General features: G+C 72.1%; 50 protein-coding genes, 3 rRNA genes and 1 pseudogene (2 of these 54 only partly in view). 40 read left to right on the forward strand and 14 right to left on the reverse strand.

Features of this window, described 5'->3' with window-relative positions:
- A protein-coding gene (locus FHU33_RS06295) for a DUF2631 domain-containing protein (RefSeq protein WP_246063330.1) crosses the window boundary here: on the reverse strand, positions 1-8 show its 5' portion. It extends 280 nt beyond the left edge of the window; 8 of the gene's 288 nt are visible here — the first part of the coding sequence; its start codon is at positions 6-8; its stop codon lies beyond the left edge, outside the window.
- Positions 9-158: 150 nt separating this feature from the next.
- Here FHU33_RS06295 and dxr point away from each other — a divergent pair, with 150 nt between their 5' ends.
- The 5 genes from dxr to FHU33_RS06320 all read left to right on the forward strand — a co-directional run bounded on the left by dxr (position 159) and on the right by FHU33_RS06320 (position 6,865).
- On the forward strand, positions 159-1,364 hold the full coding sequence (gene dxr / locus FHU33_RS06300; protein ID WP_246063332.1) for a 1-deoxy-D-xylulose-5-phosphate reductoisomerase: 1,206 nt from the start codon (positions 159-161) through the stop codon (positions 1,362-1,364).
- A complete protein-coding gene (locus tag FHU33_RS06305; protein WP_246063334.1) occupies positions 1,322-2,734 on the forward strand; it encodes a M50 family metallopeptidase in 1,413 nt (470 codons plus the stop codon). Before dxr ends, FHU33_RS06305 begins: the two co-directional genes overlap by 43 nt.
- 163 nt (positions 2,735-2,897) lie before the next feature.
- On the forward strand, positions 2,898-4,058 hold the full coding sequence (ispG, locus tag FHU33_RS06310; protein WP_211355017.1) for a flavodoxin-dependent (E)-4-hydroxy-3-methylbut-2-enyl-diphosphate synthase: 1,161 nt from the start codon (positions 2,898-2,900) through the stop codon (positions 4,056-4,058).
- 14 nt (positions 4,059-4,072) lie between these two features.
- Positions 4,073-4,924: a GNAT family N-acetyltransferase gene (locus FHU33_RS06315; RefSeq protein ID WP_142024575.1), complete on the forward strand. Its 852-nt coding sequence runs from the start codon at positions 4,073-4,075 to the stop codon at positions 4,922-4,924.
- Between the two features lie 33 nt (positions 4,925-4,957).
- Positions 4,958-6,865 carry a penicillin-binding transpeptidase domain-containing protein gene (locus FHU33_RS06320; RefSeq protein WP_246063336.1) on the forward strand — a complete coding sequence of 636 codons (1,908 nt, stop codon included), beginning with the start codon at positions 4,958-4,960 and terminating at the stop codon, positions 6,863-6,865.
- A 44-nt stretch (positions 6,866-6,909) separates the two neighbouring features.
- On the opposite strand, the gene FHU33_RS06325 is transcribed toward FHU33_RS06320, so the two are convergent.
- Positions 6,910-7,383: a ferritin-like domain-containing protein gene (locus FHU33_RS06325; protein WP_142024576.1), complete on the reverse strand. Its 474-nt coding sequence runs from the start codon at positions 7,381-7,383 to the stop codon at positions 6,910-6,912.
- A gap of 12 nt (positions 7,384-7,395) precedes the next feature.
- Positions 7,396-7,884 (reverse strand): hypothetical protein, encoded by a 489-nt coding sequence (locus FHU33_RS06330; RefSeq protein ID WP_142024577.1) that lies wholly within the window; start codon positions 7,882-7,884, stop codon positions 7,396-7,398.
- Positions 7,885-8,132: 248 nt separating this feature from the next.
- On the opposite strand from FHU33_RS06330, the gene rimP reads away from it, so the two are divergent.
- From rimP to larE, 12 genes and pseudogenes are all read left to right on the forward strand, one after another.
- Complete coding sequence (gene rimP, locus FHU33_RS06335; RefSeq protein WP_142024578.1) at positions 8,133-8,801, forward strand: ribosome maturation factor RimP; 669 nt, start codon at positions 8,133-8,135, stop codon at positions 8,799-8,801.
- On the forward strand, positions 8,798-9,928 hold the full coding sequence (nusA, locus tag FHU33_RS06340; protein WP_142024579.1) for a transcription termination factor NusA: 1,131 nt from the start codon (positions 8,798-8,800) through the stop codon (positions 9,926-9,928). The genes rimP and nusA overlap by 4 nt, the downstream gene beginning before the upstream one ends.
- 41 nt (positions 9,929-9,969) lie before the next feature.
- Complete coding sequence (locus tag FHU33_RS06345) at positions 9,970-10,353, forward strand: YlxR family protein (protein ID WP_281281671.1); 384 nt, start codon at positions 9,970-9,972, stop codon at positions 10,351-10,353.
- Positions 10,354-10,439: 86 nt separating this feature from the next.
- Positions 10,440-10,583 (forward strand): annotated as a pseudogene (locus FHU33_RS26150) (translation initiation factor IF-2 N-terminal domain-containing protein); the annotation flags it as partial.
- 951 nt (positions 10,584-11,534) lie between these two features.
- The gene (gene infB / locus FHU33_RS25700) at positions 11,535-13,370 is read left to right on the forward strand and encodes a translation initiation factor IF-2 (RefSeq protein ID WP_246063888.1); all 1,836 of its coding nucleotides are present in this window, start codon (positions 11,535-11,537) and stop codon (positions 13,368-13,370) included.
- A 93-nt stretch (positions 13,371-13,463) separates the two neighbouring features.
- On the forward strand, positions 13,464-13,763 hold the full coding sequence (locus FHU33_RS06355; RefSeq protein ID WP_142024582.1) for a DUF503 domain-containing protein: 300 nt from the start codon (positions 13,464-13,466) through the stop codon (positions 13,761-13,763).
- A gap of 73 nt (positions 13,764-13,836) precedes the next feature.
- Positions 13,837-14,352 (forward strand): 30S ribosome-binding factor RbfA, encoded by a 516-nt coding sequence (gene rbfA / locus FHU33_RS06360; protein ID WP_142024583.1) that lies wholly within the window; start codon positions 13,837-13,839, stop codon positions 14,350-14,352.
- Positions 14,349-14,591: a hypothetical protein gene (locus FHU33_RS06365; RefSeq protein ID WP_142024584.1), complete on the forward strand. Its 243-nt coding sequence runs from the start codon at positions 14,349-14,351 to the stop codon at positions 14,589-14,591. Before rbfA ends, FHU33_RS06365 begins: the two co-directional genes overlap by 4 nt.
- 59 nt (positions 14,592-14,650) lie before the next feature.
- A complete protein-coding gene (locus tag FHU33_RS06370; RefSeq protein WP_246063340.1) occupies positions 14,651-15,601 on the forward strand; it encodes a DHH family phosphoesterase in 951 nt (316 codons plus the stop codon).
- 4 nt (positions 15,602-15,605) lie between these two features.
- Positions 15,606-16,922 carry an MATE family efflux transporter gene (locus FHU33_RS06375; protein ID WP_142024585.1) on the forward strand — a complete coding sequence of 439 codons (1,317 nt, stop codon included), beginning with the start codon at positions 15,606-15,608 and terminating at the stop codon, positions 16,920-16,922.
- Entirely contained in the window at positions 16,919-17,836 is a 918-nt protein-coding gene (truB, locus tag FHU33_RS06380; RefSeq protein ID WP_142024586.1) for a tRNA pseudouridine(55) synthase TruB, read from the forward strand. Before FHU33_RS06375 ends, truB begins: the two co-directional genes overlap by 4 nt.
- Positions 17,837-17,849: 13 nt before the next feature.
- Complete coding sequence (gene larE / locus FHU33_RS06385; RefSeq protein ID WP_142024587.1) at positions 17,850-18,689, forward strand: ATP-dependent sacrificial sulfur transferase LarE; 840 nt, start codon at positions 17,850-17,852, stop codon at positions 18,687-18,689.
- A gap of 9 nt (positions 18,690-18,698) precedes the next feature.
- Here larE and larB read toward each other — a convergent pair whose 3' ends face one another.
- Positions 18,699-19,373: a nickel pincer cofactor biosynthesis protein LarB gene (gene larB, locus FHU33_RS06390; RefSeq protein WP_142024588.1), complete on the reverse strand. Its 675-nt coding sequence runs from the start codon at positions 19,371-19,373 to the stop codon at positions 18,699-18,701.
- 50 nt (positions 19,374-19,423) lie between these two features.
- Between larB and FHU33_RS06395 the strand changes: the two genes are divergently transcribed.
- The 11 genes from FHU33_RS06395 (at position 19,424) to rrf (ending at position 33,154) form a co-directional block, all read left to right on the forward strand.
- Positions 19,424-19,762, forward strand: a complete 339-nt coding sequence (locus tag FHU33_RS06395; RefSeq protein ID WP_142024589.1) for an antibiotic biosynthesis monooxygenase family protein — start codon at positions 19,424-19,426, stop codon at positions 19,760-19,762.
- A gap of 74 nt (positions 19,763-19,836) precedes the next feature.
- Complete coding sequence (locus FHU33_RS06400; protein WP_142024590.1) at positions 19,837-20,976, forward strand: branched-chain amino acid aminotransferase; 1,140 nt, start codon at positions 19,837-19,839, stop codon at positions 20,974-20,976.
- A 21-nt stretch (positions 20,977-20,997) separates the two neighbouring features.
- Positions 20,998-21,969 (forward strand): bifunctional riboflavin kinase/FAD synthetase, encoded by a 972-nt coding sequence (locus FHU33_RS06405; protein ID WP_142024591.1) that lies wholly within the window; start codon positions 20,998-21,000, stop codon positions 21,967-21,969.
- A gap of 92 nt (positions 21,970-22,061) precedes the next feature.
- Complete coding sequence (rpsO, locus tag FHU33_RS06410) at positions 22,062-22,331, forward strand: 30S ribosomal protein S15 (RefSeq protein WP_142024592.1); 270 nt, start codon at positions 22,062-22,064, stop codon at positions 22,329-22,331.
- 289 nt (positions 22,332-22,620) lie between these two features.
- Positions 22,621-24,873: a polyribonucleotide nucleotidyltransferase gene (locus FHU33_RS06415; RefSeq protein ID WP_211355018.1), complete on the forward strand. Its 2,253-nt coding sequence runs from the start codon at positions 22,621-22,623 to the stop codon at positions 24,871-24,873.
- An 11-nt stretch (positions 24,874-24,884) separates the two neighbouring features.
- Positions 24,885-26,231 carry a M16 family metallopeptidase gene (locus tag FHU33_RS06420; protein WP_142024593.1) on the forward strand — a complete coding sequence of 449 codons (1,347 nt, stop codon included), beginning with the start codon at positions 24,885-24,887 and terminating at the stop codon, positions 26,229-26,231.
- An 8-nt stretch (positions 26,232-26,239) separates the two neighbouring features.
- Entirely contained in the window at positions 26,240-26,605 is a 366-nt protein-coding gene (locus FHU33_RS06425; RefSeq protein ID WP_142024594.1) for a VanZ family protein, read from the forward strand.
- A gap of 44 nt (positions 26,606-26,649) precedes the next feature.
- Entirely contained in the window at positions 26,650-27,453 is an 804-nt protein-coding gene (dapB, locus tag FHU33_RS06430) for a 4-hydroxy-tetrahydrodipicolinate reductase (protein ID WP_211355019.1), read from the forward strand.
- Between the two features lie 331 nt (positions 27,454-27,784).
- A 16S ribosomal RNA gene (locus tag FHU33_RS06435) occupies positions 27,785-29,305 on the forward strand.
- A gap of 463 nt (positions 29,306-29,768) precedes the next feature.
- A 23S ribosomal RNA gene (locus FHU33_RS06440) occupies positions 29,769-32,918 on the forward strand.
- Between the two features lie 119 nt (positions 32,919-33,037).
- Positions 33,038-33,154, forward strand: a 5S ribosomal RNA gene (gene rrf, locus FHU33_RS06445).
- Together the 16S, 23S and 5S rRNA genes form the textbook arrangement of a ribosomal RNA operon.
- Before the next feature lie 155 nt (positions 33,155-33,309).
- Here the strand turns inward: rrf and FHU33_RS06450 are convergent.
- Both FHU33_RS06450 and FHU33_RS06455 read right to left on the reverse strand, forming a co-directional pair.
- A complete protein-coding gene (locus tag FHU33_RS06450; protein ID WP_142024595.1) occupies positions 33,310-34,035 on the reverse strand; it encodes a DUF2461 domain-containing protein in 726 nt (241 codons plus the stop codon).
- Positions 34,032-34,625: a GNAT family N-acetyltransferase gene (locus FHU33_RS06455; protein WP_142024596.1), complete on the reverse strand. Its 594-nt coding sequence runs from the start codon at positions 34,623-34,625 to the stop codon at positions 34,032-34,034. The genes FHU33_RS06450 and FHU33_RS06455 overlap by 4 nt, the downstream gene beginning before the upstream one ends.
- A 64-nt stretch (positions 34,626-34,689) precedes the next feature.
- Here FHU33_RS06455 and FHU33_RS06460 point away from each other — a divergent pair, with 64 nt between their 5' ends.
- Positions 34,690-35,925 (forward strand): winged helix-turn-helix domain-containing protein, encoded by a 1,236-nt coding sequence (locus FHU33_RS06460; protein WP_142024597.1) that lies wholly within the window; start codon positions 34,690-34,692, stop codon positions 35,923-35,925.
- Here FHU33_RS06460 and FHU33_RS06465 read toward each other — a convergent pair.
- A complete protein-coding gene (locus FHU33_RS06465) occupies positions 35,893-36,327 on the reverse strand; it encodes a DUF1232 domain-containing protein (protein ID WP_142024598.1) in 435 nt (144 codons plus the stop codon). The two genes, FHU33_RS06460 and FHU33_RS06465, sit on opposite strands and share 33 nt — an antisense overlap.
- Before the next feature lie 89 nt (positions 36,328-36,416).
- Between FHU33_RS06465 and FHU33_RS06470 the strand changes: the two genes are divergently transcribed.
- The 4 genes from FHU33_RS06470 to FHU33_RS06485 all read left to right on the forward strand — a co-directional run bounded on the left by FHU33_RS06470 (position 36,417) and on the right by FHU33_RS06485 (position 40,415).
- Positions 36,417-37,226, forward strand: coding sequence for a thymidylate synthase (locus FHU33_RS06470; protein ID WP_342778629.1), 810 nt, complete (start codon positions 36,417-36,419; stop codon positions 37,224-37,226).
- Positions 37,223-37,735 carry a dihydrofolate reductase gene (locus FHU33_RS06475; protein ID WP_246063342.1) on the forward strand — a complete coding sequence of 171 codons (513 nt, stop codon included), beginning with the start codon at positions 37,223-37,225 and terminating at the stop codon, positions 37,733-37,735. The genes FHU33_RS06470 and FHU33_RS06475 overlap by 4 nt, the downstream gene beginning before the upstream one ends.
- A gap of 9 nt (positions 37,736-37,744) precedes the next feature.
- Positions 37,745-38,641, forward strand: a complete 897-nt coding sequence (dapA, locus tag FHU33_RS06480; RefSeq protein ID WP_142024599.1) for a 4-hydroxy-tetrahydrodipicolinate synthase — start codon at positions 37,745-37,747, stop codon at positions 38,639-38,641.
- 73 nt (positions 38,642-38,714) lie between these two features.
- A complete protein-coding gene (locus FHU33_RS06485; protein ID WP_142024600.1) occupies positions 38,715-40,415 on the forward strand; it encodes a ribonuclease J in 1,701 nt (566 codons plus the stop codon).
- A gap of 99 nt (positions 40,416-40,514) precedes the next feature.
- Here the strand turns inward: FHU33_RS06485 and FHU33_RS06490 are convergent, their stop codons facing one another.
- Positions 40,515-42,476 (reverse strand): alpha/beta hydrolase family protein, encoded by a 1,962-nt coding sequence (locus FHU33_RS06490; protein ID WP_246063344.1) that lies wholly within the window; start codon positions 42,474-42,476, stop codon positions 40,515-40,517.
- 89 nt (positions 42,477-42,565) lie between these two features.
- On the opposite strand from FHU33_RS06490, the gene FHU33_RS06495 reads away from it, so the two are divergent.
- The 3 genes from FHU33_RS06495 to pgsA all read left to right on the forward strand — a co-directional run bounded on the left by FHU33_RS06495 (position 42,566) and on the right by pgsA (position 47,299).
- The gene (locus FHU33_RS06495; RefSeq protein ID WP_142024601.1) at positions 42,566-45,070 is read left to right on the forward strand and encodes an FtsK/SpoIIIE family DNA translocase; all 2,505 of its coding nucleotides are present in this window, start codon (positions 42,566-42,568) and stop codon (positions 45,068-45,070) included.
- 70 nt (positions 45,071-45,140) lie between these two features.
- Positions 45,141-46,622 carry a MiaB/RimO family radical SAM methylthiotransferase gene (locus FHU33_RS06500; RefSeq protein WP_246063345.1) on the forward strand — a complete coding sequence of 494 codons (1,482 nt, stop codon included), beginning with the start codon at positions 45,141-45,143 and terminating at the stop codon, positions 46,620-46,622.
- Between the two features lie 5 nt (positions 46,623-46,627).
- A complete protein-coding gene (gene pgsA, locus FHU33_RS06505; RefSeq protein WP_246063347.1) occupies positions 46,628-47,299 on the forward strand; it encodes a CDP-diacylglycerol--glycerol-3-phosphate 3-phosphatidyltransferase in 672 nt (223 codons plus the stop codon).
- 1 nt (position 47,300) lies between these two features.
- Here pgsA and FHU33_RS06510 read toward each other — a convergent pair whose 3' ends face one another.
- Positions 47,301-48,053 carry an AfsR/SARP family transcriptional regulator gene (locus FHU33_RS06510; protein ID WP_142024603.1) on the reverse strand — a complete coding sequence of 251 codons (753 nt, stop codon included), beginning with the start codon at positions 48,051-48,053 and terminating at the stop codon, positions 47,301-47,303.
- A gap of 260 nt (positions 48,054-48,313) precedes the next feature.
- On the opposite strand from FHU33_RS06510, the gene FHU33_RS06515 reads away from it, so the two are divergent.
- Together FHU33_RS06515 and FHU33_RS06520 are read left to right on the forward strand one after the other, a co-directional pair.
- Positions 48,314-48,727, forward strand: coding sequence for a helix-turn-helix domain-containing protein (locus FHU33_RS06515; protein WP_211355021.1), 414 nt, complete (start codon positions 48,314-48,316; stop codon positions 48,725-48,727).
- Between the two features lie 134 nt (positions 48,728-48,861).
- Positions 48,862-49,374 carry a TetR/AcrR family transcriptional regulator gene (locus FHU33_RS06520; protein WP_142024605.1) on the forward strand — a complete coding sequence of 171 codons (513 nt, stop codon included), beginning with the start codon at positions 48,862-48,864 and terminating at the stop codon, positions 49,372-49,374.
- Here FHU33_RS06520 and FHU33_RS06525 read toward each other — a convergent pair.
- Together FHU33_RS06525 and FHU33_RS06530 are read right to left on the reverse strand one after the other, a co-directional pair.
- A complete protein-coding gene (locus tag FHU33_RS06525) occupies positions 49,347-49,832 on the reverse strand; it encodes a GNAT family N-acetyltransferase (protein WP_170182337.1) in 486 nt (161 codons plus the stop codon). The genes FHU33_RS06520 and FHU33_RS06525 overlap by 28 nt on opposite strands.
- On the reverse strand, positions 49,829-50,842 hold the full coding sequence (locus tag FHU33_RS06530) for a PfkB family carbohydrate kinase (protein WP_142024607.1): 1,014 nt from the start codon (positions 50,840-50,842) through the stop codon (positions 49,829-49,831). Before FHU33_RS06530 ends, FHU33_RS06525 begins: the two co-directional genes overlap by 4 nt.
- A gap of 135 nt (positions 50,843-50,977) precedes the next feature.
- On the opposite strand from FHU33_RS06530, the gene FHU33_RS06535 reads away from it, so the two are divergent.
- Positions 50,978-51,823 (forward strand): PspA/IM30 family protein, encoded by an 846-nt coding sequence (locus FHU33_RS06535; RefSeq protein WP_142024608.1) that lies wholly within the window; start codon positions 50,978-50,980, stop codon positions 51,821-51,823.
- A 28-nt stretch (positions 51,824-51,851) separates the two neighbouring features.
- Positions 51,852-52,349 (forward strand): cupin domain-containing protein, encoded by a 498-nt coding sequence (locus FHU33_RS06540; protein ID WP_142024609.1) that lies wholly within the window; start codon positions 51,852-51,854, stop codon positions 52,347-52,349.
- 6 nt (positions 52,350-52,355) lie between these two features.
- On the opposite strand, the gene FHU33_RS06545 is transcribed toward FHU33_RS06540, so the two are convergent.
- The 3 genes from FHU33_RS06545 to FHU33_RS06550 all read right to left on the reverse strand — a co-directional run.
- Positions 52,356-53,210: a DNA-formamidopyrimidine glycosylase family protein gene (locus FHU33_RS06545; RefSeq protein ID WP_142024610.1), complete on the reverse strand. Its 855-nt coding sequence runs from the start codon at positions 53,208-53,210 to the stop codon at positions 52,356-52,358.
- A 187-nt stretch (positions 53,211-53,397) separates the two neighbouring features.
- A complete protein-coding gene (locus tag FHU33_RS24845; RefSeq protein WP_170182338.1) occupies positions 53,398-53,571 on the reverse strand; it encodes a hypothetical protein in 174 nt (57 codons plus the stop codon).
- Between the two features lie 144 nt (positions 53,572-53,715).
- Positions 53,716-57,671, reverse strand: partial view of an ATP-dependent helicase gene (locus FHU33_RS06550; protein ID WP_142024611.1) — the 3' portion only. 637 nt of this gene lie beyond the right edge of the window; 3,956 of the gene's 4,593 nt are visible here — the last part of the coding sequence; the start codon falls outside the window, past its right edge — the gene reads right to left on this strand; the stop codon is at positions 53,716-53,718.

A 57,671-nucleotide genomic window follows, 5' to 3' on the forward strand; every position in this document is an offset into this window, starting at 1 on the left:
TCGCTCACGCGTTTCTCCTCGCTGGCGCTCGTCGACCGCCTTCGCGGCGCTGGTGTCCTGTGGGCCCGCGCGCTCGCGAGCACCGACATTCTGGCAGGCGCGAGGGGCGGACACCGGGCGAGGTGGCGCGGCGACGGCGCGCCGCCTCCTCGGGAAGGATGCGGTCCGTGAGTTCACCTCGTCAGGTCACGCTGCTCGGCTCCACCGGCTCCATCGGCCGGCAGGCGATCGCGGTCGCCCAGCAGAATCCGGAGCGGCTGCAGATCACCGGCCTGGCGGCCGGGGGAGGGGACGTCGCCCGGCTGGCCGAGCAGGCGTTGGCCCTCGGCGTCCGCACGGTGGCCGTCGCGCGGGCGACCGCGGCGCAGGACCTGCAGCTGGCCTTCTACGCCGCGGCCTCCGGGCGCGGCTGGGCCAAGGGGGAGTACTCGCTGCCGGAGATCCTGGCCGGTCCCCGGGCGGCCGAGGAGCTCGCCGCCCGCCCCGCCGACGTCGTCCTCAACGGCATCACCGGCTCCATCGGGCTGCGGCCCACCCTGTCGGCCCTGCGGGCCGGCCGCACGGTGGCGCTGGCCAACAAGGAGTCGCTGATCGCCGGAGGAGCGTTGGTCACCGAGGCCGCGGCCCCCGGCCAGCTCGTGCCGGTGGACTCCGAGCACTCGGCCCTGGCCCAGTGCCTGCGCGGCGGCACCCGGGACGAGGTGGCCCGGCTGGTCCTGACCGCCAGCGGCGGCCCGTTCCGCGGCCGCACCGCCGAGCAGCTGGCCGATGTCACCGTCGAGCAGGCGATGGCCCATCCGACCTGGGACATGGGGCCGGTGATCACCATCAACTCCGCGACCCTGGTCAACAAGGGCCTGGAGCTCATCGAGGCGCACCTGCTCTTCGGCGTCCCCTACGCCGACATCGACGTCGTCGTGCACCCGCAGTCGATCGTGCACTCGATGGTGACGTTCGCCGACGGCGCGACGATCGCCCAGGCCAGCCCCCCGGACATGCGGCTGCCGATCGCACTCGCACTCGCCTGGCCGGACCGGCTGCCCGTCGTCCAGCCGGCGCTGGACTGGTCGACCGCGAACACCTGGGAGTTCGCGCCGCTGGACGAGGTGGCCTTCCCGGCGGTGCGCCTGGCCCGGCTGGCGGGGGAGGCGGGAGGCGTCGTCCCGGCGCTCTACAACGCCGCCAACGAGGAGGCGGTCGCCGCGTTCGTGGCGGGTCGACTCTCGTTCCGGGGCATCGTCGACCTCGTCGCGCGTACCCTCGACGACGCGCCGGACCTCGGCGCCCCCACCTGCGTCGAGGACGTGCTGGCGGCGGAGAAGTGGGCCCGGGAACACGCCCGGGCCGTCATCGCCGGAGGCTGAAACTGAGCGGGATCCTGCTGAGCGTCCTGGGGATCGTCGCCTTCGCGATCGGCCTGCTCTTCTCGATCGGTTTCCACGAGGCCGGCCACTTCTTCTGGGCGAGGAAGTTCGGCATGCGCGTGCCGCAGTTCATGGTCGGCTTCGGGCCCACCATCTGGTCGCGCACCCGCGGCGAGACCGAGTACGGCATCAAGGCCATCCCGCTCGGCGGCTACATCCGCATCGTCGGCATGATCCCGCCGGCCGAGGAGGGCGAGAGCAAGCGCGCCACGCGCATGCGCAGCTTCATCGCCGAGGTCAGGGGCCAGGCGCTCAACGACGTCCGGCCCACGGACGGCGACCGCGTCTTCTACAAGAAGCCCTGGTGGCAGCGTGTCATCGTCATGTTCGCCGGGCCGTTTCACAACCTGGTCCTGGCGGTCCTCTTCTTCACGATCGTGTTGACCGCGTTCGGCATCCCGGAGGCCTCGACCACGATCGCGCGGGTGCCCGGCTGCGTGCTGCCCGCCGGCGCGTCGACCGCGGCGGCCGACGACCCTTGCTCGGTCCCCATCACCCCCGACGGGCAGGCCTGCGAATCGACCGAGCCCGGCTGCGCGCTGCCGGCACGCAGCCCCGCCGCCAGGGCCGGCCTCCTGCCCGGCGACACGATCGTCGCGATCGACGGTGAGCCGATCTCGCAGGAGACCGAGGTCGGCTGGACGGCCGTCCAGCGCACCATCCAGCAGAGCCCCGACGAGCCGGTCACCTTCACCGTCGAGCGGGACGGCGAACGGCGCGACCTGACGGTGACGCCGATCGAGAACCGGGTCTACGCCTCCGCCGAGGGCACCGAGACGAAGGTCGTCGGTTACGTGGGCATCGGACCCACCCAGCCCTACGTGCAGCAGTCGGTCACCGAGGTGCCGGCCTTCCTCGGCGAGTACGTCGTCCGAGCGGTCGACCGGCTCGCGGAGATCCCGCAGAAGATCCCGGCGCTGTTCCGGGCCGCGTTCCTCGGGGAGGAACGCGACCCCCAGGGCCCCATCGGCGTGGTCGGCGTGGGGCGGATCTCCGGTGAGATCTTCGCGCTGGAGGACTTCACCACCACCGAGAAGATCAGCACGTTCTTCCAGCTGCTCGCGGGCGTGAACCTGGTGCTGTTCCTGTTCAACCTGCTGCCGATCTACCCGCTCGACGGCGGGCACGTGGCCGGGGCGCTCTACGAGAAGGCCCGCTCGACTGTCGCCCGGCTTCGCGGAAGGCCCGACCCGGGGCCCTTCGACATCGCTCGGCTGATGCCCGTCGCCTATGTCGTGGCGGGGCTGTTCCTGGCGCTCTCGGCCCTGCTGTTCATCGCCGACATCGTCAACCCGATCACCCTCGGCTGACCCGCGGGGCCGATATGCGCATGGCTGCGGTTATGGGTGCCTCACTTCATGCCGATATGCGCATGGTTGCGGTTACGCCCCACGGGGCGACGCATGCGGACCCGTCGGCGCAGGTCACAGTCGCCTCGGCGGCGCGGATCGGTGATCAGGGGATACTGGCTGCATGGCGATCCCCGTCAGCCTCGGCATGCCGGCTGCACCCCCACCCGTCCTCGCGCCCCGGCGCAAGACCCGTCAGCTCGACGTGGGCGGCGTCGGGGTCGGCAGCGACTTCCCGGTCAGCGTGCAGTCGATGTGCACGACCAAGACCGCGGACGTCAACGCCACGCTGCAGCAGATCGCCGAGCTGACCGCGTCGGGCTGCCAGATCGTGCGCGTGGCGGTACCCGACACCGACGACGCCGAGGCCCTGCCGATCATCGCGAAGAAGTCGCAGATCCCGGTCATCGCCGACATCCACTTCCAGCCCCGTTACGTCTTCGCCGCGATCGAGGCCGGATGTGCGGCGGTCCGCGTCAACCCGGGCAACATCAAGAAGTTCGACGACAAGGTCGGCGAGATCGCCCGGGCGGCCAAGGCCGCGGGCACGCCCATCCGGATCGGCGTCAACGCCGGCTCCCTCGACAAGCGGCTGCTGGCCAAGTACGGCAAGGCCACCCCCGAGGCGCTGGTCGAGTCCGCCCTCTGGGAGTGCTCGTTGTTCGAGGAGCACGACTTCCGCGACATCAAGATCTCCGTCAAGCACAACGACCCGGTGATCATGGTGCGCGCCTACGAGCTGCTGGCCGCGCAGTGCGACTACCCCCTGCACCTGGGCGTCACCGAGGCCGGGCCGGCCTTCCAGGGCACGATCAAGTCGGCGGTCGCCTTCGGCGCGCTGCTGTCCCAGGGCATCGGCGACACGATCCGGGTCTCCCTCTCCGCCCCGCCGGTGGAGGAGGTGAAGGTCGGCAACCAGATCCTGGAGTCCCTGAACCTGCGCCAGCGCGGCCTGGAGATCGTGAGCTGCCCGTCGTGCGGGCGCGCCCAGGTCGACGTCTACACGCTGGCCGACGAGGTCACCGCCGGGCTGGAGGGCATGGAGGTCCCCCTCCGCGTCGCGGTCATGGGCTGCGTCGTGAACGGCCCGGGCGAGGCCCGCGAGGCCGACCTGGGAGTCGCCTCCGGCAACGGCAAGGGCCAGATCTTCGTCAAGGGCGAGGTCATCAAGACCGTGCCGGAGTCGCAGATCGTGGAGACCCTCATCGAGGAAGCCATGCGCATCGCCGAGGCGCAGACGGCGGCCGGTACCCCCTCCGGGGCGCCCGTCGTCAGCGTCAGCTGACGCCTGGCACCGCTGTGCTCCGAACACCCACCGCCCGGGTCCTGGACGAGGGCGACGAGACCGCCGTCCACCGGCTGCTGGCCAGCGACCCGGTGGCGGCGTGCGTCCTCGCCGGCCGCGTCGAGACGGCGGGCACCGCGCCGTCCGCCCTCGGGGCGCCGCTGTGGGGCTTCGGCGGCGGCAGCCACCTGGAGGCGGTGTGCCTGGCCGGCGCGAACCTCATCCCCTTCACCGTCCCCGGCGCCGAGCGCGCCGCGGCCGCGGCGTTCGCCGATCGGGCCCGCCGTGCCGGCCGGCGCTGTTCGACCGTCGTGGGCCCGGCCGCCTCGGTGGCCCCGCTCTGGGACCTGCTGGCCCCGCACTGGGGCCCCGCGCGGGACCACCGGCCGTGCCAGCCGCTCATGGCCATCGACCGGCCGGCGGCGGTTCCAGCCGAACCGCGGGTCCGACCGGTCCTGCCGGCCGAGCTCGACACGCTGCTGCCCGCTGCCGTGGCGATGTTCACCGAGGAGGTCGGGGTCAGCCCGCTGCGCATCGACGGGGGAGCCGGTTACCGCGCCCGGGTGGCGGAGCTGGTGCGGGCGGGCCAGTCCCTGGCCTGGATCGAGCGCGGGAAGGTGCTGTTCAAGGCCGAGATCGGTGCTGTCTCCCGGGCGGCCTGCCAGGTCCAGGGCGTGTGGGTGGCGCCGGAACACCGGGGGCGCGGCATCGGGACGGCGGGGACGGCGGCGGTCGTCGAGTACGCGCTGGCGACGATCGCCCCGGTGGTCAGCCTCTACGTCAACGACTTCAACACCGCGGCCCGCGCCGCCTACCGCAGGGTGGGGTTCCGGGAGGTCGGGCAGTACGCCAGCGTGCTGTTCTGATGACCGACGGTTGACGTCTGACAGGCTGTGGCCGTGCCGACGTGGATCCGCCCCCGCACCACTCCCGCTCTCGCCACCGCCGTACTGCTGCTCTCCGCGCCGGTCCTGGCTGCCTGTTCCGGCGGTGCCGAAGACGACGTCCGGCAGGCGGCGACGAGCTTCCTGGACGTCTGGGCCGAGGGCGACCTCGCCGCCGCCGCGCGCTCGACGACGGACCCGGACGTGGCCACCACGCTCCTGGAGCAGACCGCGGCGGACCTGCCCGGGGCGGAGCTCGACACCGAGATCGGCGAGGTCACCGTCGAGGACGGCACCGCCACCGTCGGCTGGACGGCCACCTGGGACCTCGTGGCCGCACCCGAGTGGACCTACGAGTCGACACTGCGCCTGGAGGAGGGCGACGACGAGTGGCAGGTCGTGGCCGAGCCCGCCCTCGTGCACCCCGGACTGGGCGAGGGGCAGCACCTGGAGCTGACCCGCAGCCTGCCGGAGCGGGCCCCCATCACCGACGCCACGGGCGCGCCGCTGTTCACGCCGACGGAGGTCGTCAACGTCGGCGTCGACCCGGCCCAGGTCACCGACCTGCCGTCGCTCGCGGCGGCCCTGTCGGCGGCGACCGGCATCGCCGCCGAGGACATCATCGCCGACGTCGAGGCCGCCCCGGAGGGACAGTTCGTCCCCGTGATCACGCTCCGGAGGCCGGACTTCGAGGCGATCCGCGCCCAGGTGTTCGACCTCCCCGGCGCCGTCTTCCCCACCGACACCCGCCTGCTGGCGCCGACGGCCCGGTTCGCCGAGGCCATGCTCGGTCGCGTCGGGGCTGCCACTGCCGAGGTCATCGAGGAGTCGCAGGACGACGGCTCGCCGCGCTACGCGGCAGGGGACCAGCTCGGGCTCTCGGGGCTGCAGCGCGCCTTCCAGGAGCAGCTCTCCGGCGCCGCCGGCTTCACCGTGTCCGTGGTCAGCACCGACGAGGCCACGGGCGACACGGGTGTGGAGATCGCCGCGGTGGCCCCGGAACCCGGCAACCCCGTGCAGACGCCGCTGGTCCCCGCCCTGCAGAACGCCGCCGACGCCGCCGTGGCCACGCAGCAGCAGCCCACCCACCTGGTCGTCGTGCGTCCGGGCACCGGCGAGATCCTGGCCGTGTCGTCCAACGAGGTGGCTGACGCCGGTAACGCGCTCAGGGGCCAGTTCCCGCCCGGGTCGAGCATGAAGGCGATCACCGCCACGGCCCTGCTGTCCGCTGGCGCGGTGACTCCGGACACGCCGGTGGCCTGCCCCGCCACCACCGTCGTCGAGGGCCGGGAGTTCGAGAACCAGGACCAGTTCGACCTCGGCACCGTGCCGTTCACCGAGGCCTTCGCCCAGTCGTGCAACACGACGTTCATCGAGCTGGGGCTCGGCCTGCCGAACGAGGCGCTGGCCGCAGCGGCGGCGTCCTACGGCGTCGGCACCGACTGGCAGCTCCCGGTGGGCATCTTCAGCGGCAGCGTGCCGGCCGACAGCACGGGGACGGCCAAGGCGGCGAACGCGATCGGCCAGGGCCAGGTGCTGATGAGCCCTGCTCAGATGGCACTCGTCGCTGCCGGGATCGCCGGCGGGACGCCGGTGGCACCCGTCGAGGTGGTGGGGGCGGAGCCCGCCGGTCCCGTGCCCCCTGGGCCGGGACAGGCGGTGCTCGACGCACTGCGGCCGATGATGCGGCAGGTGGTGCTGTCGGGGACGGCGACGGCGCTGAACGACCGGGGCGAGGTGTACGGCAAGACCGGAACGGCCGAGTACGGCACCAACACCCCGCCGGACTCGCACGGCTGGTTCGTGGGCTATCAGCTCGCCGGACCCCAGGGCGACATCGCGTTCGCGGTTCTCGTGGAGGGCGGTCAGTCCAGCAGCGCGGCGGTGGCCGTCACCGATGCCTTCCTCGGCGCCTTGGGCTGACCTCTTCCGTCCCGCCCCGGTCATCGCACGGGCGTGTGCGGGTGCTAGCTCGCGGGGAGTCCGGGGAAGGCGCGGGTCACCGGGGTCTGACCGGCGGCGCTCCGCCAGCCCACCGCGCGGACCTCGGTGGCGCTGAGGACGCCGACCGCCAGTTCCCGGGTGGTCCGCTCGACGGCCTGGTCCAGGACACGCACCCACGCCGCCGCGACGCCGTCCTCCAGCGCCACGGCCAGCGCTGCCGCGTCGGTCGCCGACAGCACCGGGAAGGGGAGCGAGTAGCCGCCCTGGGTGCCCACCGGGTCGGTGTCGCGCTCGGCGAGCAGGGTGATCAGCCGGTCGCGAGCGTCGCGATGGGCCACCTCGGACGCCGCCGCGAGCCCCTGGACCTCCGCGGGGAGCGCGGCCCCCACGACGCCGTAACCCCAAATCGCGGCGTGCTCGGCCGCCAGGGCCTCGGTGAGCGCGGCGTTCTCGGTCTGCTCGTCGAGGGCCCCCGTGCCGGTCGTCCGGTCAGCCATTGCCGTTGCCCGTCATGCCAGTCTCCCGTCCTGCCCGGCGAGCCCTGCGGAGATCGATCCCAGCAGAGCCGCGCGGGCCCCCGACTGGCCGACGCACGCGGCGGCGTGGGAGGCCGCGGCCGCCGCGACCTGTCCGCGCAGCCACGCGCGCGTCTCCGGGGCCGCTGGTGCCCCGCCGGACGACGGAGCCGCGGACGTCGAGCTCCCGGGGGCAGCGGCCCGCAGGCGGCTCAGCTGCTCGTCGGCCTGGGCGGCGAGTTCGGCCACCTCTGCGGCCAGTGCCGGATCGGCGGCAGCCGCCGCGACGAAGGCCGACACCACGGTCTCCTGCACCGCGACCTGAGCGCTCAGCTCGTCGGCCTGCCGGCCGGTGACCTTCTCCCGCTCGTCCGCCGACGACGAGGTGCACCCGGTCGCGAGGACCGCCAGCCCCGCAGCGGAGGCCGCCAGCAGGGTGCGCCGGGAGAAGCCCGGAGGGCCGGAGGGGAGCGGAGGAGACATCACGGCCATTCTCGCAGTCGGGACGCCCCGGGGTCGGTAGTGCGACCAGGCGCGTCCGCGTCCGTCCCGTGCACCCCTCGGTCCCCAGGACCGGTCTCCGGTGCGTGGTCGGACGGCGGTCCGTGGGGCGGTAGCCTGACCTCTTCCCCTCCACCCGGGCCCGACCTGCGCCGACGGCCGGTGCGCGCCCGGTCGGCGGGGTAGTGCGTTCCGCACGAGGCGGCCGCTCGAGCCCGGAGAAGGAGACCGTGTCCACCTCTCACGGCACCCAGCGCACGGATCCGGCGACCGCCCGGCTGGCCGGATGGATAGAGCCCGTCGTCGCTGCGGCCGGGTACGACCTGGAGGAGTTGGTCGTGACCCCGGCCGGCCGACGCAGCGTCGTCCGGGTCGTCGTCGACCGGGATCAGGGCGTGACCCTCGACGACGTCGCCGAGGTCAGCCGGGCGGTCTCGGAGGTGCTCGACCAGAACGACGACGGCATGGGCCGCACGCCCTACGTGCTGGAGGTGACCAGCCCGGGCGTGGACCGCCCCTTGACCGAGCAGCGGCACTGGCGGCGCAACACCGGCCGCCTGGTGACCGTCGCCGTCGGTCCGGCCGGCCACGCGCATGAGGTCACCGGCCGGGTCGTCGCTGTGGAGGCGGCCGGGGTGACCCTGGCCGTCGAGGCGCAGGGCAGGCCGGGTGCGAAGAAGAAGGCGCCCACGCCGCGCGAGGTGCCCTGGGCGGAGCTCGGCAGCGGACGGGTGCAGGTGGAGTTCGGGCGCGGCGGGCAGGGGGGCGGCGCAGCCCCCGACGACGACCTGCACGACGACGTGGACGACGACGACCTGCACGACGACGTGGACGACGACGACCTGCACGACGGCGCCGAGCACGGCGACGCGTCGCGGGCGCGAGGAGGAGCACAGTGAACATCGACGTCACCGCGCTCAAGGCGGTGGAGCGGGAGAAGGGCATTCCCGCCGACACGGTGATCGAGGCGATCGAGTCCGCGCTGGTGACCGCCTACCGGCACGCCGACGGCGCGGCCAAGCACGTCCGCGTCCACGTCGACCGCAAGAGCGGCGAGGTCGCGGTGCTCGCCCAGGAGCTCGGCCCCGACGGCGAGGTCGTCCGCGAGTGGGACGACACCCCGACCGACTTCGGCCGGATCGCGGCCAGCACCGCCAAGCAGGTCATCGTCCAGCGGCTGCGCGACGCCGAGCACGAGCAGACCTTCGGCGAGTACGCCGGCAAGGAGGGCGACATCGTCAGCGGCATCGTGCAGGCGCACGACCGCCGCAACGTGCAGGGCACGGTGCTCATCGACATCGGCAAGGTCGAGGCGGTCCTGCCGCAGGCCGAGCAGGTGCCCGGCGAGGAGTACACGCACGGCAGTCGGATCAAGGCCTACGTGGTGTCCGTCGCCCGCACGTTCCGGGGACCCCAGGTCACCGTCTCGCGCACGCACCCGCACCTGGTGCGCAAGCTCTTCGCCCTCGAGGTCCCCGAGATCGCCGACGGCAGCGTCGAGATCGTGGCGGTCGCCCGTGAGGCCGGTCACCGCTCGAAGATCGCCGTCCGGACGAAGGTCTCCGGGCTCAACCCGAAGGGCGCCTGCATCGGCCCGATGGGTCAGCGCGTGCGCAACGTCATGAGCGAGCTGCACGGCGAGAAGATCGACATCGTCGACTGGTCCGAGGATCCGGCGACGTTCGTCGCCTCGGCGCTGAGCCCCGCGCGGGTGAACAGTGCACGGGTCGTCGATCCGCAGGCCAAGGCGGTCCGGGTGATCGTCCCGGACTTCCAGCTGTCGCTGGCGATCGGCAAGGAGGGCCAGAACGCCCGCCTGGCCGCGCGGCTGACCGGGTGCCGGATCGACATCCGCAGCGACGCGCAGCCCGACGACGACACGGCGACTCCCTCTCCCGGGGTGGGTCGTCCGCCGCTGCGTTCCGGCGCTCCCGCGGGCGCTGAAGGCCGTCCACCCGCCCATCGGCCCCCGGCGCACCGCCCGCCGCCCCGACGCGCGGAACATCCCGGCCCCGCCACGCGCTAGAGTGCAGGGTGGTCGAAACGTCGAAACCGGTCCGCACCTGCGTGGGGTGCCGGCAACGCGCTCCGGCCAGCTACCTGCTGCGTGTCGTCGTGCGTTCCGGGGCCCTGGTCCCGGATCCCCGGCGGCGGCTCCCCGGAAGGGGGGCGTCGCTGCACCCCACACCGGAGTGCCTGAACGCAGCGGAGCGACGCCGGGCCTTCAGCCGGGCGCTACGTCTCCCCGGAGACGCCGGCGGCTCGTTGGAGGTCGGTCTGCTCCGGGACCACGTCCTCGGCTCCTCGTCGGAAGCCGCGGGGGCGCGGGCCCGGACGGGCAGAATCACAGAGGTGGAGCACCGCGGTAACGCTGCGGGCGCGGTCACCAGCAGTTCCACGTCGGATCGGCACCAGGCCGGTCCGCATGTCGACAGGACGCAAGTCGGATGACTCAGCCGTGAAGTTCTCACGATGACCATGCGCCACTAACGACGAGGTCGAGCGGGCAAGCCGCCGGCCTCACAAAGAGGAGACCCGTGCCAGGCAAAGCCCGCGTACACGAACTCGCCAAGGAGTTCGGTGTCGACAGCAAGACCGTGCTCGCCAAGCTCAAGGAGCAGGGCGAGTTCGTGAAGTCCGCGTCCTCCACCGTCGAGGCCCCCGTGGCCCGACGGCTGCGTGAGGCCCTCGGCAGCACCACCGGCGGCGGCAACGGCGCGGCGGCCCCCAAGCCGACCGCGCGTCCCAGCGCGCCCGCTCCGGCTGCCCCGGCGGCATCTGCTCCCGTGGCCCCGGCCCCGGCCGCGGCTGCTCCCGCTCCCGCTGCCCCCGCCGCTCCCGTGGCCCGACCGGCCGCACCCGGGCCGCGTCCGGCCGCTCCTGCGCCTCAGGCTCCGGCCGCGAGCGCTCCGACCCAGCAGCCGGCCACCCCGCGACCGGCCACACCCCGGCCCGCTGCGGCCGGCGGGGCCGCGCCCGCCGCTCCCGCCGCTCCCGCCGCTCCCGGTGGCTCGGCTCCGGGTGGTGCCGGTCCCCGCCCCGGCCCCCGTCCGGCACCGCGTCCGGGCAACAACCCGTTCAGCAGCACGCCCCGACCGCCGGCACCCGGCGCCCCGGCTCGTCCCGGCCCGGCTGCGCCCGGCGCCCCGGGCGCGCGTCCGGCGCCCGGTGCCCCGCGTCCGGCGGCCGGTCCGGGCGGTCCCCGCCCCGGTCCCGGTGGTCCGCGTCCCGCTCCCGGTGCCGGCGGCCCCCGTCCGGCCGCCGGCCCCGGTGGTCCGCGTCCCAACCCGGGGATGATGCCGCAGCGTCCGTCGCCGGGCATGATGCCCGGCCGGCCGGCCGGTGGCGGTCGTCCCGGCGGCGGTCCCGGTGGTCCCGGCGGTCCCGGCGGCCGTGGCCGCCCGGGCGGTCCCGGTGGCGGCGGCGGCGGTGGCTTCCGTCCCGGTGGCGGCGGCGGTGCTCCTGGCGCCGGCGCTCCGGCCGGTGGCGGCTTCCGGGGCGGTGGTGGCGGTCGTGGCCGTGGCCGCGGTGGCTCGGGTGCCGGTACTGCCGGTGCCTTCGGCCGTCCCGGCGGACGCGGTCCGGTCCGCGGTCGCAAGAGCAAGAAGCAGCGTCGTCAGGAATTCGACTCGATGGCGGCGCCCAGCATGGGCGGCGTCTCGCTGCCGCGCGGCAACGGGCAGACCGTCCGGCTGCCGCGGGGTGCGTCCCTGACCGACCTCGCCGAGAAGATCAACGCTCAGCCCGCAGCCCTGGTCACCGCCCTGTTCCACCTGGGCGAGATGGTCACCGCGACGCAGTCGGTCAACGACGACACGTTGCAGCTTCTCGGTGCCGAGATCGACTGGGTCATCCAGGTCGTCAGCCCCGAGGACGAGGACCGCGAGCTGCTCGAGACCTTCGACCTCACCTTCGGTGACGAGGAGGGTGACGAGGAGGACTGGTCGTCCCGCCCGCCGGTGGTGACCGTCATGGGTCACGTCGACCACGGGAAGACCAAGCTGCTCGACGCCCTGCGGCACGCCAACGTGGTGTCGAAGGAGGCCGGCGGCATCACCCAGCACATCGGCGCATACCAGATCGTCACCGAGCTGGAGCACAACGAGCGGCCGATCACCTTCATCGACACCCCGGGTCACGAGTCGTTCACCGCGATGCGTGCCCGTGGCGCGAAGGTCACCGACATCGTCGTCCTGGTCGTCGCGGCCGACGACGGCGTCATGCCACAGACGGTCGAGGCGCTCAACCACGCCCAGGCCGCCGAGGTGCCGATCGTGGTCGCGGTGAACAAGGTGGACAAGGAGGGGGCCAACCCCGCCAAGATCCGCCAGCAGCTCACCGAGTACGGCCTCGTCGCCGAGGAGTACGGCGGCGACACGATGTTCGTCGACGTCTCGGCGATCACCCGGCAGGGTCTGGGTGACCTGACGACGGCGATCCTGCTCACCGCGGATGCCTCGTTGGACCTGCGCGCGAACACCGAGCAGGACCCGCAGGGTGTGGTCATCGAGGGCAAGCTGGACAAGGGCCGCGGCCCTGTCGCCACGGTGCTGGTCCAGCGCGGCACGCTGCGCCAGGGCGACTCGATCGTGGCCGGCGACGCCTACGGACGCGTCCGGTCGCTGCTCGACGAGCACGGCAACAAGCTCAAAGAGGCCCTGCCCGCGCGTCCGGTCCAGGTCGTCGGCCTGACCTCCGTGCCGCGCGCCGGTGACACCTTCCTGGTCGTCGAGGAGGACCGGGTGGCACGGCAGATCGCCGACCGCCGCCAGGCCCGCATCCGCAACGCGCAGAACGCCTCCATGCGCAAGCGGATCAGCCTCGAGGACCTCGACGCCGCGCTCAAGGAGACCCGTCAGCTCAACCTGATCATCAAGGGCGACAACTCGGGCACCGTCGAGGCGCTCGAAGAGGCGCTGATGAAGATCGAGGTCGACGACGACATCTCGCTGCGGGTCATCCACCGCGGCGTCGGTGGGATCACCAAGAGCGACATCGACCTGGCGCTGGCCGACGACGTCATCGTCCTGGGCTTCAACGTCCGGGCCGAGGGCCAGGCCACCGAGCTCGCCAACCGCGAGGGGGTGGACGTCCGGTACTACACGGTCATCTACCAGGCCATCGACGAGATCGAGGCCGCGCTCAAGGGGATGCTCAAGCCCGTCTACGAGGAGGTCCAGCTCGGCACGGCGGAGGTCCGCGAGGTCTTCCGGGTGCCGAAGATCGGCAACGTCGCCGGTTCGCTGGTCCGCAGCGGCACGATCGTCCGCAACTCGAAGGCCCGGCTCATGCGCGACGGTGCCGTGGTCGCCGACAACCTGTCGGTGGAGTCGCTCCGCCGGTTCAAGGACGACGCGACCGAGGTCCGCGAGGGCTACGAGTGCGGTATCGGCCTGGGGTCGTTCAACGACATCAAGGTCGACGACGTGATCGAGACCTTCGAGATGCGCGAGATCCCGCGCAGCTGAGGAAGTTCCCCCTGCCCCCGCCGTCCGCACGCCGGCGGCGGGGGCGGGACGGGGCCGACGTCGCCCGGCAGCGGGAACGGGGAAGGGGTCGGCGTGTTCACCGGAACGCTGACCGCTGACCTGCTGCTGGGCGACGTCCACTCGCTCAAGGGCAAGCGCGCCGCGGTGCGGCCGATCGTGGCCGAGCTGCGGCGCCGGTTCGCCGTGGCCGCCGCGGAGGTGGGGGACCAGGACCTGCACCGCCGCGTGCAGGTCGGCGTCGCCACCGTCGCGGGGGACGCCGGACAGGTGACCGACGTCCTCGACGCCTGCGAGCGGTTGCTCGCCGAGCGGCCGGAGGTGACGCTGCTGTCGACGCATCGTCAGCTCTTCAGCGACACCGACGACGACTGAGCCGCCCGCTCCGTCCTGCCCGACGGTGCCCGGTCCACGACATGGGACCGGCACCCCTCTCCGAGGAGGTCCGATGGCCGATCCGGCCCGCGCCCGCAAGCTGGCGGTGCGCATCCGTCAGATCGTCTCCGCCGCGATCGAGACGCAGATCAAGGACCCCCGCCTGGGCATGGTGACCGTCACCGACGCCCGGGTGACCGGTGACCTCCGCGAGGCCACGGTCTTCTACACCGTCTACGGCGACGAGACCCAGATCGCCGACTCCGCCGCGGCCCTCACCAGCGCCACCGGCGTGCTCCGCTCCACCGTCGGCAAGCAGACCGGCATCAAGTTCGTGCCGACGCTGACCTTCGTCGCCGACATCGTCCCCGACACCGCGCGGGAGCTGGAGGAGGCGCTCGAGCGGGCGCGACACGCCGACGCCGAGCTCGCCCGCGCGCGGGAGGGCGCCCAGTACGCGGGCGAGGCCGACCCGTACAGGAAGCCGGCCGAGGACGACGACGAGGACGACGACGGCGAGGGCACGGTCGGGTCGGACACTGCCGATGACAGTTCCGACGATCCCGCCACCACCAGGAGTGCGTCGTGAGTGAGAACGACCCGGATCCGCACGAGCCCGACGAGGGCCAGGGGAGATCTGTCCTGGGCGGTCACGAAGTCCCCGACGCCGGAGACCCCACCGACGGTGGCAAGCACGGCCAGCTGGGCGACGCCCCGAGCATCACCGCCGACGAGCCCAGCGACGGCTCGACGTACCCGGTGGGCGGGGGCTCGGTCACCGAGGAGCAGAACGCCCCGCCGGTCTCCGACCCCGGACCGGACGTCTGATCGGCGTGACGATCACCTCACGACGTGCGGTTGACTCCCCGCTTCGCACCGCCGCCTCCGTGCTGGCCGAAGCGGCCGACGCACGCGCGACCGTCGTCCTCTCGGGGCACGTGCAGCCCGACGCGGACGCGCTGGGCAGCACGCTGGCCCTCGCCGAGGGTCTGCGACGCCGGGGCGCGCGCGTCCTCGTCACCTTCCCGAATCCCTTCACGCTGCCGGTGTCGCTCGGCTGGCTGCCCGGCGCCGAGGGGCTCGTCCCGTCGTCGACCGTCCCGTCCTCGCCCGACGTGTTCGTCAGCCTGGACGCGGCCTCGCCCGGTCGCCTGGGCGAGCTGGCCGTGCTGCTCGACGACGCGGGTACCTCCGTGGTCGTCGACCACCACGCCAGCAATCCCGGCTTCGGCGACGTGCGACTGGTCGACGGCGCGGCTCCCGCCACCGTCACGCTGGTCGCCGGCCTCCTCGACGAGCTCGGCGTTGCCCTGGACGCCCAGCTGGCGACCCTGCTCTACGCCGGTCTGGCTGCCGACACGGGCTCCTTCCGCTTCGGCAACACCCGCCCGGAGACCCACGAGCTGGCCGCCCGGCTGCTGGCGACCGGCATCGACCACTCCGACATCAGCCGGCGCCTGTTCGACACGGCACCCTTCGGCTGGCTGGGGCTGCTGTCGGTGGTCACCGGTCGCGCCGTCCTCGAGACCGACGTCGGCGCCGGCCTGGTGTGGACCTGGTCCAGTACCGCCGAGGCGGCCGAGCACGGCCTGCCCGGTGAACTGCTCGAGGCACTGGTCGACGTGGTGCGTGCCACCGAGGAGGCCGACGTGGCCTGCGTCCTCAAGGGTCAGGACGACGGGTCCTGGTCGGTGTCCCTCCGGTCGCGGGGAGCGACCGACGTGGCCCGCGTGGCCATGGCGCTCGGCGGTGGCGGGCACGTCCTCGCCGCCGGCTACAGCTCCTACCTCGATCGGGAGAAGACGATCGAGGCGCTACGGGCCGAGCTGTCCGCCTGACCGCATGACGCGGCCAGTCGAGCGAGCACCGCGCTCCGTCCTCTCTCTCGCGCTGCCGGCCCTCGTCGTCCTGGCGGCGGAGCCGCTGTACCTGCTCGTCGACACCGCGGTCGTGGGCAACCTCGGCACCGTTCCGCTCGGCGGGCTGGCCGTCGGCGGTGGGCTGCTCGCCTGGGCGGCAGCGCTGCTCAACTTCCTCGCGTACGGCACCACCGCCCGGGCCGCGCGCCGAGCGGGAGCCGGCGACCGGCACGGCGCCGTCGCCGAGGGGGTCCAGGCCACCTGGCTCGCGCTCGTGCTGGGGCTCGCGGTCCTCCTGCTGTTCCAGGTCCTCGCCGGTCCGCTCACCCGTCTGCTGGCCGGCGGGCCGGGACCGGTCGCCGAGGCGGGCGAGCAATGGCTGCGCGTCGCCTCCCTGGGCGCGCCCCTGCTGCTGATCTCGCTGGCCGGCAACGGCTGGCTGCGCGGCGTGCAGGAGCTACGACGCCCGGTCCGCTACGTCCTCGCCGGCAGCCTGCTCAGCCTCGTCCTCTGTCCGCTGCTCGTGTACCCGGCCGGTCTCGGACTGGTCGGCTCCGCCGTCGCGAACGTCGCCGGCCAGACGCTGACGGCCGTGCTGTTCGTCCGTGCGCTCGTCCTGGAGGAAGCGGCCTGGCGGCCACGCCCGGGGGCCTTGCGGACCCAGCTGGTCATCGGTCGGGATCTGCTGCTGCGTGCCGCGGTGCTGCAGCTGTCGTTCCTCGTCGCCGCCGGGGTCGCCGCCCGCGCCGGCACCGCGTCGCTGGGGGCCCACCAGATTGCCCTGCAGCTCTTCTTCTTCCTCGCCCTGGTACTCGACGCCTACGCCATCGCCGCCCAGACGCTGGTGGGGCAAGCGCTCGGCGGGAACCGCCCGGCGGAGGCGCGCGCCACCGCCTCCCGCGTCGTCCTGTGGGGTCTGGCCACCGGCGTGCTGGTCGGGGCCGCCCTCCTCGCGCTCCGCGACGTGCTCCTGCCGCTGTTCACCGACGACCCCGCCGTCCTCGGTCAGGCCGAGGTCGTGTGGTGGTTCCTGGCCGGCATGCAACCCCTGGCCGGCGTCGTGTTCGCACTCGACGGTGTCCTGATGGGGGCCGGGGACGTCGGATATCTGCGCACCGTCACGATCGGCTCGGCGGTGGTCGGGTTCCTGCCGCTGTCGCTCCTGTCCGGCCCGATGGACTGGGGCCTGGCGGGGGTGTGGACGGGGTTGTGCCTGTTCATCGGCCTGCGGCTGGCCGGCGTCCTGCTCCGGGTGGCCGGTGACCGCTGGCTGAGCGCGCCTGCAACGGTGGGCGCGTGAGCCCGCGCGCACCGGACGCCGACGTCCCTCCCGGCCTGCTGCTGGTCGACAAGGCGGGTGGCATGACCTCGCACGATGTCGTGGCCCGCGCTCGGCGGGTGCTGTCGGTCCGCAAGGTGGGCCACGCCGGGACGCTGGACCCCATGGCCACGGGGCTGCTCGTGCTCGGCGTCGGCGCCGCGACCCGGCTGCTCGGGTACGTCGGAGGCCACGACAAGACCTACGAGGCGACGATCCGGCTCGGGCAGACGACGGTCACCGACGACCGCGAGGGCGAGGTGCTCGCCACGACCTCCGCCGCGCACCTCGACGACGTCGCGATCCGCGCGGCCCTGGCGGCCCAGACCGGCCCGCTGCAGCAGGTGCCCTCGTCGGTGAGCGCGGTCAAGGTCGAGGGTCGTCGCTCCTACGACCGGGTGCGCGCCGGGGAGGCGGTCGAGCTGGCGCCGCGGTCGGTCACCGTGCACCGGCTCGACGTGTACCGCGTCGAGCGGCCGACGCCGGAGCTCGTGGACGTCACGGTGACGGTGTCGTGCACGGCCGGCACGTACATCCGTGCCATCGCCCGCGACGCAGGCGCGGCGCTCGGCGTGGGCGGCCACCTCACCGTGCTGCGCCGCACCGCGTCCGGCCCGTTCTCCGTCGAGCGCGCGGCCCCGGTCGAGGAGGCCGGCGCGGCGCTGGCCGCCGGGGGAGGGGAGGGGTTCCTGCCGCTGACGCAGGCCGCCACCACGGTCTTCCCGACGCGGACGGTCACCGCCGAGGAGTCCCGGGCGCTGGGCTACGGGCAGCGGGTCCCGGCCACCGGCGCGGCCGGCCTGCACGCCGCCGTCGATCCCGAGGGGCGGCTGGTCGCCCTGCTGGAGGACGCCGGCACGACCGCGCGGGTGGCCGTCGGCTTCCCGCCGGCGTGAGAACCTGCCGCACGTGAGCACTCTCGACGACCGCCTCGCCGCGCTCGACGCCGAGCTCCGGCCGCTCCCGGGCGTGCTCGTCGCCTTCTCGGGCGGGGTGGACTCCGGCGTCGTCCTGGCCGCGGCCGTCCGTGTGCTGGGGGCCGACCGGGTCGTCGCCGCCACGGCCGTGTCGCCGAGCCTGCCGGCGTCCGAGCGCGACGAGGCGTCGGGCTTCGCCGGGTCGCTGGGTGTCCGGCACGAGCTTCCCCGCACCGACGAGCTCTCCCGCGCGGGCTACCGGGCCAACGCCGGCGACCGGTGCGCGTTCTGCAAGGCCGAGCTGGTCGACGTCCTCGCTCCGCTGGCCGCGCGCCTCGGCATCGTGGACGTGGTCACCGGCACCAACGCCGACGACCTGCGGGCCGGCTTCCGGCCGGGGATCCGGGCCGCCGCCGAGCGCGGAGCCTGGGCGCCGCTGGCCCGCGCCGGCATGACCAAGGACGACGTCCGGGCCGCGGCCCGCCGCTGGGAGCTGCCGCTGGCCGACAAGCCGGCCGCCGCCTGCCTGGCCAGCCGGATCGCCTACGGCGTCCCCGTGACAGCGGAGGGACTGGCCCGGGTGGAACGCGCCGAGGGCGCGCTGCGGGATGCCCTGACCGGCGCCGGACTGCCGGTCCGCGACCTGCGGGTGCGCGACCTGGGCGGCGACGTCGCCCGGGTGGAGGTCGACGCGGTGCTGGTGGCCGCCGTCGCCGACGGCATCGATCTGGCCGCCGCCGTCCCGGGCTTCGCCCGGGTGGAGCTGGACCCGCGCGGCTTCCGGTCGGGATCGATGAACGAGCTCCTGCCCGACCCGGTCCGCTACCGCTGATCTCCTGCGCTACCGCTGGGCCGACCGGGCGATGCGGGCGGCCGCCACGCCCGCGCCGAAGCCGTTGTCGATGTTGACCACGAGCACGCCAGGCGCGCAGGCGGTGAGCATCGTCAGCAGCGCGGCCAGGCCCTCGAACGCCGCGCCGTAACCCACCGACGTGGGCACGGCGACGACGAGGCGGTCGGTCAGGCCGGCCACCACGCTCGGCAGGGCCCCGTCCATGCCCGCGACGACGACGACCGCATCGGCCGCGGCGACGTCCGGGGCGACCGCGAGCACGCGGTGCACCCCGGCCACGCCGACGTCGTCCACCCGCGTGCAGCCCACCCCGCTCGCCGCGAGGGTGGCCGCGACCTCGGCGGCGACCGGCCCGTCCGACGTCCCGGCGGTGAGGACCAGGACGTCGCCGACCGGCGCCGGGAGGTCGCCCACGAAGGCGCACCGTGCGTCGACGTCCACGACCGCCTCCGGCCACCGCTGGAGGATCGCCCCCGCCGTGACGTCGTCCACACGGGTCGCCCAGGCCGGCGAGGCGCCGCCCTCGAGGAGGGCCGCCAGGCAGGCGACGGTCTGGGCCGGCGTCTTGCCGGCGGCGTAGACGACCTCGGGGGTGCCGGTTCGCTCGGCCCGGTCCAGATCGAGTCGGGCGAATCCCAGGTCGGCGGTGCGTTGTACGTCCACTGCACCAGCATGCGCGATTGATCGTGGCGCGGGTCGGGAAGGGGAGGGCCATGAGCGTCGTCAAGATCAACGCGATCACGGTTCCGAAGGACAAGCAGGAGCGTTTCGAGGAGCGCTTCCGGGGCCGCGCCGGGGCCGTCGAGAAGACCCCCGGATTCGAGTGGTTCGAGCTGCTGCGGCCCCTCGAGGGCACCGATCAGTACCTGGTCTACACCCGGTGGAGCAGCGAGGAGGACTACCAGGCCTGGCAGTCGGGGCAGGACTTCGACCGCGCCCACGACGGGGGAGGGGACACCCTCGCGCCGGCCGCGTCGGATTCCCACCACCTGTGGTCCTACGAGGTGCTCGAGTCCGCCGGGCCGCACGCCGGCCAGGAGAACCAGGTGTGACCGCCAGCTAGTGTGGCGGCACCGCCCCGCCCGCAGGGGGCGGCGCCGATCCTTCGCACACGCAGGTGGGAGCCATGACCGACACGCTCGCCGACAGCCGTACCTCCTCGCGGATGTTCACCGACGGCGTGCCGCTCGTGGTGGAGGACGTGACGCGTCGCCCGGCCGCCGAGCGCGCGGGAATCCTTGCCGATCCGGGGTTCGGGCGGCATTTCACCGACCACATGTTCGTGGCCCGCTACGAGGTCGGTCGGGGCTGGTACGACGCGCGGCTCACCCGGTATGCCCCCCTGCAGCTCGACCCGGGCGCGGCGGCACTGCACTACGCGCAGTCGATCTTCGAAGGGCTCAAGGCCTACGCCCAGCCCGACGGCACCGTCGCAACCTTCCGCCCGGAGGCCAATGCTGCCCGCTTCGTGCGCAGCGCCGAACGGCTGGCGATGCCCCCGGTGCCCGAGCAGGCGTTCCTCGCCGGCGTCGATGCGCTGGTCGACGCCGACCGCGACTGGGTTCCGACCGGTCCCGACCAGACCCTGTACCTGCGGCCCTACCAGCTCGCGGTCGAGTCCTTCCTCGGCGTCCGGCCGGCGCACGAGTACCTGTTCCTGATCATCGCCAGCCCGGCCGGCGCGTACTTCCCGCGCGGGGTCCAGCCGGTCTCGGTCTACGTCTCCGAGGACTACGTCCGGGCCGCCCCGGGTGGCACCGGCGACGTCAAGTGCGCCGGCAACTACGCGGCCAGCCTGCTGCCTCAGCAGCAGGCCAGCGCGCTCGGCTGCGACCAGGTGGTCTACCTCGACGCCGTGGAGAAGAAGTACATCGAGGAGCTGGGCGGGATGAACCTGTTCTTCGTCCTCGGCTCCGGCGCGGACGCCGAGCTGGTCACGCCGGAGCTCTCCGGCACCCTGCTGCCCGGCATCACCCGCGACTCGCTGATCACCCTCGCCCGGGACATGGGGCACCGGGTGACCGAGCGGAAGGTCACTCTCGACGAGTGGCGCAGCGGCGTGACCGACGGCGTGATCACCGAGACCTTCGCCTGCGGGACGGCCGCGGTGATCACCCCGCTCGGCGAGGCCAAGGCCCGCACCGGCGACTTCCTGGTCGGTGCCGGCGTCCCGGGGACGCTGACCATGGCGCTGCGCGAGTCCCTCCTGGACATCCAGCACGGGCGGGTGGCCGACACCCACGGCTGGCTGCACCGGATCGCCTGAGCGACGCGGACGAGCTGTCGCGTGCTGCGCTGGCGTGGGCTGGAGTCCACCCCCGGTGACCTCGGCCGGACCGTGGTCACGGTCGGCATGTACGACGGCGTCCACCGGGGGCACCAGAAGCTGATCGGCGCCGCGGTCGACCGGGCCCGGGCGATGCGTCGGCCGTGTCTGCTGCTGACCTTCGATCCCCACCCGGCCGAGGTGGTCCGGCCCGGATCCCACCCGGCGATCCTCACCTCGATGGACCGCAAGGCGGAGCTGGTCGCCGAGCTCGGTGTCGATGCGATGTGCGTGCTGCCGTTCACGCAGGAGTTCATGCGCCTCTCGCCGGAGACGTTCACCCACACCGTCCTCGTGGAGCACCTGCATGCCGCGCAGGTCGTGGTGGGCGAGAACTTCACCTACGGCCACCGGGCGGCGGGCACCGTCGAGACGCTCACCGTCGAGGGACGGCGGTTCGGTTTCGCGGTCGAGGGAGTGGCGCTCGCCGAGGACACGTCCGACGACGGCTCCCAGACCGACACCGTGACCATCTCCTCCACGTACATCCGTGCCTGCGTGGCGGCGGGCGACATGGTGTCGGCCGCCCGGGCGCTGGGACGGTCGCACCGCGTCGACGGCGTCGTCGTCCGTGGTGACCGGCGGGGCAGGGACCTCGGCTACCCGACGGCGAACGTGGAGACCCCGCCGTTCACGGCGATCCCCGCCGACGGCGTCTATGCGGGCCACCTCGTCACGCGGGATCCGCGCAGCGGAAGCAGCCGTGAGCGGTACCCGGCGGCCATTTCCGTCGGCACCAACCCCACCTTCCAGGGCAGCCGGCGGACGGTCGAGGCCTACGTGCTCGACTACGAGGGCGATCTCTACGGCGAGCACGTCGGAGTCGAGTTCGTCCAGCGGCTGCGGCCGATGGCCTCCTTCCCGGATGTCGCGGCGCTGGTGGTCGCCATGGACAAGGACGTCGCCGACGCCCGCCGGATCCTCGGCATGTAGCCTGGGGGGTGACGTCGGGTGACCGGCGTGTGTGAAATCTGCCCCCGTGACCCAGACCGGGGGCCACACGTGACCCGCCCCGGAGGCGAACCATGGCGCTCGACAGCGCGCTCAAGAAGCAGATCATGACCGAGTACGCCACGGTCGAGAACGACACCGGCTCGCCCGAGGTGCAGGTCGCGATGCTGACCAAGCGGATCACCGACCTCACCGAGCACCTCAAGATGCACAAGCACGACCACCACAGCCGGCGGGGGCTGCTCCTGCTGGTCGGTCGCCGCCGCCGTCTGCTGAACTACCTGGCCAAGACGGACATCAACCGTTACCGGTCGCTCATCGGGCGGCTGGGTCTGCGCCGCTAGGCACCACGAGGGGGCCGTTCCGGGAACAATCCGGACGGTCCCCTTCCGTGTGCGGCACCCGCCGTGCGCGGAGAAACCGGCCAGCCGCCGGACGCGTCCCCGTAGGGCCGGTCCTCGGTAGTGGCTCCCGGGACGTATCGGTTTCCCCCGAGCGGGGAACGGCACCGCCCGAGGGCTTCGATCGAGCACCGGTCGCCCCGGACGCAGGACGGCATCCGTCAGAGGACTGGCCGTCAGAGGAGTCGCAGGTCGGCACGAGGCCGCTGCGACGAAGAAGAGAGAAGGACACGTGTCCGCACCCACCATCACCGCTGAGTTCGACGCCGAGGACGGCGTCACCACCGCCACCGCGGTCATCGACAACGGCAGCTTCGGCAGCCGCAGCGTCACCTTCGAGACCGGCCGGCTCGCCCGTCAGGCCGCCGGCTCCGTCGTCGTCACCATGGGCGACACCATGCTGCTCTCGGCCACCACGGCCGGCCGTCAGCCGAAGGAGCAGTTCGACTTCTTCCCGCTGACCGTCGACGTCGAGGAGCGGATGTACGCCGCCGGGCGCATCCCCGGCTCGTTCTTCCGTCGCGAGGGCCGGCCGTCAGAGGACGCGATCCTCACCTGCCGTCTGATCGACCGCCCGCTGCGCCCGACCTTCGCCAAGGGCCTGCGCAACGAGGTCCAGGTCGTCATCACGGTCATGTCGCTGGACCCCGAGCACCTCTACGACGTGCTCGCGATCAACGGCGCCTCGGCGTCCACCCAGCTGTCCGGCCTGCCGTTCTCCGGCCCGGTCGGCGGCACCCGCGTCGCGCTGATCAACGGCCAGTGGGTCGGCTTCCCCACCCACGCCGAGCTCGAGGACGCCGTCTTCGACATGGTCGTGGCCGGCCGCGTGCTGCCCGACGGTGACGTCGCGATCATGATGGTCGAGGCCGAGGCCACCGAGAAGACCATCCAGCTCGTCGCCGGTGGCGCCCCCGCTCCGACCGAGGAGGTCGTGGCCCAGGGCCTCGAGGCCGCCAAGCCCTTCATCAAGGCGCTGTGCGAGGCGCAGGCCGCCGTCGCCGAGAAGGCCGCCAAGCCGGTCGCCGAGTTCCCCCGCTTCCTGGACTACCAGGACGACGTCTACGCCGCCGTCGAGGCGCAGGTCGGCGACAAGCTGGCCCAGGCCCAGCAGATCGCCGGCAAGCACGAGCGCGAGGACGCCACCGACGCGCTCAAGGACGAGGTCAAGGCCGCCCTGGCCGGCCAGTTCGAGGGCCGCGAGAAGGAGATCTCCGGCGCCTTCCGCGCGCTGACCAAGAAGGTCGTCCGCCAGCGCATCCTGCGCGACAAGGTCCGCATCGACGGCCGTGGCCTCACCGACATCCGGCCGCTGTCGGCCGAGGTCGAGGTCATCCCGCGGGTGCACGGCTCGGCGCTGTTCGAGCGCGGCGAGACCCAGATCCTGGGCGTCACCACGCTGAACATGCTCCGCATGGAGCAGCAGCTGGACACGCTGTCGCCGGTCAACCGCAAGCGCTACATGCACAACTACAACTTCCCGCCGTACTCGACCGGTGAGACCGGCCGCGTGGGTTCGCCCAAGCGCCGCGAGATCGGCCACGGTGCGCTCGCCGAGCGTGCGCTGGTTCCGGTCCTGCCCGACCGCGAAGAGTTCCCCTACGCCATCCGGCAGGTGTCGGAGGCGCTCGGCTCCAACGGCTCGACGTCCATGGGCTCGGTCTGCGCCTCGACGCTGGCGCTGCTCAACGCCGGCGTGCCGCTCAAGGCGCCCGTCGCCGGCATCGCCATGGGCCTGGTGTCCGACGAGGTCGACGGGAAGACCGAGTACGTCGCGCTGACCGACATCCTCGGCGCCGAGGACGCGTTCGGTGACATGGACTTCAAGGTCGCCGGCACCAAGGACTTCGTCACGGCCCTCCAGCTGGACACGAAGCTCGACGGCATCCCCTCCGACGTCCTCGCCGGTGCGCTGACCCAGGCCCGCGCGGCCCGGCTGCACATCCTCGACGTCATGGGCGAGGCCATCGACGGCCCCGACGAAATGAGCCCCTACGCCCCGCGGGTCACCACGGTGCGCATCCCGGTCGACAAGATCGGCGCGGTCATCGGCCCCAAGGGCCAGATGATCAACGCGATCCAGGACGAGACCGGCGCCGACATCACCATCGAGGACGACGGCACGATCTACGTCGGCGCGTCCGACGGCCCCTCGGCCCAGGCCGCGGTGGACCGGATCAACGCCATCGCCAACCCGACGCTGCCCAAGGTCGGCGAGCGCTTCCTCGGCACGGTCGTCAAGACCACGCCGTTCGGCGCCTTCGTCTCCCTGCTGCCCGGCCGCGACGGCCTGGTGCACATCAGCAAGCTGGGTGGCGGCAAGCGCATCGGCAAGGTCGAGGACGTCGCGAACGTCGGCGACAAGATGCAGGTGGAGATCACCGACATCGACGCCCGCGGCAAGATCAGCCTCGTGCCGGTCGCCGAGGGCGACACCGGCGGTGCCGACGTCCCGGCCGAGGCCCCTGCGCCCGCGGCTGAGTGACGACGTCTGACATGCAGGGAGCCGGGGCGGGTGCAGCAGCACCCGCCCCGGCTCCCGTCGGGCAGACCGAGCTGCTCGACCTCGACGAGGTCGGCGGCCGGGTGGAGCGCACCGAGCTGCCGGGTGGCCTGCGCGTCCTGACCGAGACGATGCCCGGCGTCCTGTCGGCGACGCTCGGCATCTGGGTCGGCGTCGGGTCCCGGGACGAGAGCCCGGCCGTGGCCGGGTCCTCGCACTTCCTCGAGCACCTGCTGTTCAAGGGGACGACGACGCGCAGCGCGCTGGAGATCGCGACGGCGATGGACGCCGTCGGTGGTGAGATGAACGCCTTCACCGCCAAGGAGCACACCTGCTTCTACGCGAACGTGCTGGCCTCGGACCTGCCGCTCGCGGTGACGCTCCTGTCGGATCTGGTGACCGAGGCGCGCAACACAGTCGAGGACCTGGAGTCCGAGCGCACGGTGGTGCTCGAGGAGATCGCCATGCGCGACGACGAGCCGTCGGACGCGGTGCACGACCTCTTCTCCGAGACGATGTTCGGCGACACCCCGCTCGGCCGGTCGGTCCTGGGCAGCGTGGAGTCGATCGAGGGGCTCACCCGGGACGACGTCGACGGCTGGTACCGCGGCCGGTACGCCGTGCCCTCCATCGTCGTCACGGCGGCGGGCCGGGTGGACCACCACCAGGTGCTCGACCTCGTCACCGCCGCCTTCGCCGACCGGCTCGGCGGCGAGACCCGCCCGGCCCCGTTGCGCACGGGGGAGGGCGCCGTGCACAAGCCGGCCCGCTCCGCCGGCCTGATCGCGCGGAAGACCGAGCAGACCCACCTGCTGCTGGGCACGCCCGCCATGGGTCGGCTCGACGAGCGCCGGTACGCCGGTGCCGTGCTCGACGCGGCGGTGGGCGGTGGTATGAGCTCCCGCCTCTTCCAGGAGATCCGGGAGAACCGTGGGCTGGTCTACAGCGTGGGATCGGCGCTGTCGCACTACGCCGGCGTCGGCTCGTTCTCGGTGTACGCCGGATGCGCCAAGAAGCGCGTGCCCGAGGTGCTGCGGCTGATCCGCGCCGAACTGGATCGCGTGGCCGCGGACGGCATCACCGCCGAGGAGGTCGCGCGCAGCCGCGGCCAGCTCAAGGGCGGGCTCGTCCTGGGGCTGGAGGACACCGGGTCCCGGATGAGCCGGCTCGGCAAGAGCGAGCTCTCCTACGGCGAGTACCTGCCCGTGCGCGAGGTGCTCGCCCGCCTCGACGCCGTCGACGAGGCACAGGTCCGGGACGTGGCCGCCGAACTGTTCGGCCAGGACACCTGCCTGGCGGTCGTCGGGCCCTATCGCGAGTCCGACCTCGACCGTCTCTGATCGTCGGAATGCGCGACGCCCTGCAGGTCCACGGCGCCCTCTCCCGCGGGGCCTTCGCCGTCGTCGTGCTGGTCTCCCTGGCGGTGCTGTTCGCCCCGGCGTCCGACGTGCCCAGTGCGCCCCCGGGGGTCGACAAACTGGTGCACGCCGGCCTCTTCGCCGCTCTCGCCGTCACCGGGCGCTGGGCGGGCATCGGCGTCGGAACGCTGGCGGCGCTGCTCCTCGGATACGCCGTGGTCAGCGAGCTGATCCAGGGCTTCACGCCGGTGGCGCGCAGCGCCTCCCCGGCCGACGTGCTGGCCGACGCGGTCGGAACAGTCCTGGGACTGCTGGTGTGGAGGCTGCTCGCACGGCCGACCCCGCCTCCGCCCTGACGGGGCGGCTTGCGCCTGGGCCGTCGTACGGGAAACCTGACGGAGTGACCACGAGCACCTCCACCCATCAGCAGGACCCGCCGACGGCCACCCCCGAGGTGCCGCTCATCAACGTGGGGGTCCTCGGCGCCCGGGGACGCATGGGCACGGAGGTGGTCAGGGCGGTCAACGCCGCCGACGACCTCGAGCTGGTCGCCATGGTCGACGACGGCGACTGGCTGTTCGACATCGCGAACGCCGGCGCGCAGGTGGTCGTGGACTTCACCCGCCCCGACGTCGTCATGGACAACATCCGGTTCTGCATCGACAACAACATCCACTGCGTGGTCGGCACGACGGGCTTCGACGAGGCCAAGCTCGCCACGATCGCCGAGTGGCTCGAGCCCAAGCCCGAGGTCGGTGTGGTCATCGCACCGAACTTCGGCATCGGGGCGGTCCTCCTGATGAAGTTCGCGCAGGAGGCCGCCCGCTTCTTCCCCTCGGTCGAGGTCGTCGAGCTGCACCACCCGAACAAGGTCGACGCCCCCTCCGGGACGGCGGTCCGGACCGCACGCCTGGTCGCCGCGGCCCGCCGCGCCGCGGGGCTCCCGCCGTCGCCGGACGCGACCACCGATGCGCTCCCCGGCGCACGCGGGGCGGACGTCGAAGGGGTCCCGGTGCACGCGGTCCGGCTGACCGGGCTGGTCGCACACCAGGAGGTGCTCATGGGGGCGGCGGGGGAGACCCTGACCCTCCGGCACGACTCCTTCGACCGGGCGTCGTTCATGCCCGGTGTCCTGCTGGCGGTGCGGGAGATCGGCCGGCGCCCGGGTCTCACCGTCGGCATCGAGAGCTTCCTGGGCCTCTGAGACGGCACCCCGGCCACCGCCGGTACCCCCCGTGCACGGCCCCAGAAGGTCGTGTACTGTTCTCCATGCGCCGCGCGGACCGGAAGGTCCGCCGGGCCAGCCCCCCGGTGCGGGGCCGCTGGAAACCGGCGTAGTGTTGGACATCCAGCCAGTGATGAAGCCCGTGAGGGTGGAGTTGTTGCGCGTCCGCTCTTTGAGAACTCAACAGCGTGCCGAAAGTCAGTGCCAAGTAATACCCCGTGCCGGGGCCCTTCGGGTTCTGGTTTGGGATTCCTTTGGTTGATTGATATCGAGAGTGCTAGCTCTCGGTTCTCAGCCGGTATCGAATTCATCTACGGAGAGTTTGATCCTGGCTCAGGACGAACGCTGGCGGCGTGCTTAACACATGCAAGTCGAGCGAGCCCCACCTTTCGGGGTGGTGTGCTAGCGGCGAACGGGTGAGTAACACGTGGGCAACCTGCCCCCGGCTCTGGGATAACTCCAAGAAATTGGGGCTAATACCGGATATGACTGCTGACCGCATGGTCTGGTGGTGGAAAGATTTATCGGCTGGGGATGGGCCCGCGGCCTATCAGCTTGTTGGTGGGGTAGTGGCCTACCAAGGCGACGACGGGTAGCCGGCCTGAGAGGGTGACCGGCCACACTGGGACTGAGACACGGCCCAGACTCCTACGGGAGGCAGCAGTGGGGAATATTGCGCAATGGGCGGAAGCCTGACGCAGCGACGCCGCGTGGGGGATGACGGCCTTCGGGTTGTAAACCTCTTTCAGCAGGGACGAAGCGAAAGTGACGGTACCTGCAGAAGAAGCACCGGCCAACTACGTGCCAGCAGCCGCGGTAATACGTAGGGTGCAAGCGTTGTCCGGAATTATTGGGCGTAAAGAGCTCGTAGGCGGTTTGTTGCGTCGGCTGTGAAATCCCGAGGCTCAACCTCGGGTCTGCAGTCGATACGAGCAAACTAGAGTGTTGCAGGGGAGACTGGAATTCCTGGTGTAGCGGTGAAATGCGCAGATATCAGGAGGAACACCGGTGGCGAAGGCGGGTCTCTGGGCAACAACTGACGCTGAGGAGCGAAAGCGTGGGGAGCGAACAGGATTAGATACCCTGGTAGTCCACGCCGTAAACGTTGGGCGCTAGGTGTGGGGCTCATTCCACGAGTTCCGTGCCGCAGCTAACGCATTAAGCGCCCCGCCTGGGGAGTACGGCCGCAAGGCTAAAACTCAAAGGAATTGACGGGGGCCCGCACAAGCGGCGGAGCATGTTGCTTAATTCGATGCAACGCGAAGAACCTTACCTAGGCTTGACATGCACGGAAATCTCCCAGAGATGGGGGGTCCGTAAGGGCCGTGCACAGGTGGTGCATGGTTGTCGTCAGCTCGTGTCGTGAGATGTTGGGTTAAGTCCCGCAACGAGCGCAACCCTCGTCCTATGTTGCCAGCACGTGATGGTGGGGACTCATAGGAGACTGCCGGGGTCAACTCGGAGGAAGGTGGGGATGACGTCAAATCATCATGCCCCTTATGTCTAGGGCTGCAAACATGCTACAATGGCCGGTACAAAGGGCTGCGATACCGTGAGGTGGAGCGAATCCCAAAAAGCCGGTCTCAGTTCGGATTGGGGTCTGCAACTCGACCCCATGAAGTTGGAGTCGCTAGTAATCGCAGATCAGCAACGCTGCGGTGAATACGTTCCCGGGCCTTGTACACACCGCCCGTCACGTCACGAAAGTCGGTAACGCCCGAAGCCGGTGGCCCAACCCTTGTGGAGGGAGCCGTCGAAGGCGGGATCGGCGATTGGGACGAAGTCGTAACAAGGTAGCCGTACCGGAAGGTGCGGCTGGATCACCTCCTTTCTAAGGAGCACTTCACCGCACCCCTTGCTGGGTGTGGTGCAGAGCCGCGCCCGCACCGTGATCGGCCGCTCGTCTGGAGTGGTCGGCGAGCGTGTGGGGTGGTGCTCGAGGGTGGAACGCTGACCAGTTCGGCCGGCAGCTGCGGCTGCTCCTAGTACGGCCCCGTTCGCGGGGTGGGGAACGGGGTGGGTGCGGGTGGTCGGTTCGTAGGCACGCTGTTGGGTCCTGAGGGAGCGGGCCATCCGGGGAACCGGGTGCTGCGATCTCGTGTCGGGGCCTTCCTGCTTCTCGTACCGCTGTCGCCCTGTGGGGTGGTGGGTCCGGCGGGGACATGTGGGGGGTGTCTGGTCGTACGTTGAGAACTGCACAGTGGACGCGAGCATCTTTTGACTCTGATTAGCAGAGTTCTTGTAGGCCCGCTCATCGATGTCTTTCCGGGCGTGGATGGGTGGGATTTTTGTGTGGCCAAGTTGTTAAGGGCGCACGGTGGATGCCTTGGCACCAGGAGCCGATGAAGGACGTAGGAGGCTGCGATAAGCCTCGGGGAGCTGTCAACCGAGCGTTGATCCGAGGATTTCCGAATGGGGGAACCCCGCACCAGTCATGTGGTGTGACCCGCGCTTGAACACATAGGGCGTGTGGAGGGAACGTGGGGAAGTGAAACATCTCAGTACCCACAGGAAGAGAAAACAACCGTGATTCCGTGAGTAGTGGCGAGCGAAAGCGGATGAGGCTAAACCGATTGCATGTGATAGCCGGCAGGCGTTGTGTGGTCGGGGTCGTGGGACCGTCCAGTCGGATCTGCCGATCCGACGGGGAGTAAGAAAACAGCGTCGTTAGTGGAAGGCCTCTGGAAGGGGTCGCCGTAGAGGGTGAGAGCCCCGTACACGAAAACGCGTTGTCTCCCGGACGTGTTTCCCAAGTAGCACCGAGCCCGTGAAATTCGGTGTGAATCTGGCGGGACCACCCGCTAAGCCTGAATACTCCCTGGTGACCGATAGCGGACAAGTACCGTGAGGGAAAGGTGAAAAGTACCCCGGGAGGGGAGTGAAATAGTACCTGAAACCGTGTGCCTACAAGCCGTGAGAGCCTTAGCACCTTCGGGTGCGGGGTGATTGCGTGCCTTTTGAAGAATGAGCCTGCGAGTTAGTGGTACGTGGCGAGGTTAACCCGTGTGGGGTAGCCGTAGCGAAAGCGAGTCCGAACAGGGCGAGTCAGTCGCGTGCCCTAGACCCGAAGCCGAGTGATCTACCCATGGCCAGGTTGAAGCGCGGGTAAGACCGCGTGGAGGACCGAACCCACCAGGGTTGAAAACCTGGGGGATGAGCTGTGGGTAGGGGTGAAAGGCCAATCAAACTCGGTGATAGCTGGTTCTCCCCGAAATGCATTTAGGTGCAGCGTCACGTGTTTCTTGCCGGAGGTAGAGCACTGGATGGCTGAGGGGCCCCACAAGGTTACTGACGTCAACCAAACTCCGAATGCCGGTAAGTGAGAGCGTGGCAGTGAGACTGCGGGCGATAAGGTTCGTAGTCGAGAGGGAAACAGCCCAGATCATCGGCTAAGGCCCCTAAGCGTGTGCTAAGTGGAAAAGGATGTGGAGTCGCAGAGACAACCAGGAGGTTGGCTTAGAAGCAGCCACCCTTGAAAGAGTGCGTAATAGCTCACTGGTCAAGTGATTCCGCGCCGACAATGTAGCGGGGCTCAAGCACACCGCCGAAGCCGTGGCATTCACGCGCCGTCCTCGGATGGCAGCCCGTCGGTTCCCTTTCAGGAGCCGGCCAGGTGTGTGGATGGGTAGGGGAGCGTCGTGTGGCGGTCGAAGCGGCGGAGTGATCCAGCCGTGGACGCCACGCGAGTGAGAATGCAGGCATGAGTAGCGAGAGGGGAGTGAGAACCTCCCCCGCCGGAAGACCAAGGGTTCCTGGGCCAGGCTAATCCGCCCAGGGTGAGTCGGGACCTAAGGCGAGGCCGACAGGCGTAGTCGATGGACAACGGGTTGATATTCCCGTACCCGCGAAGGAACGCCCATGCTGAACCCAGCGATGCTAACCGCCCGAACACCCGTGACTGGTTCTTTCGAGGATCGGTGGCGGGGACTAGCGCGGGACCCGGACTGGTAGTAGGCAAGCGATGGGGTGACGCAGGAAGGTAGTCCTACCGGTGAGTGGTAGTACCGGGGCAAGGGTGTGGCCCGCGACGTAGGTAAATCCGCGTCGCACACAGGGTGAGGCCTGACGCATAGCCGAATGAGGCGAATTGGATGGTCCTATGCTGCCGAGAAAAGCCTCTAGCGAGTTCCGAGCGGCCCGTACCCCAAACCAACTCAGGTGGTCAGGTAGAGAATACCGAGGCGATCGAGCGAACTGTGGTTAAGGAACTCGGCAAAATGCCCCCGTAACTTCGGGAGAAGGGGGGCCCCAAACTGTGAACCGCCTTGCGCGGGGCAGCGGTGGGGGGCCGCAGAGACCAGTGAGAAGCGACTGTTTACTAAAAACACAGGTCCGTGCGAAGTCGTAAGACGATGTATACGGACTGACGCCTGCCCGGTGCTGGAACGTTAAGGGGACGGGTTAGTGCCTTCGGGCGCGAAGCTCAGAACTCAAGCGCCAGTAAACGGCGGTGGTAACTATAACCATCCTAAGGTAGCGAAATTCCTTGTCGGGTAAGTTCCGACCTGCACGAATGGCGTAACGACTTCTCAGCTGTCTCAACCACAGGCTCGGCGAAATTGCACTACGAGTAAAGATGCTCGTTACGCGCGGCAGGACGGAAAGACCCCGGGACCTTTACTATAGCTTGATATTGGTGTTCGGTTCGGCTTGTGTAGGATAGGTGGGAGACTGTGAAGCGGGCACGCCAGTGTTCGTGGAGTCGCCGTTGAAATACCACTCTGGTCGAATTGGATGTCTAACCTCGGTCCGTGATCCGGATCAGGGACAGTGTCAGGTGGGTAGTTTAACTGGGGCGGTTGCCTCCCAAAATGTAACGGAGGCGCCCAAAGGTTCCCTCAGCCTGGTTGGCAATCAGGTGTCGAGTGCAAGTGCACAAGGGAGCTTGACTGTGAGACCGACGGGTCGAGCAGGAGCGAAAGCTGGGACTAGTGACCCGGCACCGGCATGTGGAAGCGGTGTCGCTCAACGGATAAAAGGTACCCCGGGGATAACAGGCTGATCTTCCCCAAGAGTCCATATCGACGGGATGGTTTGGCACCTCGATGTCGGCTCGTCGCATCCTGGGGCTGGAGTAGGTCCCAAGGGTTGGGCTGTTCGCCCATTAAAGCGGTACGCGAGCTGGGTTTAGAACGTCGTGAGACAGTTCGGTCCCTATCCGCCGTGCGCGTAAGAGACTTGAGAAGAGCTGTCCCTAGTACGAGAGGACCGGGACGGACGAACCTCTGGTGTGCCAGTTGTACCGCCAGGTGCACTGCTGGTTGGCTACGTTCGGCAGGGATAACCGCTGAAAGCATCTAAGCGGGAAGCTCGCTTCAAGATGAGGTCTCTCACCGGGTCAACCGGGTAAGGCCCCCGCCCAGACCAGCGGGTTGATAGGCCGGAAGTGGAAGCACCGCGAGGTGTGCAGCTGACCGGTACTAACAGGCCGAGGGCTTGACCACACACACCCACCGGCGGTGGGTGCAGAACCCTGGTCAGAGTCAACTATTCGAAGAATGCTTCGCGTCCACTGTGCGGTTCTGAACGCACGAACCAGACGGTTCGTACATGTTCACAGAGTTACGGCGGCCATGGCGAGAGGGAAACGCCCGGCAACATTCCGAACCCGGAAGCTAAGCCTCTCAGCGCCGATGGTACTGCCCTGGAGACGGGGTGGGAGAGTAGGACGCCGCCGGACAACCATTCCCGAAGGGGCCCCAGCATCCGTGCTGGGGCCCCTTCGGCATGCCCCCCATCCCGCCGCAACCGGGGCGGCCCCGGGTCCTGTCGCACCGAAGGCCCGCCCGGCCGTGCCGCGAGAGCCGTGGCGTGCGCGGGCGCCCGCGGTCGGGATCATCTCGACGCGGGAAGTGCCCCGTCGCATCCGGGGGCAGGTTGACCGCCCGTTCCGCCGGCGGGACGGGCGACTGCTTCTTTCGCGGTGGCACCGACGTTGTCGGAGAGCCACGCGTTCAGCGGCCGCAGTTCCCGCCAGGAGTCACGCACCCGGTCCAGGGCCCGACGGTCGTGCAGCCAGTCCACCGGCTCCCAGCGCCGAGTTCCGTGCAGCGACTTGTGCTTGAGCAGTTCCAGGCGAGGAGCGTCGGCGGCATGCCCCGCCGGGACACGGACGAGCCGCTCACCCTCGATGCTCCAGCCGCCCGCCACCAGGCGCGCGACCTCCTCCTCGAGCCGTGGACCCTGAACGCCGTCGGCGACCGCCCGGCGGTACCGCGCGACCTGATCCGACTCCCACCGCCAGGAGCCGCCGGACACCATGAGGCCCTCGGCCGAGATCTGCACGTACCAGGAGCCGGTGCCACCGCCGTCGGGGTGCACGACCGCCCCCTGATGCGTCTTGTAGGGGGTCTTGTCGTGGCTGAAGCGGACGTCGCGGTAGGGGCGGAAGACCTTCGGCGTGCCGAACTCCGGCGCGATCTCGTCCAGGAGCGCTTGGAGCGGAGCGCGGACGTGCGTGTCGTAGGCGCTCTTGTTGCGGGTCCAGTAGGTCTTGGAGTTGTCGGCCTCCAGACCCTCGTAGAACACCAGCCCCTCGTCGGGGAAGCCCTCGAAGCTCACGGTCGTGCCTCCTCGTCGGCGAGCAGGGCGTGCCAGCGGATCTCCCGCAGCGGGCTCCCACCCGTGTCCAGCGTCCTGGCCCAGCCGTCCGGTCCCCAGCCCGCCGACTCGTAGAACCCCTGTGACACCCGGTCGTCCTCGAGCAGCCAGACCTGGAGCCGTGCGGCGCCGCCGTCCCGGGCGACGTCGCTGACCGCCGCCAGGAGGCGGCTGCCGTGGCCTCGTCGACCCCACCGGGGCTCGACCAGCAGGGTGCCCAGCTCCGCGGTGGGACCGGCCGGATCGGGCGCTTCACCGGGAGTCAGCTCGGCCGGCCCGAAGGCGGCGAAGCCCACGACGGTGTTCCGTTCCAGCGCGACGAGGACGCCGTGTCCCGGGGTGGGAGGAGAGGTGATGGCCGACGCCCAGCTCGCGGTCGCCGCTTCGGCGTCCCAGTGGTCGAGCACGTCCTCAGGTAGGGCCCGGCGATACGCCGTCCGCCAGGTGACCACCTGGATCCGGGCGATCTCGTCGGCGTCCTGCGGCAGGGCCGGGCGGACGGAGACGTCCGCGGACCCGGTGACACGCGGAAAGCCCGCCTCAGGATTCACCCGGGCAGCGTAAGCGTGCCCGCCCTCGCGGCGGACGTCGTACCCGCCCGGCAGGATCGGCGGTGTGAGCGCACCCGCGATCGAACGGCTGCCCGCCGTGCTGGCCCGGCGGATCGCCCTCGCGGCCCAGGGATTCGCCGACCCCCGCCCGTCGACCGGCGTCGGGATCCGCCAGTTGCGCCGGCTCGTCGACCGGCTGGCCGTCGTGCAGATCGACTCGGTGAACGTCCTCTCCCGCTCCCACTACCTGCCGGCGTTCAGCCGGCTGGGCAGCTATCCGCGCGCAGCCCTCGACGACCTGACGGCTCGCCGCCACGCGGTCTTCGAGTACTGGGCGCACGAGGCGTCGTTCCTGCCGGTCCGGCTGCAGCCCCACCTGCGCTGGCGCATGGCCGCGGCCGAGGAGCACGCCTGGGGCAACATGGTGCGGCTCCAGCGCGAGCGGCCGGGATTCGTCGCCGAGGTGCGCGAACGCGTCCGCACGGAGGGGCCGCTCAAGGCCGGTGGCCTGCTCGAGGGCAAGCGTGAACGGTCCGGGGAGATGTGGGACTGGCACGCCGGCAAGGTGGCGCTGGAGTGGCTCTTCTTCACCGGGGAGGTCACCGCCACGCACCGGACGACGAGCTTCGAGAAGGTCTACGACCTCACCGAGCGGGTGCTGCCGGCCGCCGTGCTGCAGGCGCCCACACCCGACCCCGCCGACGCGGTCCGCGAGCTGGTGCGCACCGCGTCGCAGGCCCTCGGGGTGGCGACCGAACGCGACCTGCGCGACTACTTCCGGCTGCGCCCGGAGGCTGCCCGCACGGCGATCGCCGAGCTCACCGCCGCCGGGGAACTGCTCCCGGTCGAGGTCACCGGCTGGGGCGCACCGGCCTGGCTCGACCCCGAGGCGCGCCGTCCGCGCTGGATCCGCGCCCGCGCGCTGCTGAGCCCGTTCGACTCCCTCGTCTGGGAGCGGCCGCGCGTCGAGCGGATCTTCGGCTTCCGCTACCGCCTGGAGATCTACACGCCCGCGGCCAAGCGGGTGCACGGCTACTACGTCCTGCCGTTCCTGCTCGGCGACCAGCTGGTTGCCCGCGCGGACCTCAAGGCCGACCGCAAGGCCGGCGTCCTGCGGGTCCAGGCGGTACACGGCGAGGAGGGCATCGACCGGCCGATCGTCGCGCGGGCGCTGGCCGAGGAGCTGCGGCTGATGGCCGACTGGCTGGAGCTCGACGATGTCACCGTCTCGGGCGCCGGTGACCTGGCGGCCGACCTCGCTCACGCCTCAGCGGCGGTCCGGGTCGACGTCGGGGCGTGACCGCCCCCGCCCGGCCAGCCGCAGGACGACGGCCAGCCCGGCCGGTCCACCGGGCCACGCGCGCAACAGGGCCTCGCTGCCCGCCGTCCGCACCACCCAGCGCAGAGCGACCGCGACCACCACGACGTCGTCGGCGTAGCCGAGGACGGGGACGATGTCGGGCACGAGATCCACCGGGGAGAGCAGGTAGCCGAGCAGCAGCCAGAGCCGGACACGCACGCCGCGGGGGAGCGACCGGTCGACCGCCACGCGCCGCACCAGGCGGACGAGGTCGGGCAGCAGCCGCAGCGCCTCGCGCACCGTGAGGTCCTCGGGCCGGGCTCGCCAGAGCAGCAGGATCAGGAGCGCCCAGAGCAGCAGCACGCCGCCCCCGACCGTAAGCACGGCCTGCCACCAGTCCACGCGCGGAGTCTGCCGGGAGCTGGTGGGCCGGTGGTGCAGGTGGGGATCGGAGCGTGCTCGCTGTCAGGGGCCGCCCGTACTCTCGGGCCGTGGACGGCGCACCCATCGACACCCAGTACGAAGACCTGCTCCGGCGCATCCTCGAGCAGGGGACGCCCAAGCAGGACCGGACCGGCACCGGCACGGTGAGCCTCTTCGGGGAGCGGCTCCGGTACGACCTGTCCGAACGCTTCCCCCTGGTGACGACGAAGAAGGTCCACTTCAAGTCGATCGCCGTCGAGCTGCTGTGGTTCCTCCGGGGCGACAGCAACGTCGGCTGGCTGCGCGACAACGGCGTCACCATCTGGGACGAGTGGGCCTCCGCCGACGGCGAGCTCGGGCCGGTCTACGGCGTGCAGTGGCGGTCGTGGCCGGCCCCGGACGGCGAGCAGATCGACCAGATCTCGAACATCCTGTCGACACTCCGCAGCGACCCCGACTCGCGCCGCATGATCGTCTCGGCCTGGAACGTCGCCGCCCTGCCGGACATGGCGCTGGCGCCCTGCCACGCGTTCTTCCAGTTCCACGTCGCCGACGGCCGGCTCTCCTGCCAGCTCTACCAGCGCAGCGCCGACATGTTCCTCGGCGTCCCGTTCAACATCGCCAGCTACGCGCTGCTGACCCGCATGGTCGCCGACCAGGTGGGCCTGACACCCGGAGACTTCATCTGGGTCGGGGGCGACTGCCACATCTACAGCAACCACACCGACCAGGTCCGCGAGCAGCTCTCCCGCGAGGTGCTGCCCTTCCCGACGCTGGACCTCGCCCCGGCGCCGTCGCTGTTCGACTACACCTACGAGCACTTCACCGTGAACGACTACCGGCACCACCCGGCGATCCGGGCAGCCGTGGCGGTGTGAGCCCGGTCGCGATGATCTGGGCGCAGGCCCGGAACGGGGTGATCGGCGCCGGCGGCGGCCTCCCGTGGCACCTGCCCGAGGACCTGAGGCTCTTCCGCACCCTCACCACGGGTTCGACCGTCGTCATGGGGCGGCGTACGTGGGAGTCACTGCCCGAGCGGTTCCGCCCGCTGCCCGGCCGCACCAACGTCGTCCTCACGTCGGACCGGGCGTGGTCGGCCGAGGGCGCGCGGCGTGCGGGGTCCGTGGCGGAGGCGCTCGCGGCGGGCGAGCCGCTCTGGGTGATCGGCGGTGGGGCCGTCTACGAGTCGTTCCTGCCGCACGCCGATCGGCTGGTGGTCACCGACGTGGACGTGGCCGTCGAGGGCGACACGTGGGCGCCGGCGATCGGGTGCCAGTGGCAGCGGGTCAGGCGCACACCCGAGGGAGGCTGGTCGTTCTCCTCGTCGTCCGGCCTGCGGTACGCCGTGTCGGAGTACGCGCGGGGGACCGTCGCTCCCGCTGGGTAGATTCTCCTCATGACCAGCGACCCCGCTCGGCCCTTCGGGCGTGTGCTCACGGCGATGGTGACCCCGCTGGCCGAGGACGGTTCCATCGACCTGTCGGGTGCCCAGGAACTGGCTGCGCACCTGGTCGACCGGCAGTCCCACGACGGGCTGGTCGTCTTCGGGACGACGGGAGAGTCGCCGACGATCAGCGACGGCGAGCAGCACGCGGTCCTCGAGGCCGTGATGGACGCCGTGGGTGACCGGGCGACCGTCGTCGCCGGCGTCGGCACCAACGACACCGCGCACTCCATCGAGAAGGCCCAGTCGGCGGCGCGGCTGGGCGTGCACGGCCTCCTGGTCGTGACGCCGTACTACAACCGGCCGCCGCAGGCGGGGCTGCTGCGGCACTTCACCGCGGTCGCGGACGCCACCGACCTGCCGGTGATGCTCTACGACATCCCGCCGCGCTCGTCGATCCCGATCGAGGTCGAGACGCTGGTCCGCGCGGCCGAGCACCCCCGCATCGTCGCGGTGAAGGACGCCAAGGCAGACCTCGGTGCGGTCGCCTGGACGCTGGCCCGCACCGACCTCGCCTACTACTCCGGCGAGGACATGCTGAACCTGCCGCTGCTCTCCCTGGGCGCCGTCGGCGTGGTCAGCGTCGTCGGGCACGTGGTCGGACCTCGGCTGGCCCAGCTGATCGCCGCCGTCGAGTCCGGTGACCTGGTGACGGCGCGCGCGGTCAACGAGAGCCTGCTGCCCGTCTACACCGGGATCTTCCGCACCCAGGGCGTGATCATGGCGAAGGCCGCCCTGAAGGAGCTCGGCCTGCCGGCCGGACCGGTGCGCCCGCCGCTGGTCGACGCCACCCCGGAGCAGGTCGCGCAGCTGCGGGAGGACCTGGTGGCCGGCGGAGTGCTCCGGTGAGCGAGCTTGCGAGCTCACCCATGGGCAGAGCAGTGGCGCGAGCGTGCCCGACGAGCGCTAGCGAGGAGGGCTCGTGAGTGGCCAGGTCACGCAGCCGCACCTGCACCTCAAGGCACCGCCGCCGCTGCCCGAGGGCGGACTGCGCGTGATGGCGCTCGGCGGGCTCGGCGAGATCGGCCGCAACATGGCCGTCCTCGAGTTCGACGGCAAGCTGCTGATCATCGACTGCGGCGTGCTGTTCCCCGAGGCGGAGCAGCCGGGCATCGACCTGATCCTGCCCGACTTCGGCGTCATCGAGCACCGGCTGGACGACGTCGTCGCGGTGGTCCTCACCCACGGGCACGAGGACCACATCGGCGCCATCCCGTACCTGCTGCGGCTGCGCGAGGACATCCCGCTGGTCGGGTCGCGGTTCACCCTCGCGCTCGTCGCCGCGAAGCTCCGCGAGCACCGCCTCGACCCCACGCTGGTCGAGGTCGCCGCAGGGGAGGACCACGTCGCCGGTCCGTTCTCCTGCGAGTTCATCTCGGTCAACCACTCGATCCCCGACGCGCTCGCCGTCGCGGTGCGCACGCCGGCCGGCGTCCTGGTGCACACCGGCGATTTCAAGATGGACCAGTTGCCCCTCGACGGCGTCCTCACCGACCTGGGCGCCTTCGCGCGGCTCGGCGCCACCGGCATCGACCTGCTGCTCTCGGACTCGACCAACGCCGAGGTGCCCGGCTTCGTCACCCCCGAGCGCAGCATCGGTCCGGTGCTCGACGACGTGTTCGCGCGCGCGTCGCAGCGGCTGATCGTCTCCAGCTTCGCCAGCCACGTGCACCGCATCCAGCAGGTGCTCGACTGCGCGGAGACCCACGGCCGCAAGGTCGCGCTCGTCGGCCGGTCGATGGTCCGCAACATGGGTGTCGCCCGGGATCTGGGGCTGCTCCGCGTCGCCCCGGGGCTCATGGTGTCCCTCGACGACGCCGCCGCCATGCCGCCCGAGCAGGTGGTGCTGGTCAGCACCGGCTCGCAGGGGGAGCCGCTGTCGGCGCTCGGCCGCATGGCGCGGGGCGAGCACCACCAGGTGACGATCGAGGCGGGTGACACCGTCGTCCTGGCCTCGTCGCTGGTCCCGGGCAACGAGACCGCCGTCTACAAGGTGATCAACGGCCTGGCCCGGCTGGGCGCCACGGTGGTGCACAAGGAGACGGCTCGTGTGCACGTCTCGGGGCACGCACCCGCCGGTGAGCTGCGCACGCTGCTGAACGTCGCCAGGCCGCGGTACCTGATGCCCGTGCACGGCGAGTGGCGGCACCTGCGCGCCCACGCCGCGCTGGCGGAGGAGACCGGCATGGCCAGCGATCGGGTGATCCTGGCGGAGGACGGGGTCGTCGTGGACCTGATCGACGGGAAGGCCTCGATCGTGGGCAGCGTGCCGATCGGCAACGTCTACGTCGACGGGCTCAACGTCGGCGACGTGGGGGAGGAGTCGCTGCAGGCCCGGCGGATCCTCGGTGATGAGGGGTTCGTGGCGCTGACCGTGGTGATAGAGCCATCGACCAGGACGATCGTGCGGCCGGTGCACCTGTCCACCAAGGGCTTCTCCGACGACCCGTCGGCCTTCGACGAGGTGCTGACCCTGGTCGAGGACAACCTCAAGCGCGCGCTCCAGGACGACGAGGTGGACTCGCACCGGCTGTCGCAGATCATCCGGCGGACCGTCGGCAAGTGGGTGTCGGACACCCACCGCCGCCGTCCGATGATCATCCCGACCGTCCTCGAGGTCTGATCGCCGCCCGTCCCGGCGTCGCGCCCGATGATCAGGTGACCTGATCACCGAGGGTCCTCCCACACCACCGGTGGTGAGGGAGGACCCAGAACGATCAGGTCACCTGATCATGATCGGCTCGATGCCTTCCGCCTCGGGCAGGTCGAAGCCCCACACTTGGGCGTAGAAGGAGAGCTCGCCGTCCAGGGCGGCCCGGATGTTCTCCGCCTTCCGGAAGCCGTGCTGCTCACCGGCGAACAGCAGGTAGACGTGCGGGATGCCCTTCTCGCGCAGGGCGGCGACGATCGCCTCGGCCTGTTCCGGCGGCACGACCGCGTCCTCGTCGCCCTGGAACACCGCCAGCGGGGTGTCGAGCGCGTCGACGTGGTTGATCGGCGAGCGTTCGTCGTAGACCGCCCGGCCGGAGGGCCACGGGGCCACGAGGCCGTCCAGGTAACGGGACTCGAACTTGTGCGTCTCGGCGGCCAGCGCCCCCAGGTCGGCGACGCCGTAATGGCTGGCGCCGGCGGTGAAGACGCCCGGGCGCATCGTCAACGCGGCGAGCGTCGTGTAGCCGCCCGCCGAGCCCCCGCGGATGGCCATCCGGGCCGGGTCGACCCGCCCGCTGTCGGCGAGGAAGCGCGCGCAGGCGACGACGTCGTCCAGGTCGAGGACGCCCCACCGGCCCTGCAGCGCGTCGCGGTACCGGCGGCCGTAGCCGGTGGAGCCACGGTAGTCGACGTCGGCGACGCAGAACCCCCGCGACGTCCAGTACTGGATCTCCACGTCGAGCACCGGGACCGCACCGGCGGTCGGCCCACCGTGGACGACGACCATCAGCGGCGGCAGGTCGCCCTCGGGACCCGACGTCTCCGGGTTGGTCGGCGGGTAGACCAGGGCGTGCGCCTCGGCGATGCCGGTGCCCCGCTCGTCGGTGGGGAAGGTGACGTGCTCGGGGGAGGAGAACCAGGCGGGGTCCAGCCCGAGGTCCCGGGCCGGGCGCAGCACCTCGCAGGCGCCGCCGTCGACGTCCGCCCGCAGTACCACCGGCTCGCTCGACGGGCTCCCGGCCACGCAGACCACGGCCGTGCCCTGGGCGGTGACGTACCGGAACGTGCCCCACGGCAGATCCAGCTCGCGCAGGTCGCCGTCCTCCAGGACGGCGAGCCGGTCGGCGCCGTCGCGGCCGTACGCGACCACGATCCGGCCGTCGGCCAGCAGCGCGTACCGGCTCTGCCCGAAGACCCACTGGGGGCCGGCGATGTCGCTGCCGACGTCGAGGACCAGCTCCACCTCACCGTGCGGACGCCGGCGGTACAGCGACCAGACATCGGTGCGGTCGCACAGGAACCACAGGGTGCCGTCGGCGCCCCATACCGGCTGCACCACGGACTCGCCGGGTCCACCGGCCATCACGTGCTCCCGCCCGTCGGAGCCGCGGACGACGAGCCGCGCGGCGTCCCACGGCATGTTCGGGTGGTCCCACTGCAGCCACGCGAGCGCGTCACCCTCGGGGGAAAGGCGCGGGTCGGAGACGAAGTCCGGACCCGAGACCAGGACCTCGGTGCCGTCCGGGCCCACGCGGACGATCTCGTTTCCCACCTCGGCGGCCGCACCGGACGCGGGATGGGTCTCGCGGACGGCGAGAGCGACGCCCTCCCGGACCCGCAGGTCGGCGTGGCGGGAACCGGCGGGGACGGCAGGCTCGGGGGTGACGGCGACCGGCGCGTCGCTGCCCGCGTCGAGCCGGTACAGCCGCTGGTCGGAGAACTCGGTGAACCACAGCGTGCCGGCCGACACCGTCCACGCGCCGCCCCCGTACTCGTGCACCCGAGTGCGGGCGTTCCAGGGCGCCGGCAGGACGTCGGCGACCGTGCCGTCGGCCGATCGACGGACGATCACCGACCGGCCGCCCTCGGCCGGCCGTGACTCCGACCACCAGACGTCGTCCCCGTCCACCACCACCTCACCGAGCCGCGCGGCCGCCCGGACGACGAGTTCCGAGGTGATCGGGGTGGGCCATGCGCCGTGGATCATCGCGCCGTGGCTCATCGCGCCGTGGGGCAGGGGAGTCGAAACCATGCGTGTGACGTTAGGGCCCCCGGCCAGGAGTTGGGACACGTGCTCCGGCCTGCCCGACACGAGACGGAAAGGCGATTACCGTCCGACACATGCCTGCCCGCACCACGTCGACGCGTCGACCGGCGTCTACCCGGAGCCGGTCCGGTTCGACGGCTGCGAGCAAGAAGCGGCCGCCCGCGAAGCGCGGCTCCACCGCGAACCGCCGTCCGGCCGCCAGGAAGAAGAGCTCGCCCGGTCTCTGGGGGATCGTCGCCGGCAGCTGGAACCTGCTCGCGCGCGGCGCGGGAGGGATCGCCCGGTCGGTCGCCAGGCCGGACGAGGCCGAGCCGCTGGCACCCGAGCACCGCAGGGACGGCGTGGGTCTCGCCGTCCTCGGTCTGGCGATCGTGCTCGGTGCGGCCGCCTGGAGCAACGGCATCGGCCCGGTCGGGGAGGCGCTGACCGCCGGCGTGCGCTGGGTCGTCGGCTCGCTGGTCATGGTGCTGCCGGTGGTCCTGTTCTTCGCCGCGCTGCGGCTGCTGCGCCGCGGGCCGCGGCCGGAGGCCCGCGGACGGCTGGCGATCGGCTGGCTGTGCACGATCGCCGCGATCCTCGGCATCGCCCAGGTCGTCGGCACCTCCGCCGCTCCGGCGGCGGGCCGGCCCGGCTCGGGCGGCCTCGTCGGCTGGGCCGTGGGCGCGCCGCTGGAGGCCGGCGTCGGCATGGCCGTCGCCGTCATCCTCCTCGTGCTCACCACCTTCTTCGGCCTGCTGGTCATCACCGCCACACCGGTGCACCAGATCCCCCAGCGCCTCGGGGAACTCGGCGACTGGCTGCTCGGCCGCGGCGAGGACTACGACGACGAGGACTACGAGGACGACGACGAGGACGAGGAGCCGGAGGAGCCCCGCAGCCGGCGGTCCCGGCGGAAGTCGCTGTCGGAGGACCTGCTCACCACCGGACCGGTCGACCTCGGCGCCCTGGAGGCCGGGGTGGACTCGACGCTCACCACCGAGCCCGAGCACGTCGAGCTGCACTCGGCGCCCCGCCCGCCCGTCGTCGACCGCACCTCTCCGCCGGAGGACCTGCCGCCGATCACCGAGCCGCAGCAGCTGTCGATCCAGCCGGTCGAGGGCAACTACGTGCTGCCCGCGCTCTCCATGCTCCGGCCGGGGGACCCGCCGCGGGCGCGGTCGAAGGCCAACGACGTCGCCATCGAGGCGATCAGCGGGGTCCTCGACCAGTTCAACATCGACGCCGCCGTCACCGGGTTCACCCGCGGCCCGACGGTCACCCGCTACGAGGTCGAGCTCGGGCAGGGCGTCAAGGTCGAGAAGATCACCCAGCTCACCAGGAACATGGCCTACGCGGTGGCCAACGACAACATCCGCATCCTCGCCCCCATCCCGGGTAAGTCCGCCGTCGGCATCGAGGTGCCCAACACCGACCGCGAGAAGGTCAGCCTGGGCGACGTCCTCCGCTCCGGAGCGGCGAAGCAGGACCCGCACCCCATGCTGGTCGGCCTCGGCAAGGACATCGAGGGCGGCTTCGTCTGCGCCAACCTGGCGAAGATGCCGCACCTGCTCGTCGCCGGTGCAACCGGTGCCGGTAAGTCCAGCTGCGTCAACTCGATCCTGACCTCGCTGCTGCTGCGGGCCAGCCCCGATCAGCTGCGGATGATCCTGGTCGACCCGAAGATGGTCGAGCTGACGCCCTACGACGGCATCCCGCACCTGATCACGCCGATCATCACCGACCCGAAGAAGGCGGCCACCGCGCTGGCCTGGCTGGTCGAGGAGATGGAGCAGCGCTACCAGGACATGAAGTCCACCGGCGTGCGGCACATCGACGACTTCAACCGCAAGGTCGAGAAGGGCGAGATCACGACCCCGCCCGGCAGCGAGCGGGTCTACCGGCCCTACCCGTACATCCTCGCGATCGTCGACGAGCTCGCCGACCTGATGATGGTGGCGCCCCGCGACGTCGAGGAGCACATCGTCCGGATCACGCAGAAGGCCCGCGCCGCCGGCATCCACCTGATCCTGGCGACCCAGCGCCCGTCGGTCGACGTCGTCACCGGCCTGATCAAGGCGAACGTGCCCTCGCGGCTGGCGTTCTCCACGTCGAGCCTCACCGACAGCCGGGTCATCCTCGACCAACCCGGCGCGGAGAAGCTCATCGGCATGGGCGACGCGCTGTTCATGCCCATCGGTGCGGGCAAGCCGATGCGCGTGCAGGGTGCGTTCGTCACCGACGCCGAGATCGAGGCGGTCGTCGAGTTCACCAAGCGGCAGGCCGAGCCCGAGTACCGGGAAGAGGTCTTCACCGCCGGTGGCGGCGGCGGTGAGAAGAAGGAGATCGACGAGGACATCGGCGGCGACCTCGACCTGCTCGTGCAGGCCGTCGAGCTCATCGTCACCAGCCAGTTCGGGTCGACGTCGATGCTGCAGCGCAAGCTCCGCGTCGGCTTCGCCAAGGCCGGCCGGCTCATGGACCTCATGGAGAGCCGCGGCATCGTCGGACCCTCCGAGGGGTCCAAGGCGCGCGACGTCCTGATCAAGCCCGACGAACTGGAGTCGGTGCTGTTCACCCTTCGGGGCGGCAGCAGCGACTGAGAGGACCCCCTACCCCCCGCCACTCGCGAGCTCGCGGCGGGACGCTGCACGGGGCCACTACGATGGGCCGGTGACAGCTCTGCCCCGCCCTGCCCAGGCTTCCGGGCCCGAAACCCGCGGGCGGACGGTGGCGGTGGTGACCCTCGGCTGCGCGCGCAACGAGGTCGACTCCGAGGAGCTCGCCGGTCGGCTGGCCGCCGACGGCTACGAACTGGTGGACGACGCCGACGGCGCCGACGCCGTCCTGGTGAACACCTGCGGCTTCATCGAGACCGCCAAGAAGGACTCCGTCGACGCGATCCTGGCGGCCACCGACTCCGGCGCGTCGGTCGTCGCCGTCGGCTGCATGGCCGAGCGGTACGGCTCCGAGCTCGCCGGGGCCCTCCCCGAGGCGACCGTCCTCGGCTTCGACGACTACGGCGCCATCGGGAACCGGCTCGACGACGTGCTCGAGGGCCGCCCGCTCGTGCCGCACACGCCCCGCGACCGCCGCACGCTCCTGCCGATCAGCCCCGTGCAGCGCACCGCGGCCACCACCGCATCGGATGCGCCGTCGATCCCCGGCCACGACTGGCTCCGGCGCAAGCGGCTGGCCTCGGGCCCGTCCGCCGCGCTGAAGCTCGCCTCCGGGTGCGACCGCCGCTGCGCGTTCTGCGCGATCCCCACCTTCCGCGGCGCGTTCGTCTCCCGGCCACCGGCCGAGGTGCTCGGCGAGGCGGAGTGGCTGGCCTCGCAGGGGGTCACCGAGCTGGTGCTGGTCAGCGAGAACTCCACGTCCTACGGCAAGGACCTCGGCGACCTCCGCTCGCTGGAGAGGCTGCTGCCGCAGCTGGCCGCCGTCGAGGGCATCGTCCGGGTGCGGGTGGCCTACCTGCAGCCGGCCGAGCTGCGGCCCGGCCTGCTCGAGATCATCGCCGGCAGCGGCGGGCACGACGGCGTCGTCGCGCCGTACTTCGACCTGTCCTTCCAGCACTCCTCGCCCACGCTGCTGCGCCGCATGCGCCGGTTCGGCGGCACCGACGACTTCCTGCAGATGATCGAACGGGCCCGGGGCCTCGCCCCGACGGCCGGGTTCCGCACCAACGTCATCCTCGGGTTCCCCGGCGAGACCGAGGCCGACGTCGCCGAGCTCGAGCGCTTCCTCGTCGAGGGGCGTCTGGACGCCGTCGGCGTCTTCGGCTACTCCGACGAGGAGGGCACCGAGGCGATCACCCTCGACGGCAAGCTCGAGCAGGCGGAGATCGACGAGCGGGTGCGGCGGATCACCGACCTCGTCGAGGAGCTGACCGCCCAGCGGGCCGAGGATCGCATCGGCGAGCGCGTCGAGGTGCTGCTCACCGAGGACCTCGCGGCAGAGGAGGGGCCGGGGGTGTGGGTCGGCCACGCCGCCCACCAGGACCCCGACGCCGACGGCACCACCACCGTGGCCGGCGTACCTGCCGACGCGGTCGCCGGGCAGCTCCTGGCCGCGGAGGTCGTGGGCACGGAGGGGATCGACCTGGTCGCCCGCGCGCTCGCTCCCGCGCTCTCGACCGGCCCGGCCGGGCGGTGACCTCCGTGACCGACGTCGCCCCGGACCCGGCCGCCACCCCGCCGTCGTCGGTCAAGCTGGTGAACCTGCCGAACGCCCTCACGGTGCTGCGGCTGGCCGTGGTGCCGGCCTTCGCCGTCCTGCTGCTCCATGACGGCGGGGTCGACGACGCCGACCGGTACTGGGCGACGCTGGTGTTCGCGCTGGCGATCATCACCGACCGCTACGACGGGATGATCGCCCGCCGCACCGGGCAGGTCACCGAGTTCGGCAAGCTCGCCGACCCGATCGCGGACAAGGCGCTCACCGGCACGGCGCTGATCGGGCTGTCCGTGCTCGAGCTGCTGCCCTGGTGGGTGACCGTGGTGATCCTGGTCCGCGAGGTCGGGGTCACCCTGCTGCGCTTCTGGGTGATCCGGCACGGGGTGATCGCGGCCAGCCGGGGCGGGAAGCTGAAGACCGTCGTCCAGGCGCTGGCGATCGGCCTCTACATCCTGCCGCTGACCGGCCTCCTGGCGACCGGCCGCTGGTGGGTGATGGCCGCGGCGGTGGTGCTCACCGTGATCACCGGCCTGGACTACGTGTACCGCGCGCTGAGCCTGCGCCAGACCAGCGCCCGCGCCATGCGGGCCGCCGCGGCTCGGCGGGCGGCCGGTCCCAGCGGGGCCGGCGACGCCCGCAGGGACACCGCCGCCTGAGTCATCTGCCCTGGCGGGGCAGGGGCACGGCCAGGCGACGCCGGGGCGCCGTCGCGACAGCGGTCAGCTCGGCACTCGGCTCGACCCCGATCTCGCGTCGCAGGATGCGCCGGAAGGCGTCGAACTGCTGCCGCGCCACGGCCCAGTTGCCCGCGGCCTGATGGGCCTCGATCAGCGCCCGCTGACCGCTCTCGCGCAGCGGCTCGGCCTGCACGGCGACGTGGACCGCCTCGACCGCGGCCGAGGGCCGGCCCGACCGCCGCAGAAGCAGGCTCAGCTCCTCCAGGGCGTGCACCCGGCGCAGGTGCAGACGCTCGCGAACGGTGAGCACCCAGTCGTCGTACCAGCCGGGCAGCAGTTCCAGATCGGCGATCGATCCCGGGTCGACGGCGAGGTCCTCGGGCGTGGCGCTCCCGGACAGCACCCGGCCGGCCCACGACTCGAAGCGGGCGAGGTCGGTCTCGACGACCTCCCGGATGCCGAGCGTCGTCTGCTCCGCACGCACCAGCGGGCAGCCGACCTGCTGCAGCCGCCACAGCGCCGAGCGCAGGTTGCCGGCAGCGCGGGCGTCGTCGACGGTCGGCCACAGGACGCCCGCCGCGCTGCGGCGGTCGACCCCGGCCGGGTGCAGGGCCAGGTAGGCGAGCAGGCGGTGGCTGCCCGGCGGGAGGGCCATGCGCCGGCCGCCGTAGTGCAGGGACAGGCCGCCGATCACCCGCACGTGCGGGATCGAGGGGTCGGTGTCGTGATACATGTCCGGCGCCTTCCGGGTGGGCGCTCCGGCTCGGGTGCAGCCTGATGCGCACTCTGGGGAGGTTCGACGGCGCCAGGAAGGTACAGCTGCGCGAGGCGTCGGCCGGCCGGGTACGGGAAGCCGGTGCACCGCCCGGCTGTTACGCCATCAGCGGACGCGCGCCGGTCGGCCCGGCTCCGGAGGCGGGCGCCGCGTACCGTGAGCGCACGGCGCCCGTCGAGGGCGCCGCCGCTTCCCCGCTCGCAGGACAGGAGACGGCCGTGACGCTGCTGCGCACCCAGCTCGGCAACACCCTGCGTGGCCACCGGCTGCGTCAGCGCCGCACGCTGCGCGACGTGTCCGGAGCCGCCCGGGTCAGCCTCGGCTACCTGTCGGAGGTGGAGCGGGGACAGAAAGAAGCGTCGTCGGAGCTGCTGGCGTCCATCTGCGACGCCCTCGACGTCGAGCTGGCGGACCTGCTCGCCGAGGTCAGCCTCGAGCTGCGGGTGGCCGGCGGGAGCGCCGTCCGCCCGCTGGCGCCCTCCGCCGACACCCCCTCCGCGGAGGAGCGGCCGGCGGCCGAGCAGCCCGCGACCGCCGCGCCGGTCGCCGAGCCTGCCCTCGCGCTGGTCGGCGCCGGCCAGCCCGCCCGGTCGGCCCTGCGCCGTGGAGAGGCCGTCTCGCTCGCCGCCTGACCCGGGACGACACGCCCGTCGTCCTTGACGAACGCCCTGGTCGGTGCCAGACAGGACCCATGTCTCTCGCCGGTCCCGCCGCCTGGCCTGGACCGGTCCACTCCCCGGGTGCGCACACGCGGAGCGGGAACGCCATGGGGCGGACCCGGCTGGGCCTGCTCGCCGGCGCTGCCCGCGCCTTCGCCGAGCACGGGCCGCGCCGCAGCACGATGCAGTCGATCGCGACCGCCGCCGGCGTGGCGAAGGCGACGCTCTACAACCACTTCCGGACCAAGGACGAGGTCGTGGTCGCGCTCCTGGCCGCCGAGCTGGACCGGCTCACGGCCTTGGCCGCCGGGCTGTCCCTGCCCGAGGCGCTCGCCGCGCTCTCCGACGAGCTCGGCGCGCACCCGGTCCTGCGGCGCCTGGCCGACACCGAGCCGGAGGTCCTGACGGCGCTGCTCGCGGTGGACGCCGACACCTGGGCCGTGCTGACCGGCCGCCTGGCCGAGGCGCTGAGGGTGGACCTCGACAGCGCGGAGCTGGCCGGGCGGTGGCTGCTGGGCGTCGTCCTGCAGCCGGGCCGTTCCACGACGCGGCACCGGCACGCGGCCCGGTTGGCGACCCTGCTCACCGCCCCTCAGCCGGCCGGCAGCGAGCAGGTGTAGAGCACCCGGTCGACCCCCTGGCCGGCATGCCCGGGTGACGGTGCCTCGGCGGCCCCGAACCGCCGGGCCAGCCCGCGGACGGTGGCGTCCCCGGGCGGTGCGGCCGCCTGAACGGCGCGGGCCCCGACCGACACCGCCACCGCGATGAACCGCTCCACCAGCCGGACCGCGACCCCGCGCCCGCGCCACTCCGGAGCGACGGCCAAGGCATGGACGACGCCCAGCCGGTCGGCGGTCACCACCCCCAGCAGGTAGCCGGCGTCCCGTTCGTCCGGGGTGAATGCGACCGCGCCGAATCCGCCGAGCTGGTGGAAGAAGATCGGGTCGTGCAGGGCCCGCACGGCGTCGTCGTCGAGGCCTGAGCCGGACCAGAACCGTGCCCGGTCGGCGAGCAACCGGTCCCGGAGGACGCCGGCCGAGAGTTCCTCGAACCCGACCAGGCGCAGCTCCGCGCTCACCGGCCGGGGCGCGCGGCGGCGAGCTCCGCGCGCGTGGGCGGATCGGCGCCCACCCGGGTGCAGTTGAGGGCGGCCACGAGGGCGGCGTCGTCCACCAGCGCGAGCAGCTGCTCGTCCGGTAGCGCCTCGAGGGCGGCGCGCGTCGTGACGCCGGCCTCCAGCAGTCCGGTGAGCAGACCCGCGGCGAGCGAGTCACCGGCCCCCACGGTGTCCACGACGGTCACGACCGGCGGCTCGCGGTGCAGCACCGGCCGGCCCGGACGCGCGATCCGCAGCGGCGCGCCACCGTCGGTGAGCAGGACGAGCGCCGGCCCGCGGCCGGCCCAGTCCGCGGCGGCGGTGTCGAGGTCGCTCGCGCCGTCCAGCCACGCCAGGTCCTCGGCGCTCACCTTGACGACGTCGGCCTGCTCGACCAGCCGGTCCAGACGGGAGCGGACGACGGGTCCGGTGTTGCCGAGAGCGCTCCCGACCGGCCCCTCGGCCAGCATCGGGCGGATGTTCGGGTCGACGCTGATGAGGGCGGCTCCCGCTGCGTGCAGCCGGGCGACCAGGCGGGCGATCGCATCAGCTCCCGGGGCCGTCCAGCTGGAGATGGAGCCGACGTGCAGGATGCCGGTCCTGGCCGGCAGCACCCGGTCGAGCTCCTCGTCGGTCCACTGCCAGTCCGCGGCGCCGAGGACGTGGAACCCGTAGTCGGGGGAGCCATCGGGGCCCAGTCCGACGACGGCGAGGCTCACCGGCTCCCGGGCGTCGACGAAGCCGGCCGGATCCACGCCGGAGAGCTCGGCGTGGCGGCGCAGGTTCGCCGCGAGTGGTCCGGTGCCCAGGCGCGCCATGAGTCGGACCGGCCCACCGAGCCGACCGGCCGCGACGGCGACGTTGAGCGCGTTGCCGCCCGGGCGGGCGACGTACTGCGGCGCCGTTCCCTGGTTCCCGGAATCCGCCCCCGGAACGGGGAGGAGGTCGACCACCAGCTCGCCCAGCACGGCGAGGACGGGGGAGTCGGGCACGGAGGAAACCCTAGCGGCGGGAGTGAACCGCCCGCCCGCGTTGGCTCCGACGGTGCATCACCTGGGACGATGAGGCGACGACGTCGAGATGCTGCGCATCACCGGGCCGGCCGCTGCGCCGGAGCAGGAGGACCCATGCCCAATCCGTTCGTGAAGCTCTGGAAGTACCTCACGGCGTCGGCCAACGCCCAGATCGACCAGCGCGCAGACCCCAAGATCCAGATCGCGCAGGCGATCGAGGCGGAGCAGCAGCGGCACCAGTCGCTCGCCAACCAGGCGGCCGCGGTCCTCGGCAACCAGCGGCAGCTGGAGATGCGGCTGAGCCGCCAGCTCGGCGAGGTGGAGAAGCTGCAGGCCTCCGCCCGTCAGGCGCTCGTGCTCGCCGACAAGACCCGCACCTCCGGTGACGCCGCCAAGGCGACGGAGTACGAGAACGCCGCGCAGGCCTTCGCCACCCAGCTGGTGGCAGCCGAGCAGTCCATGGAGGACCTCAAGCGCAGTCACGACGAGGCGCTGCAGGCCGCCGAGCAGGCGCGCGGTGCCGTCGAGCAGAGCCGCATGCGGCTGCAGACGACGCTGGCCGAGCGCACCAAGCTGATGTCGCAGCTGGAGCAGGCGAAGATGCAGGAGCACGTCGCCTCCTCGATGCGGCAGGTCAACGAGCTGTCCGCGCCGGGTAACACTCCCAGCCTCTCCGAGGTGCGCGACAAGATTGAGGCGCGGTACGCCAACGCGCTGGGACAGGCGGAGCTGGCGCAGAGCTCGGTCGAGGGCCGGATGCTCGAGGTGGAGAAGGCGACGCTCGACGTCGCCGGGGCCTCGCGCCTGGACCAGATCCGCGCCTCGATGGGCGGCGGCACGCCGGCCGTCGAGGGCAGCCAGCCGGCGCAGGCGATCGAGCAGGGCGCTCCCGCGGTGCCGCAGCCCGCGGCCGAGCAGCGCGAGGCCCAGCCGGCCGAGCGCCCCGACCAGCAAGCCTGAGCGACTGCCCGGGCCGGGGACGACGACGATGTCCGGCCCGGGCTACCCGCCTGACCGCTACGCCGGTGCCGACGGCGAGGTGAACGTCTCGCTCCGCCGGGCCGATGCGCCGCCCGAACTGGCGCTCGGGGCGGGTGGTGCGGCGCACTACCTGGCCACCGGCGCCACCACGGGCGGCGCGTTCGGCCTGTACCGGTGGGAGATGGGTTTCGGCCCGACCGGCCCCGGACCGCACTTCCACCGAGGCATCACCGAGTCCTTCTACGTGCTGAGCGGTACCGTCCGCCTCTACGACGGCGAGCGCTGGCTCGACGGGGGACCGGGCGACTTCCTGCACGTGCCCGAGGGCGGCATCCACGGCTTCAGGAACGAGTCGGGGGAGCCGGCCGCCATGCTGCTGCTGTTCACCCCTGGGGCGCCCCGCGAGGACTACTTCGAGACCCTCGCCGACGCCGCGCGCCGGGAGGCGATGACCCCGGAGGACTGGACGGAGTTCTTCCTCCGGCACGACACCGTCTGGATCTGAGCCGTCTCAGCGGTACAGCGTCACCGGCTGCGGCCGGCCCGGCTCACCCGTCCGCGCCTGCGGGTCGATCGGGGAGCGGGCGGCCTGGCACGTCGGGCACCACCAGGTGACCCGTTCCTGCGTGGGTGGGCCCTGTTCGCCCAGCAGGATCGGGGTGCGGCACCGCCGGCAGGGCCTGCCCTTCCGCCCGGCCACCCAGTGGTCGTGCCCGCGGCGGGTATCGCCTGTGGTGCTCTGCTCGGGGTGGTGGCGGTTCGCCACCATCAGCGTCCGAGCGCGCTCGACCAGGGCCGCCAGGTCCGGCACGTCGGCGACCCGCGTCCAGGGATGGACGCCGACCAGGAACAGGGACTCGACCTTGTAGAGGTTGCCGATCCCGGCCAGGTTCCGCTGGTCGAGGATCGCGACGCCGATCTGCTCGTCGGGGCGTTCCCGGAGCCGCCGCAGCGCCTCGTCGAGGTTCCAGTCCGGCCCGAGGACGTCGGGGCCGAGGTGACCGACCAGCCGGTGCTCATCGGCGGTCGGGACGATGTCGACGTCGTGGAGCCGGTAGCCGACGCACTCCCAGTCGTCGGTGGCGAGGATGACGCGGATGTCGTAGGCGGGGCCACCACGCCACTTCGTCCCGGGTCGGTAGATGTGCCAGCTGCCGTCCATGCGGAAGTGGGTGCGCAGTGTCCGCTCGTCGGCGAGCCGGATGAGCAGGTGCTTGCCGCGCGGGACGACCTCGCGGACGGTGGCGCCGCTCAGGTCGAGGGCGGCCAGCTGGGGGAGTCGGAACTCACCGCGGCGCAGCGTCGCGCCGGCCAGCGCGGTGTTCATGCGCTGCGCGGCCAGCCATACGGTGTCTCCCTCGGGCACGTGCCCAGTGTCCCCGGCCCGCCCTGCACACGAGGTGTGGGACCACCGAGCGACCGGGAGGCGCCCGGGAAGCGGCGTGCTGCAGATCGCCGTGCGCGTGGGGCACGTCGTGCTGCCGACGCCGACCGGACTCCTCGCCCGCCGGCTGCGGCCGCGCGAGGACCGATGCCGGCGTCGTCCGCCGGCGTCAGTGGTAGGCGTGCGGTGGCCCCCGGTGGTGCGCCGCCGCCAGTGCGACGCTCGCGGTGCCGGCGATGATCAGCATGCCGAGCAGGGACAGGACGAAGAGCTCCGGTTCGGCCGCCCCGATCGTCACGAGTGCGACGCCGGTGGCCAGTAGGAAGAGCAACAGGGTGCGCATGAGGGTCTGCCTCCTTGGTGCGCTCGTGCCCTCCACCATGCCCCGGGACCGCGGCTGGTTCACCCGTCCGGGCACATCGCCACGGGACCGTCACGTTGTGACGGGGATACGACCTCGGCAGGTGGACGTGACGCCGCTGTCCGCTCAGGAGCGCAGGCGCAGGCCGCGAGGCGTGGCGGCGAATCCGGCGGCCTGCAGCGCCACGGAGAGCGGCGTGGACTCGTGCACGGAAGCGCCGTCGGCCTTCTGCACCACCATGCGGCCCAGCGCCCCGGCCGACACCGCTCCGGAGAGGGCGGTCGACGCCTCCTTGAGCACCTGCTCGTCCTCGGTCCAGGACAGCAGCGTCTTCCCGCCACGCTCGACGTAGAGCACCAGGTCGCCGTCGACCAGCACCACGAGTGCGCCGGCCTTGCGGCCCGCGCGGTGCCCGGTGGCGCCCTTCCGTCCGGACTTCGACCCGGTGCCTTCACCGAGGTCGACGGCCCCGGGATCGTCGACCACCGGTCGCTCCGGCCAGGGCAGGGCCGCGCCGTAGACGTTCGCCGGGTCGGTGGCGGCGAGGACGACGGCTCCGCCGGGCACCCGGTCCGGCGAGGCGAAGGTGCGCAGCCGGTCGATCGAGCCCGGGGTGCCGAACTGCGCGGCGCCGAGGGTCTCGACGAAGTAGCCACGCCGGGCCCGGCCGTTCTCCTCGAAGGCCCGCAGCACCGGGTAGACCGCGGAGAAACCGCCGTGCACCTGCTCGGCCATGACCGCGCCACGGGTGAGCACCCCGTGTCGTTCGAGCAGCGCCTCGGCCCGTGCCGTCGTCCGGCGCGTGCCGCTGGCCTCGCGGTCGGGCAGCCGGGACCAGCGTCCGACCACGGTCGGCGGGCCGGTGCGCGTCGGCATCGTGGGCCGCCCGAGGCGGGCCCGCCCGTGCCGTCCCCGGTCGATGCGTGCCCGAGGAGCCTGCGGTCGGCTGCGATGGGTGCCGCCACCACCCAACCGGGTGCGTAGCGGCGCCAGGGTGTCGTTGGTGAGCGCGCCGGCCCACACGAGGTCCCAGACGAGGTCGGCCATCGCCGTGTCGTCGGTGGCGCCGACGAGGTCGGAGAGGCCGCGGAAGAACAGTGCCTGCCCGCCGGCGAGCTGTTCCAGGATCGGGGCAGCCCCCTCGGGCACCTCCAGCGGATCCGGCAGCAGCAGCGGGGCGAGGTCGGCGGGGACGAGGCTGAGCCAGCCGTCTCCGCCGGGCAGCCCGCCCGCGCCCGCCCACAGCACCTCACCCGCGCTGGTCAGCTCGTCGAGCATGGCGGGGGAGTAGTCGCGGACCCGCGCCGGCAGCACGAGGGACTCCAGCGCGCTGGCCGGCACCAGGGCGCCGGCCAGCTGCTCCACCACCGCGAGGACGCCGTCGGCGCCGCGGAGCCGCCCGCCGACGCCCTGCCAGGACGGGGTGAACCGGGCGAGCGTCCCGGTGGGGACCGGCTCGACCTCCTGGCGCAGCTTGGCCAGGCTCCGGCGGCGGATCGACCGGAGGACCTCCGCGTCGCACCACTCCTGACCGCTGCCGCCGGGCCGGAACTCCCCGGTGACCAGCCGTCCCGTCCCGGTCAGCCGGTGCAGCGTCGCGGTGACCACGGCGACGCCCAGCCCCAGTCGGGTCGCCGCCTCGGCCGGCTGGAAGGGGCCGTGGGTGCGCGCGAAGCGGCCGACGAGGTCGCCGAGCGGATCGGCCACCGGCTCGGTGAACACCTCGGGGACCCCGACGGGCAGCGCCGTGCCCAGCGCGTCGCGCAGCCGGCCGGCGTCCTCGATGGCGACGTAGCGCTCCTCGCCGGCGATGCGGACCTGCAGCGCCCGGCGGGAGGCGACCAGCTCGTCGAGCCACGCCTGCGGCACGCCGCGTGCTGCGGCGTCCGCCGCGGTCAGGTCGCCGATCCCGCGCAGCAGGTCGGAAGCGCCGTCGACGTCGCGGGGGTGGCGCTGCTCGGGCAGCCGCTGCAGCTCCGCCTCGATCTCGGTCATCGCATCGCCGTCGAGCAGCTCGCGCAGCTCGGTCCGGCCGAGCAGCTCCGCGAGCAGGCCGGTGTCCAGGGCGAGGGCCTGCGCCCGGCGCTCGGCGAGCGGCGCGTCCCCCTCGTAGAGGAACTGGCCGACGTACCCGAACAGGAGCGACTGCGCGAAGGGGGATGCGGTCTCGGTCTGCACGTCGACGACGCGGACCTTCCGGGACCGGACGTCGCTCATCAGCTCGACCAGGCCGGGCACGTCGTAGACGTCTTGCAGTACCTCGCGCGCCGCCTCGAGCGTGATCGGGAACGAGGAGAACTCGGCGGCGACCGACAGCAGTTGCGCGGCCCGCTGGCGCTGCTGCCACAGCGGGGTCCGGCGGCGCGGGTCGCGGCGGGGGAGGAGCAGGGCGCGGGCGGCGCACTCGCGGAACCGGCTGGCGAACAGCGCCGAGGTGCCGACCTCGGAGGTGACCTCGCGCTCGACGTCGTCGGGGTCGAGGACGGCGAGATCGGCCTCGGGAGGCTCACCGGTGGTGTCGGGCAGCCGCAGCACGACCCCGTCGTCGGAGTGCATGGAGGCGACGTCCACTCCGTAGCGCTCGCGCAACCGGGCGGCCAGCACCAGTGCCCACGGGGCGTTGACCTGGGCGCCGAAGGGCGAGTGGACCACCAGCCGCCAGTCGCCGAGCTCGTCGCGGAACCGCTCGACCAGCAGCGTCCGGTCGTCCGGGAGGTGGCCGGTCGCCGCCTTCTGCTCGGCCAGGTAGGCCTGCAGGTTCGCCGCGCCCCACTCGTCGAGCCCGGCGGCGCGGGCGCGCTCCAGCCCGGCTTCCGGCGTCGCGGAACCGACCTCGCGCAGGAAGGCGCCCAGCGCCCGCCCGAGCTCGAGTGGCCGGCCAGGTGCATCGCCGTGCCAGAACGGCATCTTCCCGGGCTGGCCGGGGGCAGGGGTCACCAGCACGCGGTCGTGGGTGATGTCCTCGATCCGCCAGGACGACGACCCGAGCAGGAAGACGTCGCCGACGCGCGACTCGTAGACCATCTCCTCGTCGAGCTCGCCCACCCGCCGTCCCCCGGTGCCCTCGGCGCCCACGAGGAAGACGCCGAAGAGGCCGCGGTCGGGGATGGTGCCACCGCTGGTGACGGCCAGCCGCTGGGCACCGGCGCGGGCGGTGAGGGTGTCGGTGACCCGGTCCCAGGTCAGCCGCGGGCGGAGTTCGGCGAAGGCGTCGGACGGGTAGCGGCCGGCGAGCATGTCGAGGACGGCGTGCAGCGCGGAGTCCGGCAGCGAGGAGAACGCCGCCGACCGCCGCATCAGCGCAGCCACCTCGTCGACGGTGCGCGGCCGCTCGGACACCATCGCGACCACCTGCTGGGCCAGCACGTCCAGCGGGTTGCGCAGGTAGCGGATCGACTCGATCGCGCCCGCCTTCATGCGCTCGGCCACCAGCGCGCACTGCACGAGGTCACCGCGGTACTTGGGGAAGAGGACGCCGCGGCTGACCGCGCCCACCTGGTGGCCGGCCCGGCCGACGCGCTGCAGTCCGCTGGCCACCGTCGGCGGCGCCTCGACCTGGACCACCAGGTCGACCCCGCCCATGTCGATGCCCAGCTCCAGGCTGGAGGTGGCGACGACGGCGGGCAGCCGGCCGGACTTCAGTGCCTCCTCGACGATCGCCCGCTGCTCCCGGGAGACCGAGCCGTGGTGCGCGGCCGCGACCGGTTGGATCCCCTCGGGAACGCCGCCGCCCGACCCGGCCTGGGCCATGAGGGCGGCCGCGTTGGTGCCCGGGGGCACCGTCTCGCCGGTGGTGCGCTCGTAGGCGAGCTCGTTGAGCCGGCTGGTGAGCCGCTCCGCCAGCCGCCGGGAGTTGGCGAAGACGATCGTGCTGCGGTGGGCCTCGACCAGGTCGAGCACCCGCTCCTCGACCGCCGGCCAGATCGACGTCCGCGGCTGGTTGCCGGCCGCCGAGCCCTCCAGCTCGCCGGTCGGCTGGCCCAGCTCGCTCATGTCCTCCACCGGGACGACGACGGAGAGGTCCCACTGCTTCGCCGAGGGTGGGGCGACGATCTGCACCGGTCGGCCGCCGGCGAGGTAGG

This window comes from Blastococcus colisei (assembly GCF_006717095.1).
In the GTDB taxonomy this organism is placed as follows: Bacteria; Actinomycetota; Actinomycetes; order Mycobacteriales; family Geodermatophilaceae; genus Blastococcus_B; species Blastococcus_B colisei.

What these genes read in the sequence shown, in the direction of transcription:
- FHU33_RS06425 (WP_142024594.1), top strand. Translation starts at nt 26,240, where the DNA reads ATGCGCGACGCCCTGCAGGTCCACGGCGCCCTCTCCCGCGGGGCCTTC.
- ispG (WP_211355017.1), top strand. Translation starts at nt 2,898, where the DNA reads ATGGCGATCCCCGTCAGCCTCGGCATGCCGGCTGCACCCCCACCCGTC.
- FHU33_RS06375 (WP_142024585.1), top strand. Translation starts at nt 15,606, where the DNA reads ATGACGCGGCCAGTCGAGCGAGCACCGCGCTCCGTCCTCTCTCTCGCG.
- dxr (WP_246063332.1), top strand. Translation starts at nt 159, where the DNA reads ATGCGGTCCGTGAGTTCACCTCGTCAGGTCACGCTGCTCGGCTCCACC.
- FHU33_RS06400 (WP_142024590.1), top strand. Translation starts at nt 19,837, where the DNA reads ATGACCGACACGCTCGCCGACAGCCGTACCTCCTCGCGGATGTTCACC.
- FHU33_RS06510 (WP_142024603.1), bottom strand. Translation starts at nt 48,053, where the DNA reads ATGTATCACGACACCGACCCCTCGATCCCGCACGTGCGGGTGATCGGC.
- FHU33_RS06325 (WP_142024576.1), bottom strand. Translation starts at nt 7,383, where the DNA reads ATGGCTGACCGGACGACCGGCACGGGGGCCCTCGACGAGCAGACCGAG.
- FHU33_RS06495 (WP_142024601.1), top strand. Translation starts at nt 42,566, where the DNA reads ATGCCTGCCCGCACCACGTCGACGCGTCGACCGGCGTCTACCCGGAGC.
- FHU33_RS06490 (WP_246063344.1), bottom strand. Translation starts at nt 42,476, where the DNA reads ATGGTTTCGACTCCCCTGCCCCACGGCGCGATGAGCCACGGCGCGATG.
- FHU33_RS24845 (WP_170182338.1), bottom strand. Translation starts at nt 53,571, where the DNA reads ATGCGCACCCTGTTGCTCTTCCTACTGGCCACCGGCGTCGCACTCGTG.
- FHU33_RS06520 (WP_142024605.1), top strand. Translation starts at nt 48,862, where the DNA reads ATGGGGCGGACCCGGCTGGGCCTGCTCGCCGGCGCTGCCCGCGCCTTC.
- FHU33_RS06535 (WP_142024608.1), top strand. Translation starts at nt 50,978, where the DNA reads ATGCCCAATCCGTTCGTGAAGCTCTGGAAGTACCTCACGGCGTCGGCC.
- rpsO (WP_142024592.1), top strand. Translation starts at nt 22,062, where the DNA reads ATGGCGCTCGACAGCGCGCTCAAGAAGCAGATCATGACCGAGTACGCC.
- FHU33_RS06330 (WP_142024577.1), bottom strand. Translation starts at nt 7,884, where the DNA reads ATGTCTCCTCCGCTCCCCTCCGGCCCTCCGGGCTTCTCCCGGCGCACC.
- FHU33_RS06540 (WP_142024609.1), top strand. Translation starts at nt 51,852, where the DNA reads ATGTCCGGCCCGGGCTACCCGCCTGACCGCTACGCCGGTGCCGACGGC.
- FHU33_RS06395 (WP_142024589.1), top strand. Translation starts at nt 19,424, where the DNA reads ATGAGCGTCGTCAAGATCAACGCGATCACGGTTCCGAAGGACAAGCAG.
- infB (WP_246063888.1), top strand. Translation starts at nt 11,535, where the DNA reads ATGGCGGCGCCCAGCATGGGCGGCGTCTCGCTGCCGCGCGGCAACGGG.
- rbfA (WP_142024583.1), top strand. Translation starts at nt 13,837, where the DNA reads ATGGCCGATCCGGCCCGCGCCCGCAAGCTGGCGGTGCGCATCCGTCAG.
- FHU33_RS06420 (WP_142024593.1), top strand. Translation starts at nt 24,885, where the DNA reads ATGCAGGGAGCCGGGGCGGGTGCAGCAGCACCCGCCCCGGCTCCCGTC.
- dapA (WP_142024599.1), top strand. Translation starts at nt 37,745, where the DNA reads ATGACCAGCGACCCCGCTCGGCCCTTCGGGCGTGTGCTCACGGCGATG.